The 56,873-nt window shown below is 70.7% G+C and carries 54 protein-coding genes, 1 rRNA gene and 1 riboswitch (2 of these 56 cut by a window edge); of the genes, 31 read left to right on the top strand and 24 right to left on the bottom strand.

Annotated elements, in window-relative coordinates:
* The 6 genes from SACTE_RS17330 to SACTE_RS17305 form a co-directional block, all read right to left on the bottom strand.
* Positions 1-1,007, bottom strand: the 5' portion of a protein-coding gene (locus tag SACTE_RS17330; protein ID WP_019992438.1) for a hypothetical protein. Its footprint begins 244 nt before the window's first position; only the first 1,007 of its 1,251 coding nucleotides appear in the window; the start codon lies at positions 1,005-1,007; its stop codon lies beyond the left edge, outside the window.
* A gap of 144 nt (positions 1,008-1,151) precedes the next feature.
* Positions 1,152-1,337 carry a hypothetical protein gene (locus SACTE_RS34290; RefSeq protein ID WP_014047325.1) on the bottom strand — a complete coding sequence of 62 codons (186 nt, stop codon included), beginning with the start codon at positions 1,335-1,337 and terminating at the stop codon, positions 1,152-1,154.
* A gap of 90 nt (positions 1,338-1,427) precedes the next feature.
* Entirely contained in the window at positions 1,428-2,072 is a 645-nt protein-coding gene (locus SACTE_RS17320) for a hypothetical protein (protein WP_014047324.1), read from the bottom strand.
* Between the two features lie 155 nt (positions 2,073-2,227).
* The gene (locus tag SACTE_RS17315; protein ID WP_014047323.1) at positions 2,228-3,994 is read right to left on the bottom strand and encodes a tyrosine-type recombinase/integrase; all 1,767 of its coding nucleotides are present in this window, start codon (positions 3,992-3,994) and stop codon (positions 2,228-2,230) included.
* Positions 3,991-4,287: a helix-turn-helix domain-containing protein gene (locus SACTE_RS17310; RefSeq protein WP_014047322.1), complete on the bottom strand. Its 297-nt coding sequence runs from the start codon at positions 4,285-4,287 to the stop codon at positions 3,991-3,993. The genes SACTE_RS17315 and SACTE_RS17310 overlap by 4 nt, the downstream gene beginning before the upstream one ends.
* 162 nt (positions 4,288-4,449) lie before the next feature.
* A complete protein-coding gene (locus SACTE_RS17305) occupies positions 4,450-4,944 on the bottom strand; it encodes a helix-turn-helix transcriptional regulator (protein ID WP_019992440.1) in 495 nt (164 codons plus the stop codon).
* 321 nt (positions 4,945-5,265) lie between these two features.
* Here SACTE_RS17305 and SACTE_RS17300 point away from each other — a divergent pair, with 321 nt between their 5' ends.
* From SACTE_RS17300 to SACTE_RS17285, 4 genes are all read left to right on the top strand, one after another.
* Entirely contained in the window at positions 5,266-6,783 is a 1,518-nt protein-coding gene (locus SACTE_RS17300) for a DnaB-like helicase N-terminal domain-containing protein (RefSeq protein ID WP_014047320.1), read from the top strand.
* A 252-nt stretch (positions 6,784-7,035) separates the two neighbouring features.
* Positions 7,036-8,376 (top strand): hypothetical protein, encoded by a 1,341-nt coding sequence (locus SACTE_RS17295; RefSeq protein WP_014047319.1) that lies wholly within the window; start codon positions 7,036-7,038, stop codon positions 8,374-8,376.
* A 318-nt stretch (positions 8,377-8,694) separates the two neighbouring features.
* The gene (locus tag SACTE_RS33305) at positions 8,695-8,991 is read left to right on the top strand and encodes a hypothetical protein (protein WP_019992442.1); all 297 of its coding nucleotides are present in this window, start codon (positions 8,695-8,697) and stop codon (positions 8,989-8,991) included.
* Positions 8,972-10,690: a mobilization protein gene (locus SACTE_RS17285; protein ID WP_014047317.1), complete on the top strand. Its 1,719-nt coding sequence runs from the start codon at positions 8,972-8,974 to the stop codon at positions 10,688-10,690. Before SACTE_RS33305 ends, SACTE_RS17285 begins: the two co-directional genes overlap by 20 nt.
* A gap of 84 nt (positions 10,691-10,774) precedes the next feature.
* Here SACTE_RS17285 and SACTE_RS17280 read toward each other — a convergent pair whose 3' ends face one another.
* Genes SACTE_RS17280 through SACTE_RS17270 form a run of 3 tightly spaced genes read right to left on the bottom strand, consistent with a single transcriptional unit; the run spans position 10,775 to position 13,422 of the window.
* The gene (locus SACTE_RS17280; RefSeq protein WP_014047316.1) at positions 10,775-11,689 is read right to left on the bottom strand and encodes an FAD-dependent oxidoreductase; all 915 of its coding nucleotides are present in this window, start codon (positions 11,687-11,689) and stop codon (positions 10,775-10,777) included.
* A 4-nt stretch (positions 11,690-11,693) separates the two neighbouring features.
* Positions 11,694-12,263 (bottom strand): isochorismatase family cysteine hydrolase, encoded by a 570-nt coding sequence (locus SACTE_RS17275; RefSeq protein ID WP_014047315.1) that lies wholly within the window; start codon positions 12,261-12,263, stop codon positions 11,694-11,696.
* Positions 12,264-12,288: 25 nt separating this feature from the next.
* Positions 12,289-13,422 (bottom strand): helix-turn-helix domain-containing protein, encoded by a 1,134-nt coding sequence (locus SACTE_RS17270; protein WP_014047314.1) that lies wholly within the window; start codon positions 13,420-13,422, stop codon positions 12,289-12,291.
* 213 nt (positions 13,423-13,635) lie between these two features.
* Between SACTE_RS17270 and SACTE_RS17265 the strand changes: the two genes are divergently transcribed.
* The 10 genes from SACTE_RS17265 (at position 13,636) to SACTE_RS17220 (ending at position 23,944) form a co-directional block, all read left to right on the top strand.
* Complete coding sequence (locus SACTE_RS17265; RefSeq protein ID WP_014047313.1) at positions 13,636-14,103, top strand: NUDIX domain-containing protein; 468 nt, start codon at positions 13,636-13,638, stop codon at positions 14,101-14,103.
* A 3-nt stretch (positions 14,104-14,106) separates the two neighbouring features.
* The gene (locus SACTE_RS17260; protein ID WP_014047312.1) at positions 14,107-14,754 is read left to right on the top strand and encodes a hypothetical protein; all 648 of its coding nucleotides are present in this window, start codon (positions 14,107-14,109) and stop codon (positions 14,752-14,754) included.
* Complete coding sequence (locus SACTE_RS17255) at positions 14,751-16,550, top strand: DUF4254 domain-containing protein (protein WP_014047311.1); 1,800 nt, start codon at positions 14,751-14,753, stop codon at positions 16,548-16,550. The genes SACTE_RS17260 and SACTE_RS17255 overlap by 4 nt, the downstream gene beginning before the upstream one ends.
* A gap of 46 nt (positions 16,551-16,596) precedes the next feature.
* On the top strand, positions 16,597-17,172 hold the full coding sequence (locus SACTE_RS17250) for a phosphoribosyltransferase (RefSeq protein WP_014047310.1): 576 nt from the start codon (positions 16,597-16,599) through the stop codon (positions 17,170-17,172).
* A complete protein-coding gene (locus tag SACTE_RS17245; protein ID WP_014047309.1) occupies positions 17,169-18,317 on the top strand; it encodes a glycosyltransferase family 9 protein in 1,149 nt (382 codons plus the stop codon). Before SACTE_RS17250 ends, SACTE_RS17245 begins: the two co-directional genes overlap by 4 nt.
* Complete coding sequence (locus SACTE_RS17240) at positions 18,314-19,450, top strand: hypothetical protein (RefSeq protein WP_014047308.1); 1,137 nt, start codon at positions 18,314-18,316, stop codon at positions 19,448-19,450. Before SACTE_RS17245 ends, SACTE_RS17240 begins: the two co-directional genes overlap by 4 nt.
* Positions 19,435-20,184, top strand: coding sequence for an SDR family NAD(P)-dependent oxidoreductase (locus tag SACTE_RS17235; protein WP_014047307.1), 750 nt, complete (start codon positions 19,435-19,437; stop codon positions 20,182-20,184). Before SACTE_RS17240 ends, SACTE_RS17235 begins: the two co-directional genes overlap by 16 nt.
* Positions 20,177-20,770 carry a histidine phosphatase family protein gene (locus tag SACTE_RS17230; RefSeq protein ID WP_014047306.1) on the top strand — a complete coding sequence of 198 codons (594 nt, stop codon included), beginning with the start codon at positions 20,177-20,179 and terminating at the stop codon, positions 20,768-20,770. The genes SACTE_RS17235 and SACTE_RS17230 overlap by 8 nt, the downstream gene beginning before the upstream one ends.
* A 463-nt stretch (positions 20,771-21,233) precedes the next feature.
* Positions 21,234-22,793: an Eco57I restriction-modification methylase domain-containing protein gene (locus SACTE_RS17225; protein WP_202434291.1), complete on the top strand. Its 1,560-nt coding sequence runs from the start codon at positions 21,234-21,236 to the stop codon at positions 22,791-22,793.
* A gap of 158 nt (positions 22,794-22,951) precedes the next feature.
* The gene (locus tag SACTE_RS17220) at positions 22,952-23,944 is read left to right on the top strand and encodes a BsuBI/PstI family type II restriction endonuclease (protein WP_014047304.1); all 993 of its coding nucleotides are present in this window, start codon (positions 22,952-22,954) and stop codon (positions 23,942-23,944) included.
* Between the two features lie 43 nt (positions 23,945-23,987).
* Here SACTE_RS17220 and rrf read toward each other — a convergent pair.
* Positions 23,988-24,104 (bottom strand): 5S ribosomal RNA (rrf, locus tag SACTE_RS17215).
* 189 nt (positions 24,105-24,293) lie between these two features.
* The gene (locus SACTE_RS17210; RefSeq protein WP_226995172.1) at positions 24,294-25,331 is read right to left on the bottom strand and encodes a hypothetical protein; all 1,038 of its coding nucleotides are present in this window, start codon (positions 25,329-25,331) and stop codon (positions 24,294-24,296) included.
* A gap of 178 nt (positions 25,332-25,509) precedes the next feature.
* Between SACTE_RS17210 and SACTE_RS17205 the strand changes: the two genes are divergently transcribed.
* From SACTE_RS17205 to SACTE_RS17195, 3 genes are all read left to right on the top strand, one after another.
* On the top strand, positions 25,510-28,248 hold the full coding sequence (locus SACTE_RS17205; RefSeq protein ID WP_014047302.1) for an SIR2 family protein: 2,739 nt from the start codon (positions 25,510-25,512) through the stop codon (positions 28,246-28,248).
* 453 nt (positions 28,249-28,701) lie between these two features.
* Positions 28,702-28,983 (top strand): CopG family transcriptional regulator, encoded by a 282-nt coding sequence (locus tag SACTE_RS17200; protein WP_014047301.1) that lies wholly within the window; start codon positions 28,702-28,704, stop codon positions 28,981-28,983.
* Positions 28,980-29,405 carry a PIN domain-containing protein gene (locus tag SACTE_RS17195; protein WP_014047300.1) on the top strand — a complete coding sequence of 142 codons (426 nt, stop codon included), beginning with the start codon at positions 28,980-28,982 and terminating at the stop codon, positions 29,403-29,405. Before SACTE_RS17200 ends, SACTE_RS17195 begins: the two co-directional genes overlap by 4 nt.
* Before the next feature lie 302 nt (positions 29,406-29,707).
* Here SACTE_RS17195 and SACTE_RS17190 read toward each other — a convergent pair whose 3' ends face one another.
* From SACTE_RS17190 to SACTE_RS17165, 6 genes are all read right to left on the bottom strand, one after another.
* The gene (locus SACTE_RS17190) at positions 29,708-30,568 is read right to left on the bottom strand and encodes a class I SAM-dependent methyltransferase (RefSeq protein ID WP_078492694.1); all 861 of its coding nucleotides are present in this window, start codon (positions 30,566-30,568) and stop codon (positions 29,708-29,710) included.
* Between the two features lie 86 nt (positions 30,569-30,654).
* The gene (locus tag SACTE_RS17185) at positions 30,655-31,302 is read right to left on the bottom strand and encodes a cysteine hydrolase (RefSeq protein WP_014047297.1); all 648 of its coding nucleotides are present in this window, start codon (positions 31,300-31,302) and stop codon (positions 30,655-30,657) included.
* Entirely contained in the window at positions 31,299-32,414 is a 1,116-nt protein-coding gene (locus SACTE_RS17180; protein ID WP_014047296.1) for an isocitrate/isopropylmalate family dehydrogenase, read from the bottom strand. The genes SACTE_RS17185 and SACTE_RS17180 overlap by 4 nt, the downstream gene beginning before the upstream one ends.
* 20 nt (positions 32,415-32,434) lie before the next feature.
* A complete protein-coding gene (locus SACTE_RS17175; protein ID WP_014047295.1) occupies positions 32,435-32,968 on the bottom strand; it encodes an EF-hand domain-containing protein in 534 nt (177 codons plus the stop codon).
* Positions 32,969-33,320: 352 nt separating this feature from the next.
* The gene (locus SACTE_RS17170; RefSeq protein WP_014047294.1) at positions 33,321-34,601 is read right to left on the bottom strand and encodes an LPXTG cell wall anchor domain-containing protein; all 1,281 of its coding nucleotides are present in this window, start codon (positions 34,599-34,601) and stop codon (positions 33,321-33,323) included.
* Between the two features lie 380 nt (positions 34,602-34,981).
* Positions 34,982-35,668, bottom strand: coding sequence for a Crp/Fnr family transcriptional regulator (locus SACTE_RS17165; RefSeq protein ID WP_014047293.1), 687 nt, complete (start codon positions 35,666-35,668; stop codon positions 34,982-34,984).
* A 108-nt stretch (positions 35,669-35,776) separates the two neighbouring features.
* Here SACTE_RS17165 and SACTE_RS17160 point away from each other — a divergent pair, with 108 nt between their 5' ends.
* From SACTE_RS17160 to SACTE_RS17145, 4 genes are read left to right on the top strand one after another with little or no spacing between them, the layout of a single operon-like run.
* A complete protein-coding gene (locus SACTE_RS17160; protein WP_226995171.1) occupies positions 35,777-36,430 on the top strand; it encodes a hypothetical protein in 654 nt (217 codons plus the stop codon).
* Positions 36,427-37,218 carry a putative adenylate/guanylate cyclase gene (locus tag SACTE_RS17155; protein WP_014047291.1) on the top strand — a complete coding sequence of 264 codons (792 nt, stop codon included), beginning with the start codon at positions 36,427-36,429 and terminating at the stop codon, positions 37,216-37,218. The genes SACTE_RS17160 and SACTE_RS17155 overlap by 4 nt, the downstream gene beginning before the upstream one ends.
* A 20-nt stretch (positions 37,219-37,238) precedes the next feature.
* The gene (locus SACTE_RS17150; RefSeq protein ID WP_014047290.1) at positions 37,239-37,610 is read left to right on the top strand and encodes a hypothetical protein; all 372 of its coding nucleotides are present in this window, start codon (positions 37,239-37,241) and stop codon (positions 37,608-37,610) included.
* A 52-nt stretch (positions 37,611-37,662) separates the two neighbouring features.
* Complete coding sequence (locus SACTE_RS17145; RefSeq protein WP_014047289.1) at positions 37,663-37,926, top strand: hypothetical protein; 264 nt, start codon at positions 37,663-37,665, stop codon at positions 37,924-37,926.
* 57 nt (positions 37,927-37,983) lie between these two features.
* Here SACTE_RS17145 and cobN read toward each other — a convergent pair whose 3' ends face one another.
* Positions 37,984-41,583 (bottom strand): cobaltochelatase subunit CobN, encoded by a 3,600-nt coding sequence (gene cobN / locus SACTE_RS17140; protein WP_014047288.1) that lies wholly within the window; start codon positions 41,581-41,583, stop codon positions 37,984-37,986.
* Positions 41,584-41,637: 54 nt separating this feature from the next.
* Positions 41,638-41,710: riboswitch (cobalamin riboswitch) on the bottom strand.
* A gap of 161 nt (positions 41,711-41,871) precedes the next feature.
* On the opposite strand from cobN, the gene SACTE_RS17135 reads away from it, so the two are divergent.
* The 3 genes from SACTE_RS17135 to SACTE_RS17125 all read left to right on the top strand — a co-directional run bounded on the left by SACTE_RS17135 (position 41,872) and on the right by SACTE_RS17125 (position 45,376).
* Positions 41,872-43,164 carry a cobalamin biosynthesis protein CobG gene (locus SACTE_RS17135; RefSeq protein ID WP_014047287.1) on the top strand — a complete coding sequence of 431 codons (1,293 nt, stop codon included), beginning with the start codon at positions 41,872-41,874 and terminating at the stop codon, positions 43,162-43,164.
* 65 nt (positions 43,165-43,229) lie between these two features.
* Positions 43,230-43,856: a precorrin-8X methylmutase gene (locus tag SACTE_RS17130; protein WP_014047286.1), complete on the top strand. Its 627-nt coding sequence runs from the start codon at positions 43,230-43,232 to the stop codon at positions 43,854-43,856.
* Positions 43,853-45,376: a precorrin-2 C(20)-methyltransferase gene (locus SACTE_RS17125; protein ID WP_019992451.1), complete on the top strand. Its 1,524-nt coding sequence runs from the start codon at positions 43,853-43,855 to the stop codon at positions 45,374-45,376. Before SACTE_RS17130 ends, SACTE_RS17125 begins: the two co-directional genes overlap by 4 nt.
* Before the next feature lies 1 nt (position 45,377).
* On the opposite strand, the gene SACTE_RS17120 is transcribed toward SACTE_RS17125, so the two are convergent.
* The gene (locus SACTE_RS17120) at positions 45,378-46,127 is read right to left on the bottom strand and encodes a cobalt-precorrin-6A reductase (protein ID WP_026358953.1); all 750 of its coding nucleotides are present in this window, start codon (positions 46,125-46,127) and stop codon (positions 45,378-45,380) included.
* 20 nt (positions 46,128-46,147) lie between these two features.
* Between SACTE_RS17120 and SACTE_RS17115 the strand changes: the two genes are divergently transcribed.
* A complete protein-coding gene (locus SACTE_RS17115) occupies positions 46,148-47,269 on the top strand; it encodes a cobalt-precorrin-5B (C(1))-methyltransferase (RefSeq protein WP_014047283.1) in 1,122 nt (373 codons plus the stop codon).
* 20 nt (positions 47,270-47,289) lie between these two features.
* On the opposite strand, the gene cobM is transcribed toward SACTE_RS17115, so the two are convergent.
* The 4 genes from cobM to SACTE_RS17095 all read right to left on the bottom strand — a co-directional run bounded on the left by cobM (position 47,290) and on the right by SACTE_RS17095 (position 52,131).
* On the bottom strand, positions 47,290-48,039 hold the full coding sequence (cobM, locus tag SACTE_RS17110) for a precorrin-4 C(11)-methyltransferase (protein WP_014047282.1): 750 nt from the start codon (positions 48,037-48,039) through the stop codon (positions 47,290-47,292).
* Positions 48,039-49,313, bottom strand: coding sequence for a bifunctional cobalt-precorrin-7 (C(5))-methyltransferase/cobalt-precorrin-6B (C(15))-methyltransferase (locus SACTE_RS17105; protein WP_014047281.1), 1,275 nt, complete (start codon positions 49,311-49,313; stop codon positions 48,039-48,041). The genes cobM and SACTE_RS17105 overlap by 1 nt, the downstream gene beginning before the upstream one ends.
* A gap of 95 nt (positions 49,314-49,408) precedes the next feature.
* Positions 49,409-50,173 carry an NAD(P)H-binding protein gene (locus SACTE_RS17100; RefSeq protein WP_014047280.1) on the bottom strand — a complete coding sequence of 255 codons (765 nt, stop codon included), beginning with the start codon at positions 50,171-50,173 and terminating at the stop codon, positions 49,409-49,411.
* 59 nt (positions 50,174-50,232) lie between these two features.
* Positions 50,233-52,131 (bottom strand): SMI1/KNR4 family protein, encoded by a 1,899-nt coding sequence (locus tag SACTE_RS17095; protein ID WP_019992452.1) that lies wholly within the window; start codon positions 52,129-52,131, stop codon positions 50,233-50,235.
* 114 nt (positions 52,132-52,245) lie between these two features.
* Here SACTE_RS17095 and SACTE_RS34400 point away from each other — a divergent pair, with 114 nt between their 5' ends.
* The 4 genes from SACTE_RS34400 (at position 52,246) to SACTE_RS17080 (ending at position 55,300) form a co-directional block, all read left to right on the top strand.
* On the top strand, positions 52,246-52,422 hold the full coding sequence (locus SACTE_RS34400; protein ID WP_019992453.1) for a hypothetical protein: 177 nt from the start codon (positions 52,246-52,248) through the stop codon (positions 52,420-52,422).
* 113 nt (positions 52,423-52,535) lie between these two features.
* A complete protein-coding gene (locus SACTE_RS17090; protein ID WP_014047278.1) occupies positions 52,536-54,083 on the top strand; it encodes a M28 family metallopeptidase in 1,548 nt (515 codons plus the stop codon).
* A gap of 182 nt (positions 54,084-54,265) precedes the next feature.
* On the top strand, positions 54,266-54,562 hold the full coding sequence (locus SACTE_RS17085) for a type II toxin-antitoxin system VapB family antitoxin (RefSeq protein WP_003949502.1): 297 nt from the start codon (positions 54,266-54,268) through the stop codon (positions 54,560-54,562).
* A gap of 141 nt (positions 54,563-54,703) precedes the next feature.
* On the top strand, positions 54,704-55,300 hold the full coding sequence (locus SACTE_RS17080; RefSeq protein WP_019992455.1) for a LytR C-terminal domain-containing protein: 597 nt from the start codon (positions 54,704-54,706) through the stop codon (positions 55,298-55,300).
* 39 nt (positions 55,301-55,339) lie between these two features.
* On the opposite strand, the gene upp is transcribed toward SACTE_RS17080, so the two are convergent.
* Positions 55,340-55,975: a uracil phosphoribosyltransferase gene (upp, locus tag SACTE_RS17075; RefSeq protein WP_014047276.1), complete on the bottom strand. Its 636-nt coding sequence runs from the start codon at positions 55,973-55,975 to the stop codon at positions 55,340-55,342.
* A 169-nt stretch (positions 55,976-56,144) separates the two neighbouring features.
* Here upp and SACTE_RS17070 point away from each other — a divergent pair, with 169 nt between their 5' ends.
* Entirely contained in the window at positions 56,145-56,327 is a 183-nt protein-coding gene (locus SACTE_RS17070) for a hypothetical protein (RefSeq protein ID WP_226995237.1), read from the top strand.
* 207 nt (positions 56,328-56,534) lie between these two features.
* Positions 56,535-56,873 carry the 5' portion of a hypothetical protein gene (locus SACTE_RS17065; RefSeq protein ID WP_014047274.1) on the top strand. The gene runs 237 nt beyond the window's last position, so the window shows 339 of its 576 coding nt (coding positions 1-339); it begins with the start codon at positions 56,535-56,537; its stop codon lies off the right edge, out of view.

Raw genomic sequence — 56,873 nt, 5'->3', positions numbered from 1 at the left:
TCGCTGACGAACCAGCCCTCCTCCCCCGCTCGGCAGGCGCGGTCGATTTCCTGCTCGGCAAAGGTGATCGTGTCGTCCTCCTCTTCAACCGGGGCTGCGGGAAGAGGCGTCTTTTCGCCGATGAGCTCCTGCCACAGCCCGCAGTCGTCGGCCGAGACCCACATATGCCGACCGGCACGGCCGCTTCCTCGGTTGGGCACGTAGACCGGGACGCTCTCACCTGTGGCGCTCTGCAGGACCAAGTCCTCGATGAAGACCGGCTTCTTCTCCGGGAGGCACAGCGCGGGCACGAACCAGTCCGCGTGAATCGCGCCACAATGGCCGGCGCCCTCGCTGATGAGGCAGTGGCGCTCGCTGCTCGCTACGCACTTCCAGACTTCGAGGTGCCGGTACCCACCGCGGATCACCATCTCCTTGCCGTCGGCGATGTCCTTCCACGGCATGTCGTCGACCCGCGCCCACGGAGCGCGGTCGATCAGGGAGGCCGTCCGGTCCTTCGCTACCCAGAGGGGAGTGATGCCGTGCTCCACGGCGTTGACCGAGCGCCGGTGCACGCTGCTGGGACTGAGGTGGTGGTACTGGATCTCCCAGCCGATCCGCGTGCCGCCGAGTCCGACGACTACGGCGTCCGAAATGCTGCGCCGGTTGCCGATGGGAACCTCAGCCTCGGCGTCCAGGCCATACCGCCCGGCGGTCTCGACGATCCGCTCCTTGGTGGCCTTGTGCTGTGCGCTCTCCGCCGGCGTCGCCTTGTGCGTGATCGGCAGGTGCGAGGCGACGAGCGGCCGTCGGCCACCCACGCGCCCTCGACGGATGAACATCCAGGGCGATTTACCGCCCGACTCCGACTGGCACTCCCGCTTGTCGTGGTGCGCCAGGCACTCGAGCAACTGCGGATCGCGTTCGGCGACGCGGGCGGTGATCTCTTGGAGCAGATCGGGACGGTCCGGGTGACCGAGGTCGGGCAGGGACAGATTGATCTCTATGCCATATCCGGTGTGCCACACCCCATTAGCCATTCCTCCACCATAGGAACGACCACTGACACTCAACAGGGCGCATATGGGCTCGAAGTCTGGTAGCCGGCCCCGAAGTTCGCGGGGCCGGCCGTAAGGAGTCGGCCGGAGATCAGCGGCCGACCATGCTGGTGATCAGCGGCGCCACTTGTCCCAGAGCCACGCGATCGCCGTGACCGTCACGGATCCGAGCACCTGCTGGGCCTCGCTGCCGATGCCGGTGGTGTATCCCGCCGCGTAACCGACGGCGACGGCCGCGACGAACATCTCGAACCTGGGCGGCCGCTCGCTTCCGACCACCGGGACACGCATACTGGACATGGTTCTTCTCCTCGTTCAGATGGGTTGGACCATCCGCCGGACCCCGGAGATCTGTGGAAGGTGACACGGGATCCGGCGGAAGTATGTGGGTCAGCGCTCAACGCTGCGTTCATCAGGTGCAAGCGATTCGTCGTGCAGCTCGGAGCTGACGAGTTCACCAAGCCTCGCGGCCATTTCTCGACGCCGCGCCTCGGGCAGGCTTCGGTAAGCGCGCCATGCGAGTTCCACTGGGGAACTAGGTCGCCGACCCATGGCGATCCAGGCCAGGATGATCGACTTCTCATCCCGGGAGAGTTCCTGCAGCCGCTCCCAAACCGCCTCGGGGTCCGTCGCTTGCCGGATAGTCGTCAGGGCTCGAGTCTCGAAGTAGTGCTCAGGATCGGCCGTACGCGGCGGGGCCAGCGCGCGCGACTGCTCTCGAAGCTCCGCACGCACCCCCGGTTCCCAGATCAGCGCCCCCGCCCGAACAAACCGCATCTCATGCGGCGCCAGGCTCACGTCGTCACGACTGGTCGCGATCACCCAGTCGTGGTTACGAAGCTCCCGCACTCGGCGGTCGATCTGCGCGGCAGCAGGAAACGCCGTCCTCAGTTGATCCTTACTGAAGACGTTCCCTTCCCCCACCTGGGTCGCAAGCCACAAGGCGACTCGGACCTTGGTCGGCATCTTCTCGTTGGCCCAGTCGGGCAGCTGGGCATCTGTCGCCAAGCCGCACACCTCCTTCAGTCGCAGCATGGCAAGTAAACCACATCCGGCGCGGTTCGGCGCAGTTCGGCGCGGAACGGCGCGACTCGGCGATGCTGGCCAATGGGAGCACGGCGCAGGGGGCCCCGACCGGCTCGGTCGGGGCCCCCTGTCGCTTGTCCAGCTCGGCTGCACAATCCGCGCAGCTACCACTCGTCGGTGTCGCCGTACCTCCCCGGATGACGAGCACGGTCCACAGCCTGTGCGCACGCTTCGGCGAAGGCCGCCTCCACGGCGTCCTTGTCCGTGCCTCGCACCTGGGCCTCGACCTCTTGGCCCGCGCCGGGCCGTCGGGCCGTGCGCCAAGCCGAGGCGCGGTCGGTGTAGCGGTCGGTCTCGAAGTCCCAGGCCGGCACCGACCACTGTTCGGGAAGTCCGGTCGCCATGCGGTCGCCGCCGGGGAGGAACAAGGCCCGGGCGTGAAAGACCACGGACCGCTCCGGTACGCGGTCGCGGATGGCGCTCGCACCGCCGGGGCCTTGGTGTTCCCAGCGCCAGCGGTCCCATTCCTCGACCTCGGCGGTGTGGTCGGGCCAGTCCTCGCTCCATCGTGCGACGACTTCATCGGCGTACTCGCGGTGGAGGAAGGGAACTCGCCGCTCGCCAAGGCGGGCGACGTGCACCACCAGCTCAGCGGGGACGGGGCTCTGGCCAGCCTCCGGAGCCGCGCTTCCCGCCGTCTCGTCCGTGCCCCACAGAAGGCCGCCGACCTTGGCGGCGGTGTCCTTGAGGACGCGGCTGGTCAAGTGCTGGTAGCGGCGGCGCATCCGGGCGGACTTGCCGGGCTCCCAGCCCATGATGGCGTCGACGACCGCGTCGGGGACGCCGAGGATGAGCAGGACGGTCGCCGCGGTGTGGCGGGCGTCGTGGAGGCGGGCGTCGCGGACGCCAGCGGCCTTCAACAGCTCCTTCCACTTGTGGAAGTCCGTGTTCGGGTTCAAGGGCTCGCCGGTGGGCGAGGTGAACACGTACCCCTTCTCCGTCCACAGGTCCCGGGCCCGGGCCCGCTCGCGGGCCTGCTCCTCCTTGTGCTGGCGCAGGAGTTGCAGGAGTTCGTCCGGGGCTCCGATGGGCCGCTGGCCGGCGCGGGACTTGGCGTTCTTCGTCTCACGTCGGGTGTTGATCTTCTGGGGACAAAAGCCAGGCTTACGTCCGCAGCGTTCGCCGCAGCCGTGCTTGTAGCGGGGCCGCAACCGGCCGCGCCGTACGCGGATGACGCCGAGGTCGAAGTCGACGTCACCCCACTGCATGCCGAGGACCTCCCCTTGACGCAGGCCGAGGGCGAGCGCAATGACCCAGCGGGCGGTGTTGCGGTGCTTGGCGGCCTCGGCGAGAAGGTGCTGGACCTCCTCGACCGAGTACGGCTCGACCTCCTCCTCTTCCAGGCGCGGGGCCTTGGCGATCGTGGCGGGATTGACCGCGAGGTGGGCGCGGCGGACCGCCTCGTTGAGGGCGGTGCGCAGGGTGCGGTGGACTTGGTGGGCGGTCCCGGCGCTGCTGCCGCTGTCCTGCATCTTCTTGTAGAAGCGCTCCAGGTGCTCGGGTTGCAGCTTCTCCAGGCGGTGGGCACCGAGGCCGGGGATGAGGTGATGGTTCACCGCGACGCGGTAGCCGTCGATGGTGTTCTCCGAGACGTGCGCGGCGGCGATGTTTTCCACCCAATGCGTCAGCCAGGTCTCCAGCGTCCAGCTCTGGCCGGCCCTGCGGACCGTCCCCTTGTCGCGCTGACGCTCCAGCTCGCGGACGACCCTGGTGACCTCAGGGCGAGTCTTACGGCTGACATGGCGCCGATCCGGCTTGCCGTCGTCCTTGACGCCCACGGTGACGTAGCCGTGCCAACGACCGTCCTTGCCGTGGAAGATCGAGGAGCCGCCGTTGGGCTGGCGGGACTTCGATTCGGAGGCGCGAGTCACGCGGCGGCCCCGAAGTCGGTCGCCGACAGGCGGCGGGACAAGAACTCGTTCACTGCTTCAGCTGGGATGCGGCGCAAGCTCCCGATCTTGACGGAGGCGATCTCGCCGGAGGAGACGTACTCGTAGAGCTTGGTGCGGCCGATGCCGATTCGACGGGCGGCCTCGGAGACGGTCAGGGCGACCAAGGTCGTGTCGCCGACGGATCGGCGTTCGACCATCAAGGTGCGCAGGGCGTCTTCGGGTACGTCCAGAAGCTGGGCTATCTGGGAAATGGGCAGCGTGGGCTGCGGCATGGGGATACTCCTCCCGCCAGCCTCGCGGCGTCGCGGGAGCGGCAACTCCCGTCGGCCTGGCCGGTGGTGTCGTTCAGGGATGGATGGTTGATCGTCGGCGACGGAGGTCGCCACGTGTGGTGTTCTCGGCGTTCGAAACGCCGTGGAAGGGGCAGTGGCCGGCTATTCGCTGGCGGGGGGCTGCCCCTGCATTCGCAGGTGGGCCCGGGACGGGTGCATGCTTCTCATCAACGCTCGCTCTTCGAGCCGGAGGAGCTCGTCGACCTGCCCTCTCCGCTCGGGTCCCTTGTCCCCGTAGGCATCGAGTTCCCTCTGGATCTCGCCCAGGTGCATCTGGTTCCGGTCGATCGCCGCTCGCAGCTGGTGGTACTCCCGGGTCATCTGGACGTACTCCTGCGCGAGCTGGCGGATACGGGGCGTGGCCAGCTCGTCCGGTGGTCCGGTCAGGTCCTGCATGGTGAGGTCGAAAACCTTGCAGAAGCCGAGCGCCTCGTCGAGGTTGACCCTGCGACGGGGCTTGCCGCTCTCGATGCGCCAGATCGCGGACTGGTTAATCGGATGGCCGACGGCGGCCATCTCCTCGGCGAGCTTCACCGTGCTCCAACCGCGGACCTCGCGTTCCAGCTTGACGCGTGCGGCGACGTGGTCTTCCGGCACCGGCCGACCTGGGCCGGCGCGCTCCGCGCCTTCCTCGCTGCTCACTCGCGCCTCCCTTCTCACGACGACAGATCCGACCGATCCAGCATCCGCAACTAAACATCGTTGCGGATTGAAATGCAAGGCATTGCGTTGCCGAAAATCTCGGCTATGGTCGTACTCCGCCGCACAACGACGGACGGAACCGCACATGCAAGCGGCCCCGGTGCTACGAACACCGGGGCCGAAGTAGAGGCTCCACCGCACAACCATCCATCCCTGAACGATCGAAACCGAAGGCCGGGGTTGCCGCCCCATATGGCCTTCCGGGTGAGGAGCTCCGTGAACCAGGGTACGACCCTGCCCTCCCAGACGCCATCCCGCTTCGACGAAGGCTCCACCCCGACGGAGCAGCCGTTCAACCTGGACGCCGAGTGCGCGGTCCTCGGTGCCTGCATGCACAAACCCGGCATCATCGCCGCGGTCAGGCCCATCCTCGGCGATGACGCCTTCTACCGGCCCGCGCACGAGACCATCTGGCGGGCGCTCCTCGCGCAGCATCGCGAGGACAAGCCGACCGACCCGATCGTCCTCACCGAGCTGCTCCAGCAGCAGGGCGACCTTCAGCGCGTGGGCGGCCCCGTCTACGTGTCCCAGCTAGCCGATGCCCCCTACGGCACCAGCAGCGCGGAGTATCACGCGGAGATCGTCCGCGCCAAGGCGGACCTGCGCCGCCTGGTGACCTCAGCCGTGCGCACTCTCCAGCGGGTCCGGGAGCCCGGCGCCGATCCCGAGGCGATCCGCAGCGAGATCGAGACGGAAGTACGCGCCGAACGCGAACGCGCACTCGCGTCGGGCCAGGGGCGGTTGTCCCGCTTCGCCACCGACGGATGGTCGTTCGTCAAAGAGAGCGGCGCGAACGCCGAGCCCTTGTGGGGCACGGGCGAGAAGACCGTCTGGGCCCCTGGCGAGAGCCTGATGATCGTCGGCGCTCCGGGCGTCGGCAAGACGACGCTGGCCCATCAGGTGATCTTCGCTCGCCTCGGCCTGACGGAGACCGTCCTGGAGATGCCCGTAGCCCCCAGCAGGCGCGTGCTCTACCTGGCGATGGATCGCCCCAAACAGATCGCCAAGGCCATGGCCCGCCGCGTCTTCCCCACCGACGAGAAGATCCTCCGCGAGCGGCTCGTGGTCTGGGAGGGCCCGCTGCCCACCACCCTCGACAAGGAACCCGACCTCCTCGCCGACCTCGCCGCCGCCCACCAGGCTGACACCATCGTGATCGACAGCCTCAAGGACGCGGTCAGCACGATGGTCGACGACAGCCTCGCGGTCGCCTTCCACAACGCCCGTATGCGCGCTCTGCGCAACGGGGTGGAGATCCTGGAACTGCACCACCAGCGCAAGGCGACCGCCGACGCACCACGCGGCCAGCGCCCCAGCCTGGACCAGGTCTACGGGTCCACCTGGTTCACCGCCGGCGCGGGCAGCGTCCTGTTCGTCACCGGCAGGGCAGGCGACCCTGCGGTGACTCTGCATCACCTCAAGACGCCCACCGGCGAAGTCGGCCCCCTGGATGTCACCCACGACCATGTACGTGGGACCACCACCGTCGACCCCACCAAGGACCCCGCCGTCCTGCTGCGGAACGCCCCGGGCGGGCTGACCGCACGCGAACTGGCCACCATCCTCGTCGGTGGCGATCCCGAGCGAGCCGATGTCGAGAAGGCGCGACGCCATCTCAGCCGCCTCGTCGACAGCAGCCTTGCCACCAAGACCGACGGCATCGCCGGAGGTGTCGGAGGCGGCCAGCAGGCCCGCTACTACGCCTCCGCTCGCCACCTCATCTCCGTGGGCTGATCCTCGCTCCGCCCCTGTAGGAGCGTTCACGCGACCGTGCACGCGACCCCCACAGTCGCAGACCGTCGTGAACCGCTCACAGCGCACACGCTCACAGAAGAACCGCAGGTCAAGCGATCACGCGAGCGTTCACGCCGCTCACACACTCGAGCGATCACGCGCGGGCCCCCCTTTAGAAGGGGGCCCGCGTGTACGCCCCCTCCGTGAACGCCGTGATCGTCTTCCCTGCCCTGTCACGGAGTAGCCCCGTACATGCGCCCCGCAATATCCGAAACGCTCGCCACCATCTCGCTCCCGAACGCCGACAGTCCGCTCCTCGCCGTGATCGTCTTGGCCGTCGCGGCGGGCTTGCTGCGTGCGGGCCTGAGGACCCGACGCAGCCGTCGTCCCGCCCGTGATCTGAAGCGGAAGCCTTCGGCAGCAGTCGTCACCGCTGCCGTGGCGGCACTCGTGTGCACCGCCTACAGCGCCGACACGAGCTGGCGGTTCGCCGCGCACCACCTCGGCATGCGTGACACCACCGAACGCGCCGTGATGTTCGCAGCCGCTGAACTCGCACTGTTCTCGATGGCGCTGATGGCCCGCCAGAATCTGCACGGGCCGAGGAGCTCGGCCGGGCTGCCCGGAGTCCTGGTTTGGGCCATAACCACAGTGCAAACCATCCCCGCGTACGCCGAGTCCGGACCGGTCGGGGGCACCGTACGTGCCTTCACCGGCCCCGTGATGGCCGCGGTGCTGTGGCACCTGGCCATGGGCATCGAGCTGCGCCAGCACACACCCGACTCCGCCTCCCGCGGGCTCGCAGCCGTCCTCATCCGGCAAGCCCGCGAGCGGCTGCTCGCCCGCCTCGGGATCGTCGAGCGGGACCAGGGCGCCGCCCAGATCGTCCATGAGCGGGCCACGCGCCGAGCCGTCGCACTGGCCGCCCGTCTCGCCGAGATGACGCCCGGGCAGCGCACCGGGCGGAAGGGCCGGCGCACCGTGCGTCGTCTGTCCAAGGCCCTCGCCCGCTCCGGTGTAGACGCCGACACGCTCCGCAACGAGCAACTGCTGCGCCAGCTCGCCACCCGCCGTCAGGCAGCCGATCTGGCCACCATCAACCTGCCCGGGCGGTGGACCCCGCCCTCCAGGCGGCCCGCAGCACAGCCCGACCGATCTCGGGCGGAGGCTGCTAATCGGGCGGAAGGCGACGGGCGGGCAGAGGACCGCGTCTGCCCGCGCCCAGCAGACCCGGGCGGCAAGGAACCCCAGCCGGGCGCCCGCCCGGAATTTGCACGCCCGGACCTCACCCGCTCCAGCCCGGAAACGACAGTCCGCCCGCCAGAAGCGTTTCCACCACCCACGGGCAGTGGCTCGCACACCGCACCGGCCAAGCGCCCCACGTCGAAGCCGAAGCGACCCGGCAGCAAGCCGCGCGCCACCGACGACGTCCTTCGCCACTATGCCCACCGGCTCCTTCACGAGCACGGCAGTCTGTCCCGCGACCTCTTGGAAGAGGTCGTGCGCGGCGACGGATACACCGTCGCCAGCGACACCGCCGGCCTCATCGTCCGCGCGGTCAAGGCCGAACTAAACGCCGCCCGCCAGAGCTGACGATCACCCCGGCCACTCGCCCCGACCCGAGACGGAAATCCCGTGCACGACCTCCACCACGAACCCGCCGCGCCCCAACAGCAGCCGACCCTCACCCCAGCAGAGGGGGGAGCAAGTTGTCCCGGGAGCAATGCTCCCGGAAATCCCGCCCCAGGGGTGGCGGGACCGGTCCTGCGCCAGGGGGCGCCGGACCGGCAGGCTGCGACCGAGGGCGGACCTCAGCCAGGAACGGCACGGCAGGCCGAATCCCTGCAGCGGCGGCGTCAGCGCGCCCGTCAGCCGAAGCCCCGCAAGCGCCTGCACCAGCCCAGCTGCCGCATGAACGACGCCGAGTACCAGCGCTTCACCGACGCAGCCGCCCAGTGCCAGATGACCAACGCAGCCTTCCTCGCCTACGCAGTCGACAAGGCGGCCCGCGACCTGACCCGCACCGCAGCCGAGATCGCCACCGAGCGGGAAGTACTCGATGAGGTGTTCGCCGCCCGCCGGCACCTGGGTCGGATTCATGGCCTGTTCAATCAGGTCGCCAAGGCGCTCAACTCCGGCGGGACGCCGCCGACACCCTGCTCGCCCACCGGGACGGTGGCTGCCCGGCATGATCCCTCGAATCCATAAGCGCGGCAGCGCGACGGTCGGCCTCATCCGGTACCTGTACGGCCCCGGCACGCACGAGGAGCACATCGACCCGCACCTCGTGGCGGCCTTCGACCCGCTCATGCCCGACCCGGGCCGCGATCCGCAGGCCACTTACGGGCAGCTGCAGCGGCTGCTCGACCAGCCCGTCAACGCCCTGCCCGCCGGCCGGCGCCCTGACAAGCACGTGTGGCATCTGTCCGTACGCGCCAGCCCTGAAGACCCGGTTCTGCCCGACGACGCCTGGGCAGCCATCGCCCGCCGCATGGTCGCCGCCACCGGCATCGACCCCGAGGGCGACGACGCCGCGTGCCGGTGGGCGGCAGTCCGGCACGCCGACGACCACATCCACATCATCGCCACCCTGGTCCGCGACGACGGGCGACGGCCCCGCCTGCACAACGAAGCCCGCCGCGCTCAGGCCGAGGCCCGTCTCATCGAGGCGGACTACGGCTTGCGCCGGGTCACGCCGGGCGATGGCACCGCCGCAAAGCGGCCCACCAGCGCCGAACGCCATAAGGCCGAACGCCGAGGTCGGCAGCGCACCCCGCGAGAGCAGCTGCGGGAGGCGGTCCGGCGCTCGGTGGCCGGTGCCGGGGGCGAGGAGGAGTTCTTCGATCGCCTCGCCGGGGCCGGCCTGCTCGTGCGACGCCGTGTCGCGCCGTCGGGCGACACCCTCGGCTACACCGTCGCCCTCCCCGGCGACCGCAATGCCAAGGGCCAGCCGGTCTTCTACTCCGGCTCCAAGCTCGCCCCGGATCTCTCCCTGCCCCGTATCCGCGAACGCTGGGATGGGAATCCTGACCACCCCGCCCAGCAGTCGGCCCTGCCCTCGGTAACCGAACCCGCATCCGCACGACGGCGCGTCACCAGTGCCGCTTGGCATGGCCTGTTCGTCGTCGACCACGGCGAGGACGGCGCCGTCGCCGCCCAGATCGCCGCCACCGGTGAAGTTCTCGACGCCCTCGCCCAGACGTCTGCGGCCCACACCCGCCACGAACTCCAATCCGCAGCGGCCGCGTTCGAGCGCGCCTCCCGCTCTCATGTACGTGCCGCACGCGGCCACGACCGCGCACTGCGCCAAGCCGCCCGTGACCTCGTGCAGAGCGGCCCGGCCTTCGGCCGAGGCGAGGACGGTGCCGCCACCGCGATGGCCCTCGACATGCTCATTTTTCTGGTCTCTGCCGCCGCTCACTGGCACGCCGGAAGGCAGCATGCCCAGCAGGCCGAAGCCGCGCAACGGGCTGCTGAACATCTCCGCATGGCTTACCGGACCGCCGCCGAGCGCCCGATAGCGGTTCTTCACCAGCGAGGCGTGCGCATGGCCCCCTCCAGGCAACACCGCCATGCCGCCCTCGTACAGCAAGCCCTGCCCGAACTGGCAAGCCGGATCATCGCCGAACCCGGATGGCACGCCCTCGTCGCCACTCTCGACGAAGTTCAGGCAGCCGGGCACAACCCCATTGTTCTGCTCACCGAGGCAGCGGCCCGAAGGGAACTGGACACGGCGGCGCACATGAGTGACGTACTCGTGTGGCGGCTACGGCGGTCAGCCGACCTTCCTGCTGACCCCCCGCAACTCCAGGTCCCGCCCGCTGACGGAAAGCGCCTGGTCGCCCCACCGGAACGTCTGGCCCGAATCGAAGCCAGGCCCGCGAACAGTTCCTCCCGGCGACGCTGAAACACAAGTACGAGCTGGACACAGTGGGCAGCAGGTCAACCTTGTCCACGGTGCGGGCAGCATCCCTTGCATCGCACCGTGGCATCACCCCTTGATGGACAGGTCCCTGGCCACGTAGTACGCGTGCAGCGCTGCCTCGCTGCCGGAGCCCAGGGCGGTCATGATCCGTTGGAAGCGGGCGGAGCGGAGGTCGCCGGCCACGAGGAGACGGGAGTGCTGGTCGGTGGGCGGGCAGTATCCGTCCGGGCCGCGGGTCAGGTCTCCGGGTGGGGCTGCGGGGGCACTTCCCAGGCTGAGGACGGCCGCGTCCGCCGTGATCGTCCGGTGAATACCGTCCTGTCCCACTGCCTCGGCCGACAGCTGGGCGCCTTCCCCACCGTGCAGCGTCAGGTGATCGACGGGGAGCAGCGTGACCCGGGAGTCCTCACGGATCTCGTCGATCTTGTACTCGTCCGCCGCCGGGTACGCCACGAGGAGGCGCGTGTCCGTGGTCGGATGGGCGCGCAGGAAGGTGCCGATCGGGCGGTCGCCGCCGAGGACGAGGAGGGTCCGGCCTTGGGCGTCGTCGGCGTTGGCCTGCCAGAGCGCAGGCAAGGTCAGGCCAGCGGGGTCGGTGATCCAGGGCGCGTCGCTGGGTTGGAGAGGGCCGACGCCCGTGGCGGCGATGGCGTACGGGGCGGTGAGAGAAGCGCCCGTGTCCAGCGTGACGGTCACCTGGTCGTCGGCGGCGCGAAGCTCGGTGACGTACCGACCGAGTTCGAGGCGGCAGAGCTCCGTGTTCTTCAGCTCGGCGACGATGGCGTCGGCCAGCTCGGGGCCGCCGGTGTAGCCGCCGAGGACGTTGTTCAGGGCCGGGATCCGGTACAGGTTCCGGCACAGCCGGTCCGGCTCGACCAGAGTCGAGCGCATGCCGACGCTGGCGGCCATGCGTGCGGCAGCGCATCCGGCGGGTCCGCCGCCGATGATGATCAGGTCGGTGTCGTACAGCGTGTCGCCCATGCAGCTATTCCAGCATCGGGGCCCCTGCATACGCCGCGAGTTGGTCGACCACGTGCTCGGTCGTGACAAGTTGGCCAGTTCCGATCAGGCGGCGGGCGACGACGAGGCCAGCGTCATGTACGTCGGGGCCGGCGTCGCTGGCGCAGGCGTCGGTGACGATCCAGGGTGCGTAGCCGTGTTCGAAGGCGTCGGCCGCGGACTTCAGGACGCAGCTCTCGGTAGCGATCCCGCAGAAGACGAGGTCGGTCCAGCCGCCCCCACGGGCCAATTCGGCTGCCTGGGGGGTGAAGAGTGTGTAGCCGGTCTTGTCGACGACCGCGTGCGCGCGGGCTGCCGCCTCCGCGAGTTCGGGGACGATGTCGGTCTCCGGTGGTTCTTGGAGTCGGCGCCACTGGAAGAAGCGCTCGTACGGGCTGTCCGGATAGTTGAAGTACCGGGTGAAGATCACGGGTCGGCCGGCGCCGATCCACTGGGCGACGAGATCGGAGACCGCAGGCACGGCATGGCGGCTTCGCTCGTTCACGAAGCCGTTCTGCATGTCGATCACGACCAGCGCGGCGCTGCCGATGTCCATCCGTTGCTTCTCCTGCCCTGTGTTCTCACCCGACGCCCTCTCGCAGAGCGTCCTGAGCGGCACGCAGCCGATCGGCCAGCCCGCTGGTCTTCATGATGGCCTCCCTCATCAGAACGTGTTGAGCGGTCTCCTGGGCTCGGGCGGTGGTGAGCCGGGAGGAGGCGGCACGCAGGAAGCGCCAGCCGTACTGCTCGGGCATGGAGGGGTCCTGGCCGTCCTCGATCATTTGCTGCACCTGGCGGGTGAAGCACCAGAGGGCTTGGACAGTCAGTTCGCAGGTGACCAACTCGTCGATGGTGAGGCTGCGCTCGCGGGAGTGAGAGGCATAGGCGACGCCGGACCAGCCCGCGTAGGCGGTGGACACACCCCGTACGCCGAAGGACACGATGTCGGGGTGGTCGAAGCCGGTGGCGAGGAGAGACTCCTCGACTACACCGCCCAGAGGAGCGGGCCCGCCCGGGGCGCCGCGGTCGACAAGGACAGAGGGCGTGGACAGCAAGCGCAGTGCGGTGTCGTGGGCGTCGCCGGACCAGGGCCCCGAAGTGAGCCAGTAGAGGGAGAGGACGTACTCGGGGTTGGGAACACGGGCGGGTTCCTCGTCCAGGAGGTCGCGGAGCTTGTCCCGCGCCCAGGGCAGGTCGGAGGCGTAGGAGCGGTACCGCCAGACCGCAAGGTCGGTGAGCGCGGCAGGCTGGTGCGGCTGAACGAGGTGGAAGACGGCCACCCCGCACGCGAAGACGTGAAGGACGCAGTCCTGTGCCTCGGGGTGGTCGACGCGGGCCGAAGAGGACTCCAGCCAACCGCCGTGCGCACCCGGTCTCATGTGCGCACGGAGGCGGCCGGCGCGCTCGACGCCGATGAAAACTGGCAGGAACTTGTGAGAGTCGACTTCGATGCGGCCTGCCACGGGCGGCGCAGCGCCGCTTGTTCCCAGTGCCGCCGCGAAGCGCGCCTGCGCGTCGTCCGACGCATGGTCGAGCGCGGTGTCGAGCACAGCCTGAGACTCGGCACGCGGCTGGTAACCCGCACCGCCACCCTCCCAGTTCGACACGGTCCGGTCACTGACTCCGAGGTAGGCGGCGAAGTCACGCAGGCTCATGCGAAGGGCTTCGCGCAGCAGCCGTGCTTCGCGGCCGGACCATCTCTGCACAGTCACCACCGTCGTACCCCCCGTCCGTCACCCGGTGAAACGCCGAAACACCCGGCGCGGGCAGTCCTGTTCGGCATTACTGCGGCATTGCTGCAGCGCCCGTGCGTCACACTCAGCGATCAGTTTGCACCATGCTGTATTTACGAACCGGGGAAAGTGGCCACAGCCGAAAAGCGCCCCTCCGCCCGTTCTCTCCGGTTACACACCCAAGGAGCTAACGGCATGACCGACATCGTCAAGCGCAACGCCCGCGCCATCCTCCTCGACGGCGACGAACTGGTCCTCATCAAGCGCACCAAGCCCGACAGGGAGCCGTACTGGGTGTCGGTCGGCGGAGGCGTCGAGGAAGAGGACGCGACCATCGAGGCGGCTCTGCATCGGGAGGTGTTCGAGGAGCTGGGCGGCAAGCTGGAGCGCGCCGAGCTCGTGCACCTCATCACCGACGGGCTGGAGGGAGGCGTCGGAGTCCAGCACATCTTCGCGGCGCGCCTGGAGTCGATGGACCTGGCCGCACGGACGGGCACCGAGTTCGACAAGCCGGAGCGGGGCGGGTACGAGGTGGTCCGGGTGCCCTTCACCGCCCAGGCCGTCCGTGAGCTGAACCTGATGCCGCCGGAGCTGGCCGAGTTCATCGCCACAAACACCGACGCGATCACCTCCGTTCTCGACACACCGATCCGCGAGGCATGAGCGATGGAGCGGTTACCGGACTTCGTCAGCCTCAACGGCCCTGACAACGTCGGCAAGACGACGCACCTCGTTCGACTGGCCGTGCGCCGACACGTCTTTCAGCCGTTGGGAGCCGTCCACGAGCACGACCCCGAGCCGTGGGCGCGGGTAGCGGCCGGCGACTACGCCCGGTGGTGGTTCGAGACGTCCACGACGGTCGAGCTGACGGAGATGCTGCTCGTCGGTCACGCCAAGCGGGCCGCCGCACGCGAGCCCGGTCGTACGGGACTGCTGGACCGTGGCCTGCCCATGCTCCTCGCTGTGGCCACCGCGACATGCGTGGTCAAGGACGGGCTGACGGTGGGCGAGGCGTTCAAGACCGTGACGGACATCGCCGGTTCGCGCGCCACCGCATCAGAGACCTCGGTGCTGCTGCTCGCGTCCTTCGACGCCGAGCGCAGTTACGCCATCACCAGCGCCCGCGAGGGCCGCCCGTGGACGGGGGTCTACCCGGCCTACCAGAAGACACTGCACGCCGTTCTGCTTCACCAGGCCGGCCACGGCACGTACGCCGCCGTCGTGGACTGCGAGAACCGCTCCCTGGACGACGTGCACAGCGCCGTACTCGATCACCTTGGCCTCACTCCACTCATCGACGGGAGTCCCCGATGACTCAGAACTCCCCGCCCCTGGTGCTACCTCCGGGGCTCGTCCGCGCCATGGCCACCCTCCAGGACAAGGACCGGCACAGGCTGGACGACACCGTCACCCGGCTCCACACCGTCAACGGGCGTCTGTGGGACACCGAGGACCGGGTGCGCAGTACCTTGCTCTCCGCCGCCCAGGTCGCCGATTGCAAGCGAGAGATCGACCAGCTCAACGCCGAACGCAACGCGCTCGCCGAGCGCGCCGACGAAGTCCTCGGCTCGCTGGCAGACGCGGGCCGTGCCGATGTGCCGCTGCACACCGAGACGCTCGCCTCCGTCGTGGACCGCATGTCGGTGCTGACGCTGCGGATCTGGCACAGCGAGCGTGCGGCGAGCCGCGACGAGCTGGCCGCACGACGTGTCCCGGCCCTTCACGGCCAACGTGAGGAGCTTTGCGCCGCTCTCGACGCGCTGGTCTCCGATGTCGTCACCGGCCGTCGTCGGCTCCCCGTGCCGGCCCGCTTCAAGCTGTACGGGCGGGAGGACGTCGCTCCGGCGGAGATCAAGCCGAGTCGGCATCTGCGCCAGGTGCTCGCCTTCGGCGGGCTGAGCGAGTGCGGGAAGAGCACCAGCGCGCAGTTCGTCCAGCGGACCTGCGGCGCCCAACGCCTCAAGATGGGCTTCCTGTTACGGCAGGCAGCCCATCGGAAAGGGCTCGCGGACCCGTACGCGCTCTCGGCCCGTCGGCAGGCCGAACTGCTCCTCGGCGAGCTGAACCGCTTCGCGGACGCCCACGTCGACACGAAGCTGTTCACCATCGAGTCCGTCCACGACGATGCCTCGATCGCCGAGCTCAAGCAGCTCATGGGCGACACGCTCCAGATCGTCTACCTGGACGCCTCCTTCGCCGTACGCGTCGAGCGGTCGGGCACCCCGGCCCAGGCCGTCGCCGCGAAGGACGAGATCAAGATGAGCCGCGGCGCCCATCAGGTCGCCGCTCTGGCCGACCACGTCATCGACAACACCGGCAGCATCGCAGCCCTTCGCGCCCGCCTCCGGCGCATCGCCTCCCCGCCCTCCACGGCTGCGTTCCGCGTGGCCACCCCGTACGGGCTCGGTCTTCCGGCAGCAGTCGCGTCGGCGACGGCCGACTTCACCGACACGGTGCGGGCGTACGGACCCGGCGTCCGGCTCGTCGCCCTGACCGGAAGCCCCGGAGAGGGGACCTGGATCGCCGGCTGGTCCGACCTGGACCTCATGGTGATCGCCGAGCACGAGGTCATCGGCAGGATCCATGAGGCCCTGGAGCAGTACCGGACGGCCCTCGGCAGTGCGGCCTCTCTCGGCCCCACCCTCGTCACGCCCGGAGAACTGACCGCCCGACGCCTCACTCCGCGCCTGGCCTTCGTCCTTCACCAGCTCCAGCAGGGCAGCCCCGTCCTGCATGCGGCATCCGACCTCGAACTCCCGACGATCAGCCGGGACGAGCTCGCGTTCGCCGCCGTCCGCGAACTGCCCCAGGTCATGCTCACCATGCGCCGTCTGCGTACTGCGGAGGGAACGACCGCCCTGCGGCAGCTCTACAAGCACCTCGTGCTCGCCTGCCGCCTTCTCCTGCGCGAGCACAACCAGTGGGAGTCCGGCCCCGACCGGATCCTCGCCGCCGCCTCCCGCATGCCGGGCCTGACGGCCCTCGCGGTCCCTCCGCTGGCCGAGGTCGCGAACGCTTGGCGTGACGGTGACACCGAGCTCGTGCTCAAGCCCATCACCGCGGCGGTCGACCAGCTCCTCACCTGGTACGCCCTCCAGCTCGCCGCCTGAACCACGCACCTCTCCTTCTCCCCTCTCCACCGACAGGAGCTTCGTCATGCCCGAAACCCTCACCCTGCCGCCCTTCTCCGCCCGAATCGTCGAGCGGCTCAGCGTCGGAGCCACCAGCCGCCGCGAGCGGGTCATCCACTCGTTGGACGGCCTGGAAAGCCCGGTGCATCCCGACACCCTCGCCAGCACGGGGGCCGATCTGTGGCGTCTGCTCCAGAAGCAACTGCCGGAGGGCGCCGGCTCCGTGGACTTCCTCCTGGGCCTGGACGCGGGCGGCATCCTGCCCACCGTCTCCCTGGCCGACGCCGCCCGCCTCCCCTACAAGATCGCCTGGAAGCTGCACCTCCCCCTGGACGGCGCGGTCCGCTTCAGCGAGCCGCACGCCATGCGCACCGACGTATTCGCCTACGGCATCGCTCCGGGACAGCGCATCGTCATCGTGGACGACGAGATCACCACCGGTAGGACCCTGGCCGACCTCACCCGCCGCCTCCGCGAGGCCGGCGCCGTCCCGCTGGCGGCGGCCTGCCTGGTGGAGGACACCACGCGCGGAGCCCGCGCCCTGCTCGACGAGCTGGAGCTGCCGCTGGTCTCGCTCACCACGATCGAGGGCCCGGCGTGAGCTCGGTCGCCCCGCCAGGGGTCCGGTTCCACCACGGCTCCGCGGTCGTCCCCGCCGGGGCCGTCCACACCACCCCGCTGGGGTACGACCGCGGCAGCGTCCCCCTCGGCGCTCCGCTCCCGCTGCCCGCCTCCGCCGAGCTCGTCCACCTGCTGAGCGGGTGCGGCGAGGTCGTGGTGGCCTTCGAGGGAAAGCTCGGCGACACCCTCCTCGCTCTGTCGGGGGTCCGCGCGGTGCTCGACTGGCTGCGGCTGCGGTCGGTTCGCACCTCCGTCCGGGCGGTGGGGCCGTACGCAGGGCTGATCGCCCGGACCGGGCTGATCACTCAACCCCCAGTCACCACGCCCCACGGTCGACGCGTCGTGATCGGAGACCGCGCGGGGATCGAGGCACACGGCTCCGAAGCCGTGGTGAGCCTGGTACTCGATCCAGCCGCCCCGCCCTGCTGGTCGAGCGACGGCCGCGCCCACCCGGACCTGCCGGCCCGCCACTACCTGGCGCTGGAACGCCGCCTCGGTATCCGCCTCCCCGGCACGGCTCCCTTCGCACCGACCCTCGCGACCGGCCCGAACGATCTCGTGGATGAGCTGCGATCGGTGGGCTGGCTGGGCGGCCTGACCATTGCCGCCATCACCGCCACCAGCTGGCCGGAGCGCAAGGACTACACCGCCCAGCGGTACATCGCCCTCACCGAGCAGATCGCCGAAGCCCAGCAAGCACAGGCCCGGCTGCTGCTCATCGGCGGCGCCCCGGAAGGCGGCTTTCGCGTCAGCGCAGAAGCCCCTCGACGCCACGTTCAGGTGCTCCACCTGGACGGGGTGCCGGCCGAACAGCTCGCCGATCTCTTCCCGCACTGCGACCTGATCGTGGGCAACGACACCGGCCTCACCCACCTCGCCGCGATGACGCGCAGTCCCGAGAGGCCCGTCATCGGCCTGTACGCGCGCCACAGCCACAGCAAGTGGCGCACCGGGCTCCCCCACCACCACGCCGTCGCCACCGACCTGTCCGACCGCATGCACCAGGGCGACCTCTGCCCCGTCCGAGACGCCATTCCCCCAGACGTCGACATGCACATGGACGCCTTCCCGCCCGCCGAACTGGCCCGAGTGTGCCTCGACCTGCTCAACGGGGTGCGGCCATGACCCTCCGCAGCCCTCTGCAGCTCGGCCCGGTGCGGCGCTTCACCCGCAACCTGCTCTGTCCCGTCGACCTCCTCGGCCGCCCGTTGCTCCTGAAGTACACGCGTGACCCGGTGGGAAGCCTCGCCGAGGTGCGCGGGCACGCACGTCTGGCACCGCACTACCGGGTGCCAACCCTCCACGCCCACCTGCGTGTGCCGGGCGGGCGGCTCCTCGCGTACGAACGTCTGCCCGGCGGCACTGACCGAGGGCTCCTGCTCGACCTCCTCAACGCGAGCCAGGCGAGCGACGGCCTCCGCGCCTACTTGGATCAACTCACCGCCGCGTACCGCGAGGCCATCCTCGCGACGGCGAGGCCCACCGACCCGACACGCGCAGTACGCAAGCTGTACTGGGACCGTGCGGCCCCCAGCGGCAGACTCGACGAGTACTACGGCGGTAGAGACTTCTTGATCGCCGACGGCCTCATCGACGTCCTGGTCTCCCGCCTCGACACCTACACCCTGAACATCAACGGCCGTCGGCACCACCTGGACTGGGTCGCCACCCTCCGCTGGCTCCGGGCCCACTTCGCCGCGACCGAGCCGGTCTGGGCAGCGCTCACCCAGGGCGACCCCACCGACGTCAACCTCGCCCACCCGCTCGCCTGGTTCGACTACGACACCGCCGGCATGAACAGCATCCCCGGCGAGTTCGCCAACTTCCTTTGGTACGCCTCCACCCTCGGCGGCTGGCTCGTGCCCATGTACAACCCGGCGGCCTTCGCCGACCACCCCGCCACGTTCGCCCGCGTCCCGGACAACACCCCCGAGATCCGACGAGCGGACATCGAGCACACCACGAGCACCATCCGCATCGACTACGCCCCACGGCTCGCGGCTCCCCGGCGTGCCGCCGTGACCACGTACTGGAACCAGCTCGTACGGCCGGTCGCCGACCGTCTCTGGCCCGGTGCGGACCTGGCGAACCTTCTCCGCCCCTACCTGGCAATGCGCATCCTCGGCGTCTACAACCTCGCCGACCTGGCCCCAGCGGACCGACTCGTCCTCCTCGCCCGGCTCGCCGAAGCGATGAGCCCCGCCTTCGACCCCTCCACCTACTTCTGCCCCCTGGAGTCGTCATGCCCGGCCCCCTGAACGGCCGCACCGCCCTGGTCACTGGAGCGACCGGCGGCCTCGGCACGGCCATTGCCCGCCGCCTCGCAGCCGACGGCGCCACAATCGCCCTCGCCCACTTCGACGACGACCGAACGGCAGAGGAGCTCTCAGCCTCCCTCCCCTCTTGCATCTCCCTGTCGGCAGACCTTCGAGACGCCGAGGCCGTACGGTCCCTGTGCAGTCGAGCCCAAGAGGCCCTGGGCCCGGTGGACATCCTGGTCAGCAACGCCGGCGCCTACCCGCGCCGATCGTGGCCGGAGACGACACCGACCCACTGGGAAGACACCCTGGCCACCAACCTGACCAGCCACTACCTCCTCGCCCACGAACTCACCCCCGCCATGACGGCAGCCGGCTGGGGCCGCGTCATCACGATCGGCTCCGTCCTCGCCGCTGCGGGCCGCCATGAGCTCGCCGGCTACATCAGTGCCAAAGCCGGGCTCGAAGGACTCACCCGCGCCCTCGCCCGCGAACTCGGCCCCGTCGGCGTCACCGCGAACTGCGTCGCTCCCGGCTCCATCCGCGTCCCCGCCGAAGACGCAGTCGTCGACGACCCGGAGGCCATGACCGTCCGCCAGCTTGCCCGACAGTGCGTCCAACGCCGGGGCCAGCCGGAAGACGTCGCCGCGGCCGTCGCCTTCCTCGCCACCGAGGACGCCGGCTTCATCACCGGCCAGACCCTGCGCGTCGACGGAGGCTGGATCCTTGGCTGACATCTGGCTCATGCGCCACGGCGCCTACGAAGGCCACCGCCCCGGCTACCACGCCCCACACGAGGCCGCTCTCACCATGGAGGGCCGCGACCAGGTGTGCCGCTCGCTCCCCCTTCCCGAGGGCACCAGCGCGATCGTCACCAGCCCGATTCCCCGTGCCCGCCAGACCGCCACCCTCGTCTCGCATCTCACGGGCCTGCCGATCGTGGCCACCTCCGGCCTCCTCGCCGAGTGGCGCGCCCCGAGCATCGTCCTCGGCCGCAGTGCCGAGACCTACCCGCCCGCCTATCGCGCCTGGCGAGCCCGGCGCCTCGCCAATCCGTCTCTACGCTGCGAAGACGGCGAAAGCCTCACCGACCTACACACCCGCGCCCGCCACTGCGCCACGTTCCTCCACCACACCGCCCAACGCCACGGCCCCCTCCTGGCGGTCTCCCACACTCTGTTCCTGGGCGTCCTCACGCGTCTCCCAGAAGGCCCCGCCGCCTTCGTCACCGCATCGAGAACCCCGTGGCAGTTCACCGAACTCCGCCTTCTGCCTGTCCATCGACGAGCGGCGCCCGGTCTTCAACGACCTGTCCAGTAATTGGCTGGCATCCGGCCACCACGCCCGTGGGGAGAGCCCTTATTCGTACGTCCCCTTCCAACGCGCCCTGTGCCGCCGGTCCCCTTGCCCGAGCCCGGGAGCACGGCGACCTGGTCTCTGATCGGCACGCGGGCATGCACGCTGGCGAGGTCGAGACCTCGATCCTGCTTCCAGACTGCCCCAGAGCTGAACCGCGACGACTACACCAACACGGACCACGACAGCGGTCCAGGCCCCTTTCTCTTCGTCGACGGAATGAGGTATTACACCGAATCCGGAGTTATTGGCCCTCCGCCGTTCACTATCCCCGCCAAGGGAAAGACCGTCCTCGCAAGTCTGACCGATAGCTTCCCTCTGCACTTTGCCGCCCTCGGCGAGCAGCCGTGATTCCGGGTAGAAGCGATCAGGCGAAGGGTTTTCCACAGGCTCATCGGATCCGGTGCGACCTGGCTACGCTGTGCCTATGGCAACAGAGGTGGCAGCAGTGGAAACGGATCTTGTGACCCGTACAGAAGCGAGGAGGCAGGAGTCATCTTCGGCTCTTGACCCCAAGGAGCGTGCGAAGCGCGGTCAGTACTTCACGCCTTCCCCCGCTGCGGACTTCATTGCCTCGCTGGCGAGGCTGGACGGCGCAGCCCCGATCCGGCTCCTCGACCCCGGTGCCGGGGCGGGGTCTCTGACCGCCTCTGTCGTCTCGCGCATCCTCCGGGAGCAGCCTCAAGCCCAGATCGACGTGACCGCTTGCGAGAACGACCCACAGCTTCATGAGACCCTCTCCGCCACGTTGGAAGACTGCGCGAGCACGGCCCGAGCGTCCGGTGGAGGCGTCGATACCGCCCTAGTGAAGGACGACTTCATCACCTGGGCGACCGAGGATGCAGGGCTGTTCGGTGAGGATCGGGGTCCGTTTGACCTCGTAATCATGAACCCCCCGTACAAGAAGCTGGCCGCCAACTCACGTGAGCGGAGGGCAGTCGCTGCGGCCTGCACAGAGACCTCGAACCTCTATTCGGCATTCATGGCGCTGGGGATCCGCCTCCTCGCTCCAAGCGGCCAGCTCGTCGCCATCACGCCCCGCAGCTTTGCGAATGGCCCTTACTTCCGGCCGTTCCGCAAGTATCTTCTGGACCGCATGCACATTGACCGCGTGCACCTGTTTGAATCGCGAAACAAAGTATTCGCCGATACAGACGTGCTCCAGGAAAACGTGATCTTCTCGGCGACACGCACCGACAAGCCTGACCGAGGCCCCATCATCGTCTCCTCAAGCCGCAGCTACGGCGGCGAAATCCGCAGCCGGTCGGTGGAGCACAGCGAGATGGTGCATCCAGATGACGGCGAGCACTTCATCCACATCAGCGCCGACGAGGGAGACGCGCAGCTCGCGGCTACTCACGCCAACCTTCCCGCCACCCTCACACAAATCGACTGTCAGGTCTCGACAGGGCGCGTGGTGGACTTTCGTTCCAAGGAGCACCTGCGAGCCAATCCAGAGGATGGAGCAGTTCCCCTCATCTACCCGCTTCACATGCGTAACGGCGGAATCTATTGGCCTATACCGGGCGCCAAAAAAAATAATGCGATCATGCTCACCCCAGACACCGAAAAAATGACTTTTCCGTCTGGCTATTACGTCGTAGTGAAGCGGCTTTCCTCTAAGGAGGAGAAGCGCCGTGTGGTCGCTACCGTTTTCGACCCCGAAGTGACACCACACTCCCGGATCGGATTCGAGAACCACGTAAACGTGTTCCATAGGGAAGGGGCCGGGCTCCCCCGGGACGTCGCCCGCGGTCTCTGTTTCTGGCTCAACTCCACCCTGCTAGACCGGCTCATTCGTCGGTTCAGCGGCCACACACAAGTGAATGCGACCGACCTGCGGAACCTCCGCTACCCGAGCGAAGCTCAGCTGCAGGCCATTGGTGGCGAGTGGATAGAGGATGGGTGGCCCGATCAAGAGAAGCTCGACGACCTCGTCGAACGTCACCTAGCGCTGGATGAGACCGCCTCGCCCGGCGAAGCGTAGCGCCCACGAACCCACCCGCAGAATGGCTGATTAAGGCCGGGCTTGGCGGAATCTTGCCGTCCCTCACGGCAGGCCCCCATCATCTGGCAGCGCCACCCCAGAGGCCCTGTAGCCTGAGCCCCACTCACTGCATCGATGTGGCTGGGGAGGGCCAGCGAGTGACCAAGGAACAGCAAGAAAAGAATCTTGAAGAGGCAAAGGAAATTCTCGCCTCTATAGGGATGCCTGCGAAGCAGCAGAACACCCGGACCGCACTGGTCCTGCTTGCGATGTTGGACCTCCGCCCGGATCAGGAATGGGCGGAGGTGAGCTCCAATACCCTCGGCATCACCGAGTGCATGGATTGGATGGCCGTCCACTATCCCGACATCCCGAAAGGGACGAAGGACCCGAGCAGGTACGCACCGAACAGCCGCGAGTCCGTGCGCAAGGAATCCGTCCACCAACTCATCGACGCCGGCGTCCTCGTCAAGAATTCTGACGCCCCAGGACGAGCCACAAACGACAAGAACAACCGATACCACCCGAGCCAGCTGGCTATAAAGGCACTAACGACCTACGGGACATCGGCATGGCAAGAGTCGCTCGACGAATACCACGCCGAATGGAAGAAGCTAATCGAGCTCTGGGCCGCCGAGAGGTCGGTTCACCGAGTGCCCGTCAAACTTCCTGACGGAACGGAGGTCAAGCTAAGCCCTGGCGAGCACAGCGAACTCATCGGTGCAGTCGTCGAACGCTTCGCATCGCAGTTCACCCCCGGAGGCACAGTCGTCTACCTGGGCGACACGGGCTCCAAGTGGATCGTCAACAAGCCCGAGTACCTCGCGGAGCTCGGCGTGGTCGTGGATGCCCACGGCAAGATGCCGGACGTGGTCATCCACTACACGGACAGGGACTGGCTGGTGCTCGTGGAGGCAGTCACCTCCACCGGGCCGGTCAACGGTCTACGGGTCGCGCAGCTCAAGAAGCTCTTCGAGGGAGCGCGCCCGGGCCTGGTCTTCGTCACTGCCTTCCAGACGAAGAAGAAGTTCCGCCAGTTCGCAGCCGACATCGCGTGGGAGACGGAAGTCTGGGTCGCGGAAGAGGAGACGCACATGGTGCACTTCAACGGCGAGCGCTTCCTCGGCCCCTACGGCGACACTCACGACTAAACGACGAGGGCCGCCCCGCGAGGCGGAGCGGCCCTCAAGCAGATATCGGCGACGACCTACTCTCCCACGAGGTCCCCCTCGCAGTACCATCGGCGCTGGCAGTCTTAGCTTCCGGGTTCGGAATGTTGCCGGGCGTTTCCCCACCGCTATGGTCACCGAAAAACTTTGTGCAAGCCCAGGGGCAAGCACATTCGGACGAGAGTATACAGGCGGACAGGTGGTAGCTGATCACCTAGGATGCGCCGAGCGGCAGCGGGCCTACCGTTCCAGCGAACCGGCCGACGGCCCTGCCTTCCCGCCCCCGACCGGAGCCCCGGAGTAAGTCCCTGCCGCCATGGCGATACGCGGCTCAGGCCCCCGTCGAGAGTTCGGGACGCTCGTCGAGGGCAGCCCGACAGAGGGCCTCCTGCACGTCCGTGTACGCCAGCAGATAGACAATCCGAATGCGAGACGCGGGATGGGCTTCGAAGTAGCTCACGGTGGCTGCCAGGAGGGTATCCACCGTGCGCTGTAGATCGCTGTTGCCCCCGCCGGTTCCTAGCAGCGGCAGGACGACCGAGCGCAGCAGCTCCCCAGCCTCAGCAAGCCGATCAACCTCAGACAGGATGTTGCGGGCGCACCGCCCCAGGTCCATCACCTGGCGGTAGCCAGAGCCGGGTTCCCCCTCGACCGAGGCAACATGCACGATCTTCCGGACCTGATGGCTCTCCAGCAGCTCACCCGGCCCGGTGACCAGCACCTGGCCCGCCGACACGTGCTGCTGGCCGGCCATCCGCTCGACAAGTTCTTTGGCGATGATGTCGTCGGTCAGATGTCCGGCGTCGTCCCGACGACCCCCGTGATAGCGGATCGCGGCGGAAACGGTCGGCTCGTCAACGCGGGACATCTCCATGCGGGTGTTCTCTGGGTTGACCCACACATCGACGCCGTGCACGTTCGCGAGATTTCCCGTCACCACACCAATCCGATGCCGCCTACTGCCACGTAGGGGGACGTCATACCGAGTGGACTGAGCGAGCGGTCGCGGGCCCTCGCCCGTGGAGCGTTCACCCAACAACTGTCGCCGCAGCGAGGTGTTCTCGCGCTGTGCCTTCTTCAATTGGGCGGTCAGTTCGTCCCGTCGACGGGTCTTGGCGAGCCAAGTGAAGGAGATCAGCATGAAGAAGGCGGCGAATCCCGCCGCACCGCTGAGACCGAACCCTAACGTCCTACCCTCCGTCATCGAGTCCGGGAAGATCGAGAACAAGAAGAGCGCTGCGGCAAGTGAATACAGAAGGACCGAGGGGAGTTGGAGGGCGTACTGCCGCTCGGCGCGACTCGGCGCGGACGACCAGATCTGCAGGGCGATGCCAGCGACTGTGAGGATCGCTGTGATGGCGAGCTGCAACGGACCCAACGGTGGCCTCCCCTCTGCCTCGGACCCGACACGGGCTGATCATAAGGGTCGCCGCCCTGTCCGTGATCGGCGAACCAGGGCCATTTACAGGTGGCTTGAAATAATTCGTGTGGCGTGGGGGCGCAACGAGAGGTGTGCACCTCCCGAGCCGCAGTGGTTGGATCGGTTCATGGGTCCTACCGACTTCGGTGACATCACCGACCTAAAGATCCGCCTCCGGTTCCTGGCAGAGGAGGCCGACCGTCGCCTTGTCACTGTCTTCGGTTCGGGGATCAGCAGCGAGGTCCTCCCCAGCGTCCCCCAGCTCACGAACATCTTCCGGGAGCACGTCCCGAAGGCGGGCCTGGCCAGGTTCGATGAGACCGTCGCCGACGCCGCGGACCCCGGCCTCAAGTACCAGAATGCGGCGGCGGTGTTGACCAGGCAGGCAGGTGAGCCGACGGTCATGCGGGCGATCCGGAAGGCTGTGCTCCAGGCGTGCCCCGACGTGCATGAGAAGGATGTGGCGGATGTCGCTAGGGACGAGGAGCGCTGCCGAGAGTACGCGAGGACGGGGAAGTGGCTCATTCCCCGCGGGTATCAGCGGTTTGCGCAGTTCTTTGCGTCGTTGAGCGGGCGGGCACGGGGCCCGATCATCACGACAAACTTCGACCCGCTGATCGAGATCGCCCTCAATCAGGTCGGCATTCCAGCGATGCCGATCCCCATTCCAACCGACACCGTCCCCGCGATGGCGCAGCTGGACGAAGCCATCGCCCACCCCGTGCTGCATATTCACGGCTACTGGACCGGCAAAGCTTCAAGCAACGTACCGACAAGGATCACCTCCGCCCGCCCCGGCCTGGACGATGTGCTGAGACGGCTGCTCACTAACTCGGTCGTGCTGGTGGTGGGCTACAGCGGGTGGCTCGACAGCTTCATGAGAAGCATGCGCAGCCAGGTCCTCGACAACAAGGCCGACCTGCTGGAGGCAGAGGTTCTCTGGGCGGCGTATGAAACAGATGCAGCGGCTGTAACGAGCGGCGCTCTGGGTGACTTCGTGGGTGCTCCCGGCTTCACCCTCTACCTCGGTGTCGACGGGCACGAACTGTTCACCCACGAGGTGGAGCAGGACGAGACAGAAACCGAGGAGCCCGCTTCTCACTACGGCTACTCGCGGGTGCCGCGTATTTTGGCTGACTCGGCCTCGTACCAGCCGGCGGCCTTCGCGGAGGGCAGCCAGCCGGTGTGGGGGGACGCCGCGCCGGGCTGCTGGCCCGTGCTCAGCTCAACGGCCTCCTTGGAGCAGAAGGTGGTCGAATGCCTGCGGGTCGGCGGTGGTGGCGGTGCGGTGGCCATCGGTCCGCTCGGCGAGGGCAAGTCCCTGGCCCTGCGCCAGGTGGCGCACGCGGTGGCGAGCTCAAGACCTGAGTGGAACGTGCTGTGGCGGGAACCGGGCGCCCCGCGGTTGACCAAGGACTGGCTGAACGACGTCCGCGCGGCCGGGAAGAGCCTGATCTGCGTCGACGAGGCCGACCTGATCACGGACGACTTGGCGTCCACGAAGGACGTCTGGGCGTCCGAGGGGTCCGGCATCGCCCTTCTGCTCGCCAGCCAAGACCGGCTGTGGTGGCAGGGCGCCGGTTCGACGCTGCGACCGTGGATCGAGGACGTCCTGTTCCACGGCATCACCAACGACGACGCCAGGAACATCGCCCTGACCTGGCAGGGGCTTGGACTGCTGCCGAACGGCAGCCAGGAAATCGACACCGTCGCGGAGCGCCTCGCGGCCTCGGCCGGCGCCATGGCCGCCGAGAGCAACACGCTCTTCGGAGCGGTTCTCGATGTCCGGTACGGGGCGAGTCTGGGCGCCCGTGTGGAGGATCTGGTGCGCAAGCTGCACGAGATCAAGCTGACGGACTCCGTCGACCTTGGCGACATCTTCGGGGGCATCTGCGTGATGCAGCATGCGCTCGACACGGGCGGCAACCGCGGCAAGGGGGCAAGCAGGTCGGTGATCGCGGCCATGGCGGGGCTCGACCCCGTCTTCGCCGACGGAAAGATTCTACAAACGCTCGGCCGGGAGGCCGCAGTGACCTTCGCTGGCAACCGTGTCTACTGCCGGCATCCCTCCATCGCTGCGACGGTGGTTGACTACCTACACCGAGAAGGAACTGCCTCGAAGGTCTACGAACTTGTGGGCCAAGCTGGCGGAGAGCGCCTGGTGAAGAAGGCTTCAACCCTCGAGGGCTATCGCGATGCCTACCTGCTGTCCCGCTCCCTGTCGGCACCCGAGTCAGTGTGGGCGGCGAAGGGAGCAGTGCAGGGCACCGGCCGCAAAATCCTCGAGTCACGGGTGTCCCTGCTGCGCGCCCTTCGTTTGGAAGGGCAGCAGAGAGCCGGTGCCTACGCTAGAAATCTTGCGCCTGAGCTTACGGACTATGACGACTACCACGGGGCGGTCAGGGCGTTCCTTGTGGAGTTTTCGATCTCGCTCCGGGACGAAGCGGAGACCCAGACATCGGCCGGCCTCGCGGCTCTAGCTCTGGATGACCATGTCGGCTTCACGCTTGACAAGGACCGGGCAGGCTACGCGCTGGTGAGCCTTGCCAAGTCAGCCGCGGCGCTGAGCACCCAGACCCACGACACGGCCACCAAAGATGCCCCCGCTCTCTGTTCCATCCTGTTGGAACGCGTCCGCGGAGAGGAGAAGGCTTCGAAGTACCTGGGTCGCTACTCCCCCCCAGCGCATGATGAGTTGCGGCAGCTGTCGACCGTCAAGCTCTGCGGCCGACTGGCAACGATGTTCAGCAAGGCTGCAATGCAGGCGCTCCAGGCGACCAAGGTCGATGTGAAGACGCGCGGGGTGCTGTCTTTCGGCACCCTGCGGCGACTGGCTGACCGCCCTCGCTGGTCGGCGGGTAGGTGACACGCAACCGCTGCCAAACGGAGCAGGGTCTGGTTGCAGTTCTGGTTGCATTCACCCCCGTCCGGACTTGTCCGGACGGGTCCACCCCGAACGCTCCGCCGCAGGTCAGGACGCCCCCGACCCCCGCCGGACCCCCGTACGAACATTTGGAAAGCGTGTTGGGGGCAACCCCTCACGAGTTCGAATCTCGTATCCTCCGCCATTGCTCTCACCGGGCAATACGTCGAAGGCCCCCGCAGCTCGCTGCGGGGGCCTTCGACGTTGTGTCAGCGAGCCTCTGGGCACGTCCCGGGTGGGAGGGCAGATCGCGGCTGGGGGGGCTTGGCCCTGCCAGCCGCTCATGCACGGCGCAGCCCGAGCGTTGCTCACGGATAGGTCGACGGGCGTCGGCCACGCCTCGTCGGGGCGAGTGACGTCGATGAGAGGCCCGACACCACGAGTATGGTCTCTTGTATGGCAACCAAGAAGGTGACCGTAACGATTCCCGAGGACCTGCTCGACGAGATCCGCGCGGAGGCCGCTGAGCGGGGGCTTTCGGCGTATGTCGCCGAGGCTCTGCGTTTCAAGCGCGACCGGGACCAGCTGCTGGAGCTGGCCGACTGGCTACAGGAAGAACACGGCCCGCTCACCGACGGCGAGCGGGCCGCCGCGTTCGATGATCTGGCGGATCTCGACGCCGAGCACGAGCGCCGCCACCGCGCCGCTGAACAGCACGGTGCCGGAGAAGCCGCGTGACGAAGCGGTCCGGCGAGTCCGCGCGGCGGCCGCTGCGCGTCTTCGTGCTCGACTGCGAAGCCCTGTCCCTGGCCGTGCGCGGCGATCGGAAGATGATCGCGTGGCTCGACCTCGCGGCCCGGGGTGAGGCCGAGGTGGTCACGTCCCCGATGACCCTGGTCGAGGCGTACGACGGAAGAATCACCGAGCAGCGCCGGGACTGGGTCCTCTCCCGGCTCCAGGTCGCTGAAATCGGGAAGGACGAGGCCCGCCAGGCCCGCCGCCTGCTGGCGGATGCCGGGCTGCACGGCCACAAGTACGCGATCGACGCGGTGCTCGCCGTCATCGCGCGCCGCCAGAAGGGGCAGGTCACCGTCTTCACCTCGGACGTGGAAGACCTGGAGAGGCTGGTTCCGGAGTCGATCGTCGTCAGGAGGGTGTGACCCGGCGCTCCAGTCGCACCGGCAGTACGTCGACGGTCCCCACAGCTCGCTACGGGGACCACCGATGTCGGCACTCCACGGGCGTCCAGAAAAGGAACCCGCACCGGGAGCCCGGCACGGAACATCGCGACCGGACGCCGTGAGTCACTCCCACGTGAGTCCCCCTGCCCAGCCGACGGCGTTCGCTATCACCTTTCCGGTGTTGTGGAACGAGAGCAGCGGGGTGATCGGGGTCCATCCCGGGAAGATCAGGACCAGCACGCCGCCTCCCGGGCCGAGGGGGTGGCGGCGGTCGTACGCGTTCAGCTCTGCGCGGATCTTGTAGTACCGGACGACCGGGTCGCGAAGACCCAGTGGTTGGCGGCCAGCGCGTCGTTCGGTTCCGGGCGCGGGCCCCGGCCGAGGCGGCGGCTGTAGTGGAACGGGGTGCGTACCGCCGTACGCCAGCCGCGTTCGGTGAGGTCCGTCGCCGAGTCCGGTCTCGGGTCCGCGTCGAACAGGGCGAGCAGGTCGACGCCGATCCGTTCGCGGGCCGCCACGTAGACCGGTGACGTACGGACCGCCGCGGATTCGGCCTTGATGAACTTCACCTCGTAGGTGAGCGAGCTCTCCCGCGCGCTGTGGGCGTCGATCGTGTCGATCAGCCGGCTCTCCGCGGCCGACGGCAGGTAGAGCAGCAGTCCCTCCGCCAGCCATGCCGTCGGGCGGGCGGGGTCGAAGCCCGCCGTGACCAGCACCTCAGCCCAGTCATGGCGCAGGTCGGCCGCGACGGTGACGCGGTGGGTGCGGGGTGAGGCGCCCAGGCGGTCGAGTGTGCGCTGCTTGAAAGCGAGCACCTCCGGCTGGTCGATCTCGAAGACGGTGCACTCCGGCGGCCACGGCAGCCGGTAGGCGCGCGCGTCCAGGCCGGCGCCGAGCAGGACGACCTGGCGTACCCCCGCACCCGTCCGTCGCAGCAGGTGATCGTCGAAGACCCGGGTCCTGAGCGCGAAGTAGCGGCCCAGCCGGCCCCAGAGGGGGTCGGCCTCTCCGTCCGCCACCTCCTCAGGCCGTACCGGCCAGCCCGCGCACGCCGAAGCCGCGCGGACGAAGTGCTCCGCGTAGGTGTCCCGGGCCAGTGCGTCGGGCCGGCCGGTCTCGACGGCCCTCGCGGCGGCCACCATGAGCGCGGTCAGTCCGACGCCCTCCTCCACGCCTCCCCCTCCTTCCACGCCTCCCCCTGCCTCCACGCCTCTCGCCCCCTCGGCGCTCACGTTCCCGTCCCCTCCTCTTCCTCTTCCCCTTCCTCTCCCTCGTCGGGGTGCCGCGTCCAGAGCGCGGCACGGTCGTGTGTGGCGACGCGGGCCCCGTAGACGCGGCGCATGAACCCCAGGGCCTGTTCGTCGGGGGTGTGCAGCGCGACCGTGCAGTCGCTCAGGACCGTGACGTGGAAGCCCTTCTGGAACGCCGTACGCGCCGTGCTGTCGACGCAGACGTCGGCGAAGAGCCCCGCGAAGGCCAGGTGCCCGGTGCCCCGCCGCCCGAGGTGTTCCTCGAACCCGTCGGAGAGGAAGGCGTCGAAGCAGGCCCGCTTGGTGAACACCCGCTCGCCGGGCGCCGGTACGAGCGGTTCGGCGAACTCGGCGCCCCAGCTCCCCTCCAGGCACTTGGGCGGCTTGCCGCGCTCGGCGTCCCGGCGGCGCCAGGCGGCCCCTTGGTGGGCCGGGTCTCCCACGAAGCGGACGAACACCACGTCGGTGGCGCGGGCCCGGGCCGCCTCGACGGCCCGGGCGGTGTTGCGTACGGCCGTCTCCAGCGCGGCCGGGTCGCCCGGGTACCGGGAGGTCGCGACCGGACCGGTGCAGAAGTCGTTCTGGACGTCGACGACGACCAGAGCCGTGCCCCGGCCGCCCGTCACGACCCGGCGACCGGTTCGGCCACGGCCTCCGCTGCCGTCCGGCTACCGGGCACGGCCGGGCCAGGGCCCTCCAGGGCGTCCAGCAGCGCGTCCACGACCGCGGTGGTGGAGTGCCGGCCGCCGAGGTCGGGGGTACGGATGCCCGCTTCCCCGAGGTGCGCGAGGGCCCGTTCCGCCGCGACCACCGCGCCGTCGCAGCCCGCGTGCCGTTCGGCGACGGCCGCGGCGGCCCGCACGGTGGCCACCGGATTGACCAGGTCGCGTCCCGCCAGGTCGTCGGCCGATCCGTGCACGGTCTGGTACTCGACCAGCCCGTGCACGTCCGCGTGGAGGTGCACGTTGCGGGTGCAGTGCTCCTCCTGCCGTCCGGCGCCGAACCGGTCGAGCAGGACGACGTGCATGATGTCCGCCCACTCGTTGCCCGCCACGAGGACGGTACGGTCCGCCGGTCCGTGCGCGATCAGGTTCCGGTTGACGGTGTCCGGCTGGACGACCTGGACGTCGACGCCGTGGCGTTCCGCGAACTCCTCGGCCCACGCGTCCAGGGCACCGTCGAGGAGGTGGAACTTGTACGCCATGACGATCCGGGCCGGTCCCTCGTCCGGCCATTGCCGCCGGGCACGTCCGAGCGCGTGGTGCAGGACCTTGTCGGTGATCTCCCGGCTGAACTCCGTGACCCGGCGGACGTACCCCGGTGTGTGCTCGTTCTCCCCCGTGTAGAAGCCCTGCGCCTGGTCCCGGACCAGCAGCATCCTGGCGCCGCCGGCGTCGAGGGTGTCCACCTTGACGGCCTGCAACCGCTGCCGGACGAGGTAGAGGGTCTGGGCGTTGATCGCCGTACGGAAGATCACCCGGCCGCCCGCGGCGGCCCGTGCGCGGACGAACCGCTCGTAGTGATCGGCGTCCTGCCGCGTCAGCCCGCGTACCTCGTCGATGCCGCCCTCGTGCTTCAGGGAGACGTACGAGTGGTAGATCCGCGGTGAGCGCACGACTGCGATCTCCGTGGCGTACAGCTGGGCGAACCGCTCCAGGACCCGCTCGAAGACGGCCGCGACCTCCGCGCCCGTGCCCCGGCCGACGGCCAGCCCGACGACGTGTTCCGGTCTGCTCACGCTGCCTCCCCCAGGCCCGATCAGACGCCGGTCCCGGCGACCAGGTGGTCTCCCGGGATGCCCGCCTTGTCGGGGGCGTAGTAGTCCTTGATCCCCTCGACCCAGGACGACACCTGGATACGGTCGTCCGCGCTGGGGGCGAAGGCGTCGAAGAGGGTGTCGATGTTTCCGGGCTCGAAGCCGATGGCCGTCATCAGCGCCAGGAAGGCGGGGCGTTCGATGAGCCCGTCGCCGTCCGGATCGCCCAGCGCGGCGAGGGCTTCGGCGAACTCGGTGATCGTCCCGTGGAAACGCTCGGGCGTCAGCACGCAGGCGGTGTACTCCTCGAAACTGATCTCCCCGTCGCCGTTGGCGTCCAGCTCGGTGAGCAGCGTCGTCCAGTACCGGTCGAACGCCGCCCGCATCGCGTCCTTCGCCCCCTGGTCGGAGAGGGGTGAGACGGCCACGACACGATCGCTCATGAGCGTGAAGTCGTCGGCGTCGAGGACGCCGTTGCCGTTCGCGTCCAGGAGTGAAAAGACGAGCGCGACCCGCCGGGTGGCCTCTGCACGCATAGCTCCGTCACCTTCTCCACAGCCGGTTCCCGGGGGCCCGAGACACCTGGGAACCCCCCGGTGCTTCGCCCCCCACGGCCGGACGTCGCCCGGCCCGGGGGATGTTTGTCCGCCCGCCCGGCGCTTATACGACCAGGCGGCCTCATTACCCAGAAAGGTGGAACCGCCCCGATTTCGTTGCGCGTTGGGGTCCGGCCGTGCCTTCGTCCCTGCCGACCGACTGCCCGAAAGGCCGCGCACACGGCAGAGGCCCGGCCCCACGGCCGAAAAGGCCGGGGCCGGGCCCCTGGGGCACCGGGCCGCTTCCGCGGCGGTCGGCGGGGGCGCCTGGACGGCGCCCCCGCATCGTGCGTCAGACGTCGGCGCCGGTCCTGCGCCGGCGGACGACGAACATCGCGCCCGCGCCGAGCGCCACGGCCGCGCCGCTCGCGAGGGCGAGCTGCGACGTCGCGGAGGTACCCGTCGCGGCGAGGGTGCCGGTGGTGGCCGGGACGGCCGAGGCGCCGCTCTGCGGGGTGAGGTTCGAGGTGTTCGGCTTGGTCGTGCCGGGCTTGGCGTCGCCCTTGCCGGGCTTGCTGCCCGCCGGAGCGATCTCGAACTCGTAGCCCGTCAGGTCAGGGGACCCGCCGCAGGTGCCGTTGTCGTTCCAGTAGTCACCGGCGACGAAGGTGACGCCCTCGCCGGCGGGGGCCGCCGCGTCGACCTCGAGGCGCAGCTTGATGTCGGCGTGGGCGCCGGCCTTCAGCGGGCTGACGGCGCTGATGTAGTTCTCGGTGTCGACGTTGTTCCACTGCGGGGACGCGTCGCTGGACCACTGGAGGCGCAGCAGGTTCTCGATGTCCTTGTGCCCGGACTTGTCGGTCGCGTGGACGTAGACGAACGGGAACACCCGGTCCATGGTCCTGGTGGTGCCGTTGGTCACCCGGAGCTTGAAGTCGACCACGGTGCCGGCGACGACCTTGGACGGGAGGCCCGTCACGACGGTGGTGAGATCGGCCTCGGGTACACAGGTGTCGTCGTCCTCGCCGCCCCCGGCCTCCTCCTCCTTCGCCTTGGCCAGCGCCTCGTCGGCGGCGGTCTTGGCGGCCAGCGCCTTCTTCGTCGCCTCCGTCGCCCGGGAGAGCGCCGTGAAGGCGGCGACCCGGTAGTCGTCCAGCGCCTCCTGGGCCTCGTCGACCTTGGCGTCGGCGGCGGCCTTGGCCTCGGTGGCGGTCACCGCGGCGGCCCGGGCCTCGGCGAGAGCCGTCGCCGCGGCCGTCTTCTCCTCCTCGGTGGCCGTCTCCGGAAGCGCCTCGACCGCGGCCTCGGCGTCGGTGACCGCCTGGTCGGCGGCGGTCTTCACCGCGGCGGCGTCGTCCGCCGCCTTGCCCGCGGCCTTCCGGGCCACGGCCAGGGGCGTGGTGTCGGCCGTCGCCTCCTCCACGGCCGCGTAGGCGGCGTCCTCGGCGGACACGGCGTCGTCGTACGCCTTCTGCGCCGCCTTCGCGGCCTTCTCCAGTTCGGCGACGGAGGGCTTCTTCTGGGTCTGCGCCGCGGGCTTGGCGTCCGCGAACGCGGGGGTGACCGAAAGCAGGACGACAGGAGTGGTCACGGCGGCGGCGACAGCCGTGGCGAGGATCCGACGAATCTTCACAAGAGCCCTTCGGGGTCCGGGAGAAAACACAAGGGGCCGCAGCGGAATGGGACACGCGGGGACGGCCTCTTGTGATCGTAGGACCGGACCAACGGTCAACCGGCAGCGTTTTCCAGGCTGTTACGGTCGAAGATGCTGCACGGAGGAAGACGGAAAGGGCAAATGGCCTCAGTTGCCTTCACTACCTGTGTCATCCCTGTGAGGAATGACACACGCACTCCGTATGTGCCGTCGAGTCCGTCGGCCGGGCGGGGAACGGCGGGATCCAGGTGCGTGCGGGAGACGCGGCGGACCGGCTCCGGTCCCGCCGGGCCGAGCCGGGACAGCCGCCGGGCCGCCCCCGAAGGGACTCCGGCCCCGCCCCCGGAGATTCCCGTCCCTCAGAGACTCCTGGTCCGCAGGGTGGACGCCATCAGTTCGTCCGGGTCCAGGACGGTCAGCTCCCGGCGCCGGGGGCCCGCCCGGAGCAGGCCCTCGGCCGCCAGGCGCCTCAGCTGCCGTTGCACCGAGGCCCGGCTCACCCCGCACCACTCGGCCAGGTCCGTCTGCGCGATCCCGTACAGGACCACGCCCCGCGAGTCGGGGACGGCGATCCCCTCCGTACGGGCGAGCCGCACCAGCAACCGGGACAGCCGCACCTCGGTCGCGGCCACCGCCACCTCGGAGCGTCGCCGGTCCGCCTCCTGCAGCCGGTCCAGCGCGACGGTCAGCAGATGGCGGGTGAAGGACGGATGCGTCTCCAGCAGCCGCTGGAACTTCGAGGCCGGCAGGACGTGGACGACGACCCCGGTCACCGCTGTCACCTCGGCCGTGCGCCGGGCGCCCCGCACGGCCGCCATCTCCCCGATGATGTCGCCGGGCCCCCGGGCCGCCAGATAGGAACGGCTGCCGTCCTCACGGGTGCCCGTGACCCGGCAGGTCCCCTCGGCTATGACGCCCGTCCAGCAGTCCACATCGGTTTCGGCCACGAGACGCTGTCCGGCCCGGTAGGCACGGGCGCGGCCGAAACTGCTGAGCGCCGCCTTTTCCGTATCGTCCAGCATGTCCCAGAAACGTAAGATTGCCATGAAGTAACTATGGGCTCTGCGGCTCAACTAGGCGTCAGATGAAGCTTTTTGTTCGTAATCCACCTGGTTCCATGCTCCCACTTGCAGGAGCGGTCCCAGGAGAAACACGTGACAGACCAGCCAGATCCACGGGGCGAGCAGAGCGCCAGAGGCGAAGGCAACATGGCCTTTCAAGCCGGTCGCGACATACGCGCCCGTCGCTCGAACTTCGCCCTCGGCGACATCAACATCACGAAGATCAAGAAATCGGTGCGCAGCCACCCCGGGGTCTCGGTGACCGTCGCCGCCACGGTCCTCGCACTCTCCACCTACGGCGGGATCCACTACGCGACCGCCGAGAGCCAGGTCGACGTGTCGGTGGTCGACGACCCCGGTGCGGCCGGTGCCGTCCGTACCGCGAAGGAGATCCGGGTCGCGGAACGGATCGGTGACGCCGCCTCGTGGTGCACGCTCGTCGCGCCCTCCGACGGCGGCTGCGAGGACAGCCTGGCGGGCGCGTTCGCCGGGCGCAGCCAGGAGTACCGCGACAAGGTCGACGCCATCACCGTCGGCGAGGCCACGGCGAGCGCCACCGAGGCCCAGGTCCCGCTGAGCTGGGACGGGGAGCAGCAGGGCACCGTCCCGCTCGAATGGTCCGGCGGCCGGTGGCAGCTCAGCACCTCGAGCTACGGACTGGTCAAGCTCGGGGGCGGTGTCTTCCTCTCCCTCGTGGACTCCAAGGAGGGCAACCTGAAGCTCGGCGGAATCCCGATCCCGTCATGAGCGCCGACCGGCCCCCGCGCCTTCCCTCCGAGGGCACGGCCCTCGCGGGCCCGCCCGCGCACGCCACCCTCCTGGTCGCCGACATCGAACGGTTCAGCTCACGGGACGGCGCCGACCAGATGCGCACCCGCGAGGCGATGTACGGCGAGTTCCGTGCCGCCTTCACCGAACCGGTCTGGTCCTCCTGCCTGCACGAGGACCGCGGTGACGGCCTGCTGGTGGTCCTCCCGCAGCAGATCCCCAAGTCGGTGGTGCTCGGCGAGTTCGTGCCCCGCCTCGACGCGGCGCTCGGGCGGCGGCGCCGGAGCGACCCGCTGCTGCGGATGCGGATCGCCGTCCACGCCGGTGACGTCCACTTCGACGAGCACGGCATCAGCGGCCACGCCGTGAACCGGACGTTCCGGCTGTGCGACAGCGCGCCGCTGCGGAAGGCCATCGGGGCGTCCCGGGGCGATCTCGCGCTGCTGGTCTCCGAGGTCATCCACGAGGACGTGGTCCGCGGCGGCTACCCGGGCATCGCCCCGCAGGCGTTCCACGCCGTCGACGTCCGCGTCAAGGAGACGGCGGTACGCGCCTGGCTCCACGTGCCCGGGGACGCGGACGCGGCCCGCCGGATCGCCGCCGAGGCGCCGCCGGGGCCGGCCACGGACACCGGGCACCCACCCCGGCAGGACGGTGTCTCGCTCACCGCGGGCGGCGACCTGCGCCTCGGCCCCCACAACAACATCGCCGGCCGCGACGTGCGCATCGACGGGGAGACCCGTTCCCGGCGCTGGTGGCGGAACTGAGCGGGAAGGAAACCGCCCCCATGACACGTCCACGTCCACGTCCTGCGGCGATCGGTGCGGTCGGCGCGGCTCTGCTGGCCCTCGCCACAGCGGCCTGCGGCAGCTTCGGACCCGCCGACAAGGAAGAGGTGTGCAAGGGCTTCGACGAACTCAACGTCCAGTTCGTGCAGGGCAACGGCGTCATCGGCAACCCGCTGTTCCGCAAGGCCGAGGAGATGGCCGACCTCGCCGACCGGTACGAGGGGACACCCGACCTCTCCGAGGACGCCGAGGGACTGCACGAGGTCGCCGACGCCGACTCGATGACAGGTCAGGACCTCGCGGACAACACCACACGGATCGCCGAGCTCTGCGGCCGGCCCGTGGGCTTCGGCACCGGCTTCGGCTTCTGAACCAAGCGCCGCTCACAGGCGCCCCACCCGTACCGCCTCGGAAGGACAACCCATGCAGTGGACCGCGTACGAGATCTTCTCCGTGATCTCCGGACTGATCCTGATCGGGGCCGCCTTCGCCCCCGGTCTCTCCCTGAAGTACCGCGCCTACGCCGTACTGGGCGGCGCGTTCTTCACGGGTTACGGCTTCTACGTCGCCAACCAGGCGTCCGGGACCTACGAGTTCCCCGTCTTCATCTTCGTGATCCCGGCGGTGGCGGTGCTCTACCTGCTGTACCGGGTGTTCGGAGGCACCGGGGGATCCTCGGCGGGCTGAGTGCTCCCGGGCGGAGAAAGGGGGGACGGGGCCACGGGGCCCGTCCCCCCTCACCGCTCAGTCCTCGCCCTCCAGGTTGCCCTCGGTCTCCAGGAAGACCTGGCGCAGCGCGTCCAGCACCGCCGGGTCCGGCTTCGCCCACATGCCTCGGGACTCCGCCTCCAGGAGGCGTTCCGCGATGCCGTGCAGCGCCCAGGGGTTGGCCTGCTGGAGGAACTCGCGGTTCGTCGGGTCCAGGACGTACGTCTCGGTGAGCTTGTCGTACATCCAGTCCGCGACCACGCCCGTCGTCGCGTCGTACCCGAAGAGGTAGTCGACGGTGGCGGCCAGCTCGAAGGCGCCCTTGTAGCCGTGGCGCCGCATCGCCTCGATCCACTTCGGGTTGACGACGCGGGCGCGGAAGACCCGGGACGTCTCCTCGACCAGGGTGCGGGTGCGGACCGTCTCCGGGCGGGTGGAGTCGCCGATGTACGCCTCGGGGGCGGTGCCCTTGAGCGCGCGGACGGTCGCCACCATGCCGCCGTGGTACTGGAAGTAGTCGTCCGAGTCCGCGATGTCGTGCTCGCGGGTGTCGGTGTTCTTCGCGGCGACGGCGATGCGCTTGTACGCGCTCTCCATCTCCTCGCGGGCCGGGCGTCCGTCGAGCTCGCGGCCGTAGGCGTAGCCGCCCCAGACGGTGTACACCTCGGCGAGGTCGGCGTCGGTGCGCCAGTCACGGGAGTCGATGAGCTGGAGCAGCCCCGCCCCGTACGTCCCCGGGCGCGAACCGAAGATACGGGTGGTGGCCCGCCGCTCGTCCCCGTGTTCGGCCAGGTCGGCCTGGGTGTGGGCGCGCACGAAGTTCTGCTCGGCGGGCTCGTCGAGGGAGGCCGCGAGGCGTACGGCGTCGTCGAGCAGGCCCACCGTGTGCGGGAACGCGTCCCGGAAGAAGCCGGAGATGCGCAGGGTGACGTCGATCCTGGGACGGCCCAGCTCCTCGTACGGGATCGGCTCCAGGCCGGTGACGCGGCGCGAGGCGTCGTCCCAGACGGGGCGGACGCCGAGCAGCGCGAAGGCCTCGGCGATGTCGTCGCCCGCGGTGCGCATGGCGCTGGTGCCCCACAGGGACAGGCCGACGGAGGTGGGCCAGTCGCCGTTGTCCGCGCGGTAGCGCTCCAGCAGCGAGTCGGCCAGCGCCTGACCGGTCTCCCAGGCGAGGCGCGAGGGGACGGCCTTCGGGTCGACGGAGTAGAAGTTGCGGCCGGTCGGCAGGACGTTGACCAGGCCGCGCAGCGGGGAGCCGGACGGGCCGGCCGGGACGAAGCCGCCGTTCAGCGCGTGGACGGCGTGGTCCAGCTCGTCGGTCGTCGCGGCGAGGCGGGGCACCACCTCGCGGGCGGCGAAGTCGAGGATGTCGGCGACGGCCCGCGGGTGGCCCGCGGCCACTCCGGCGACGGCCGCCGGGTCCCAGTCCGCGTCGTCCATGGCCTGGACGAGCGCACGGGCCTGCTCCTCGACCGTGTCGGCGGCGGTGCGGGTGGCCGCGGACTCGTCGAGGCCGAGCGCCTCGCGCAGGCCGGGCAGGGAGGCCGTACCGCCCCAGATCTGGCGGGCGCGCAGGACGGCGAGGACCAGGTTGACGCGGTCCTTGCCCGCCGGGGCGGTGCCCAGGACGTGCAGGCCGTCGCGGATCTGGACGTCCTTGATCTCACAGAGCCAGCCGTCGAGATGCATGATGAACTCGTCGAAGCCCTCGTCCTCGGGCCGGTCTTCGAGGCCCAGGTCGTGGTCGAGCTTCGCGGCCTGGATGAGGGTCCAGATCTGGGCGCGGATCGCGGGCAGCTTCGCCGGGTCCATCGCGGCGATCTGGGCGTGCTCGTCCAGGAGCTGTTCGAGGCGGGCGATGTCGCCGTAGCTGTCGGCGCGGGCCATCGGCGGCACCAGGTGGTCGACCAGGGTGGCGTGCACCCGGCGCTTGGCCTGGGTGCCCTCGCCCGGGTCGTTCACCAGGAACGGGTAGACCAGCGGCAGATCGCCCAGTGCGGCGTCCGGGCCGCAGGCGGCGGACAGGCCGGCGTTCTTGCCGGGCAGCCACTCCAGGTTGCCGTGCTTGCCCAGGTGGATCATCGCATCGGCGCCGAAGCCGTTGTCCTCGGCGGAGGCGGCGATCCAGCGGTAGGCGGCGAGGTAGTGGTGCGAGGGCGGCAGATCGGGGTCGTGGTAGATCGCGATCGGGTTCTCGCCGAAGCCGCGCGGCGGCTGGATGAGGATCAGCAGGTTGCCGCGGCGCAGGGCGGCCAGCACGATGTCGCCCTCAGGGTTGCGGGACCGGTCGACGAACATCTCGCCCGGTGCCGGGCCCCAGTGCTCCTCGACGGCCTCACGCAGCTCGGCGGGCAGGGTCGCGAACCAGCGGCGGTAGTCGGCGGCGGGGATCCGGACCGGGTTGCGGGCCAGCTGCTCCTCGGTGAGCCACTCCTGGTCGTGGCCGCCCGCCTCGATCAGCGCGTAGATCAGCTCGTCGCCGTCGCCGGAGACCAGGCCGGGGATCTCCTCCTCGGGCCCGAAGTCGTAGCCCTCGGCACGCAGTCGGCGCAGCAGGGCGACGGCGCTGGCGGGGGTGTCGAGGCCGACCGCGTTGCCGATGCGGGAGTGCTTGGTCGGGTAGGCCGACAGGACGAGCGCGATCCGCTTCTCGGCGGCGGGGATGTGGCGGAGCCGGGCGTGGCGTACGGCGATCCCGGCGACCCGGGCGGCCCGTTCGGGGTCGGCGACGTACGCGGGCAGGCCGTCCTCGTCGATCTCCTTGAAGGAGAACGGGACGGTGATCAGGCGGCCGTCGAACTCCGGGACGGCGATCTGGGTCGCGGCGTCGAGCGGGGAGACGCCCTCGTCGTTCTCCTCCCAGGCGGCGCGCGGGCTGGTCAGGCAGAGCGCCTGGAGGACGGGCACGTCGAGGCCGGTGAGGGCGCCCGCGTCCCAGGACTCGTCGTCGCCGCCGGCCGACGCGGTGGCCGGCTTGGTGCCGCCCGCGGCCAGGACGGTGGTCACGATGGCGTCGGCGGCGCGGAGTTCGTCGATCAGCTCGGGTTCGGGGGTGCGCAGCGAGGCGACGTACAGCGGGAGGGGGCGGCCGCCCGCGTCCTCCACGGCGGTGCAGAGCGCGTCGACGAACGCGGTGTTCCCGCTCATGTGGTGGGCGCGGTAGTAGAGCACCGCCACGGTCGGGCCGGTGACGTCCCGGGCGGTGCGCTCCAGGGGGCCCCAGGCGGGGGCCGGGGCGGGCGGCTCGAAGCCGTGGCCGGTGAGCAGCACGGTGTCGGAGAGGAAGCGGGCGAGCTGCTCCAGGTTGGCGGGGCCGCCGTGCGCGAGGTAGGCGTGCGCCTCGGCGGCGATGCCGATGGGCACGGTGGACGCGGCCATCAGCTGGGCGTCGGGAGCCTGTTCACCGGTCAGGACGACGACGGGGCGGCCGGTGGCCAGCACCTGGTCGAGCCCCTCCTGCCAGGCGCGGACACCGCCGAGGAGCCGTACGACGACGAGGTCGGTGCCCTCCAGGAGGTCAGGGAGGTCCTGGAGCGGGAGCCGCGAGGGGTTGGCGTAACGGAAGCCGACCGGGCCGCCGGAGGCACGGGCGCTCAGCAGGTCGGTGTCGGACGTCGACAGGAGCAGGATCATGCGGCGTCAGCCCTTCCTCGGGGTGTCCACGCCCCGGGCGGTGTCGGACGGCAGGAGTCTCTGACTCACCCGGCCGGGGCCGGGCTCACAGTGGCGGGACCGCGCCGGAATCTCACCGGGCTTCCTCCCATGTCGCCGTCTGGCGATGACGGGCCGAACGGACCGCCGGTAGGCATAGTAGGCGGCGGGTGGGGGGTCCTGACCAGACGGTCCCGGCTCCGGAAGGCGCGAGGGCAGGTGTCCGGTAGGTCACAGTGACGCCCGGGGTGCGCCGTGGTCACGGTCGGTATGCTCGCCGCCATGTCCGCAACCCCCCTGCCGCCCCGGTCACCGGGCGCTGCGTGTGCCCGGAGCGGCGGCGACGCCTGCCCCGGAACCCTGCGCCTGCACCGGGCGGACGACGGTGCGCTGGCGCGGATCCGCATACCCGGCGGGGTGCTGACGGCCGAGGGCGCCGAGGCGCTGGGGCGGGCCGCCGAGCGGTTCGGTGACGGTGAGTTGCATCTCACCTCCCGGGGGAACGTCCAGCTGCGCGGCCTCGCCGAGGAGGACGCGCCGGACCTGGCCGCCCTGCTGGGCGGCGCGGGGCTGCTGCCCTCCGAGCGCCATGAGCGGGTGCGCAACGTCGTCGCGTCGCCCCTCTCCGGGCTGGACGGGCACGGAGCCGCCGACGTCGGCCCGTGGCTGACCGGACTGGACCACCTGATCTGCGGGAGCGACCGGGCCACCGCGCTCTCCGGCCGGTTCCTGTTCGCGCTGGACGACGGTCGCGGGGACGTGGACGCCCTCGGCGCCGACCTCACCCTGATCGCCCGGGACGACGGCGGCGCGATGCTCCGCGTCGGGGCGACGGACACCGTCCTCACCGTCCCGGCCGCCGACGGTCCCCGTGCCGCCCTGCTCGCCGCCGGAACGTTCCTGGACGCGGCCCGGGACACCGGCGCCTGGCGGTTGAAGGACCTGCCCGCCGAGGTCGCCGCCGCGCTCCCCGGTGAGGTCCTGCGACGGCTGCGGGAGAGTGGGACCGATGCCGTGACGGCCCGTCATCCGCGCCCGGTCGCGGCCCGCGGGCCCGCCCCCGGGCAGGTGGGCGCTTCCGCGCTCGCCGTCGGCGTACCGCTCGGGCGGCTCGGCGCCGCGCAGTGGCGGCTGCTGTCCTGCGCGGACGGGCTCCGCCTCACCCCGTGGCGCGGCGCCGTCGTCACCGGGGTCGCGTCCGGCCGGGCCGGCGCTCTCCTCGGTGATCTCGCGTCGGCCGGCCTGATCACCGGCCCGGACTCCGGATGGGCCGGTGTCGGCGCCTGCGTCGGCCGCCCCGGCTGCGCCAAGTCGCTGGCGGACGTGCGGGCCCAGGCCGCGGCCGCCGTCGGGCCGCCGGGCCGGCTTCCCGTGTACTGGTCCGGGTGCGAACGCCGGTGCGGCCGCCCGCACGGGGAGTGGATCGACGTGGTCGCCACCCCCGACGGGCACCGGATCACCCATGTACGCGGGGACCGGTCGTCCACCCCGGTGACCGTCGGGGACGACCCGGGCGCGCTCGCCGCCGCCGTGGCGTCGGCCCGTGGCCCGCGTATCCCCTGACCAGCAGTCAACTCACCGCCCAGCGACCAGCATCCGCACCACCCCATGAAGAAAGCGACAGCACTGTGCACCAGTACGAGAAGGACGGACCGGCGATCTACCGCCAGTCCTTCGCCACCATCCGCGCGGAGGCGGATCTGGCCGGGCTGCCCGCCGACGTGAGCCAGGTCGCCGTCCGCATGATCCACGCCTGCGGCATGGTCGACCTCGTACGCGATCTCGCCTTCTCGCCCCGGGCCGTGGCCGACGCCCGCGCGGCGCTGCGGGCCGGTGCGCCCATCCTGTGCGACGTGGCCATGGTCGCCAGCGGTGTCACCCGCAAGCGGCTGCCGGCGGACAACGACGTGGTGTGCACGCTGTCCGACCCCGCCGTGCCGGAACTGGCCGCGAAGCTCGGCACCACCCGCAGCGCCGCCGCGCTGGAGCTGTGGCGCGACCGCATGGAGGGGGCCGTCGTCGCCGTCGGCAACGCGCCCACCGCGCTCTTCCGGCTGCTGGAGATGATCGAGGAGGGCGCTCCCCGCCCCGCCGCCGTCATCGGTGTGCCGGTCGGCTTCGTCGGGGCCGCCGAGTCCAAGGACGCCCTGGCCGCCCACCCCTCGGGGCTGGAACACCTCATCGTGCGGGGCCGACGGGGCGGCAGCGCCATCGCCGCGGCGGCCCTCAACGCGATCGCCAGCGAGGAGGAGTGAGCGTGAGCGAGCAGCAGACGTCCGGGACCGCCGGGCGGCTCTACGGGGTCGGGCTCGGTCCGGGCGACCCGGCCCTGATGACGGTACGGGCCGTACAGGTCATCGCCGAGGCCGACGTCGTCGCCTACCACTCCGCCCGCCACGGACGCTCCATCGCCCGGTCCATCGCGGCGCGGCACATCCGCCCCGACCACATCGAGGAAGCGCTGGTCTACCCGGTCACGACCGAGACCACGGACCATCCGGGCGGCTACCGGGGCGCGCTGGACGAGTTCTACGCCGAGGCCGCGGCCCGTCTCGCGGTCCACCTCGACGCGGGGCGCACCGTCGCCGTGCTCGCCGAGGGCGACCCGCTCTTCTACGGCTCCTACCAGCACATGCACAAGCGGCTCGCGGACCGGTACGCCACCGAGGTGATCCCCGGCGTGACCTCGGTCAGCGCCGCCGCAGCCCGGCTCGGCACCCCGCTCGTCGAGGGCGAGGAGGTGCTGACGATCCTGCCCGGCACCCTGGCCGAGGAGGAGCTGACGGCCCGGCTCGCCGCCACGGACTCCGCGGTGGTGATGAAGCTGGGCCGCACCTTCCCGGCCGTGCGCCGGGCGTTCGAGGCGTCGGGGCGGCTGCCCGAGGCGCGGTACGTCGAACGCGCCACGATGGCCGGGGAACGTACCGGCGACCTCGCGGAGACCGACCCGGACTCGGTGCCGTACTTCGCGGTGGCGGTGCTGCCGAGCCGGATCGACGCCCCCCGTCCCGCCCGGGCGGAGGCTCCCGGCGAGGTCGTCGTGGTCGGCACCGGCCCGGCCGGGCCGCTCTGGCTGACCCCCGAGACGCGCGGGGCGCTGGCCGCCGCCGACGACCTGGTCGGCTACACCACCTACCTGGACCGGGTCCCGGTCCGGCCGGGGCAGCAGCGCCACGGCTCGGACAACAAGGTCGAGTCCGAGCGCGCCGAGTTCGCCCTCGACCTGGCGCGCCGGGGACGCCGGGTGGCCGTGGTGTCCGGAGGCGACCCCGGGGTCTTCGCCATGGCCACCGCCGTCCTGGAGGTGGCCTCGCAGGACGCCTACACCGACGTACCGGTACGGGTGCTGCCCGGGGTGACCGCGGCGAACGCGGCCGCCGCCCGGGCGGGCGCCCCGCTGGGCCACGACTACGCCACCCTCTCGCTCTCCGACCGCCTCAAGCCCTGGGAGGTCATCGCCGAACGGCTGCGCGCGGCGGCCTCGGCGGACCTGGTGATCGCCCTGTACAACCCGGGCTCCCGCAGCCGGACCTGGCAGGTCGGCAAGGCCCGCGACCTGCTGCTGGAGCACCGCTCGCCGGACACGCCGGTGGTCCTCGGCCGCGACGTCGGCGGGCCCGCGGAGAGCGTCCGCACGGTGCGGCTCGCCGATCTGGACCCGGCGGAGGTGGACATGCGGACCGTGCTCGTCGTGGGGTCCTCGCAGACCCGGTGGGTACGGCGGGGTGGCGGCGAGCAGATCGTCTGGACACCGCGCCGCTACCCGGAGGACTGAGTCAGGCCGGCAGGCCCCTCAGCCAGGCGACGGCCCCCTCGGGGGCCGCCGCCACCGGCACCCCCTCCGGGACCGGTGGCCGCCGGACCACGACCACGGGGATGCCCGCCTCACGGGCCGCGGTGAGCTTGGGCGCGGTCGCCTCGCCGCCGCTGTCCTTCGTGACGAGGACGTCGACGCGATGACGGCGGATCAGCTCCCGTTCCCCCTCCAGCGTGAACGGTCCCCGGTCCAGCAGGACCTCCATGTGAAGCGGGAACGGCGCTTCGGGGGCGTCCACCGAGCGCACCAGGAACCACAGCGGGTCGAGCCCGGCGAACGCGGCGAGCCCCATCCGGCCCGTCGTCAGGAAGACCCGTCGGCCCAGCCCGGGGAGGACCTGCGCCGCCTCCTCCAAGGAGCCCGCCGTGTGCCACCGGTCGCCCTCCGAGGGCACCCAGCCGGGGCGGCGCAGCGCCAGCAGGGGAACATGGGCCGCGGTGGCCGCCGTGGCCGCGCTGAAACTGATCGTCCGGGCGAAAGGATGGGTGGCGTCGATGACCGCACTCACCCCGTGGGCGCGGATCCACTCCGCCATGCCGTCGGCTCCCCCGAATCCGCCGACGCGCACCTCGCCCGGAGGGAGCTTCGGCCGGGCGACCCGTCCGGCGAGCGAGCTGGTCACCCGGACCCCGGGCAGGGCGTCCGTGGTAACCAGGAACTCCGCGAGACGGCGGGCCTCGGTCGTACCGCCGAGAACGAGTACGTGCAGAGTCATCGAACGGTCCCTCCATGAGCAGTGAGCAAGCGCAGGGCGGGCGCAGCGCCCAACTCAAGCACACCGGTCTGCGGCCGGGATGGACGACCGGTGCCTGCGCCACCGCCGCCACCACGGCCGCGTACACCGCGCTGCTGACCGGCGAGTTCCCCGATCCGGTGACCATCACGCTGCCCCGGGGCCAGACCCCGGCCTTCGCCCTCGCGGTGGAGGAGCTCGCCGGCGGCCGGGCCACGGCCGGGGTGGTCAAGGACGCGGGGGACGACCCCGATGTGACGCACGGGGCACTGGTGCGCTCCACCGTGCGGCTGCTGCCACCGGGGTCGGGGGTGGTGTTCCGGGCCGGCCCCGGCGTGGGGACGGTGACCCTGCCCGGGCTGCCGCTCGACGTGGGGGAACCCGCGATCAATCCGGTCCCCCGCCAGATGATGCGGGACCACGTGGCCCGGGTGGCGGCCGAGCACGGCGGCACCGGCGATGTGGAGATCACGGTCTCGGTGGACGACGGCGAGGAGATCGCACGTTTCACGTGGAACATTCGCCTGGGCATCCTGGGCGGACTGTCGATCCTGGGCACGACGGGGGTCGTGGTGCCCTACTCCTGCTCGGCGTGGATCGACTCGATCCGCCGGGGCGTGGACGTCGCCCTGGCCGCAGGACACCGCCATGTGGCCGGGTGCACGGGCTCGACCTCGGAGAAGACGGTGGTCGCCGAGTACGGGCTGCCGGAGATCGCCCTGCTGGACATGGGCGACTTCGCGGGCGCCGTACTGAAGTACGTACGCCGCCACCCGGTGGAGCGGCTGACGGTCTGCGGCGGGTTCGCCAAGCTGTCCAAGCTCGCCGCGGGCCATCTGGACCTGCACTCGGGACGCTCCCAGGTCGACAAGCCGTTCCTGGCGCGGCTGGCGCGGCAGGGCGGGGCGAGCGAGGAGCTGGCCGCGGAGATCGAGGTGGCCAACACGGGCCTGGCCGCCCTCCAGATGTGTGCGGCGGCCGGGGTGCCGCTGGGCGACCTGGTCGCGGTGGCGGCCCGGGACCAGGCGTTGTCGGTGCTGCGGGGGGCGCCGGTGGCGGTGGACGTGATCTGCGTCGACCGGGCGGGGACCGTGGTGGGCCGCAGCGCCGTGCGCTGATCCCGTACGGCGCCGCCGGCTCAGCAGGTGTGGCGGTCGCGGGCCGGGGAGTAGAGGTGGCTGTCGTGGAACTGCTCCGCGCCCAGCGTCCGGCCCACCATGATCACCGCCGTCCGGATCACCCCGGCCTCCTTCACCTGCTCCGCGATCGAGTCCAGCGTGCCGCGCAGGACGATCTCGTCCGGCCGTGACGCCATGGCCACCACGGCGGCGGGGCACTCGGCCCCGTAGTGCGGCAGCAGTTCGGCGACCACCCGGTCCACGTACCGCGCCGCCAGGTGCAGCACGATCAGCGCGCCGCTGCGGCCCAGCGTCGCCAGGTCCTCGCCCTCGGGCATCGCGGTGGCCTGCTGGGCGATCCGCGTGAGGATCACGGTCTGGCCCACCGTCGGGACCGTCAGTTCCCGCTTCAGCGAGGCGGCGGCCGCGGCGAACGCGGGCACCCCGGGCACCACCTCGTACGGCACGCCCGCCTCGTCGAGCCGGCGCATCTGCTCGTTGACCGCGCTGAACACCGAGGGGTCCCCGGAGTGCAGCCGGGCCACGTCCTGGCCGGCCCGGTGCGCGGCGACCAGCTCGGCCGTGATCCGCTCGATGTCCAGCTGCGCCGTGTCGACCAGCCGGGCATCCGGCGGGCACTCGGCGAGCAGTTCCGTCGGCACCAGACTGCCGGCGTACAGGCAGACCGGGCTGGCCGCGAGGACCCGGGCGCCGCGCACCGTGATCAGGTCGGCGGCGCCGGGGCCCGCGCCGATGAAGTACACGGTCATCAGTTGTCTCCTGGGTGGATCGTCGGGAAGGGCTTGCGCACGGACCACTGGGTGACGGGCATGGCCTGGCGCCACCCCGTGAATCCGCCGACGGGCACGGCGTGGGCCACCGCGAGCCGCACCAGGTCGCCGCCGAGCCGCCGGTAGCGGTCGGCCAGCAGCGCCTCGGACTCCAGGGTGACCGTGTTGGCGACCAGTCGGCCTCCGGCGGGCAGCGTGTCCCAGCAGGCATCCAGCAGACCGGGGGCGGTGAGGCCGCCGCCGATGAACACGGCGTCCGGTCGGGGCAGTCCGGCCAGCGCGTCCGGTGCCCGGCCGGTGACGACCCGCAGGGAGGGCACCCCCAGCCGGTCCGCGTTGCGGGTGATGCGCCCCGCGCGCTCCGGGTCGCGTTCCACGGTGATCGCACGGCACGACGGATGGGTCCGCAGCCACTCGACGGCGATCGAGCCGGACCCGCCGCCGATGTCCCACAGCAGCTCCCCCGGGGCGGGCGCGAGCACACCGAGCGTGGCGGCCCGTACATGCCGCTTGGTGAGCTGCCCGTCGTGCTCGTACGCCGCGTCGGGCAGACCGGGTACGGCACCGACGCGCAGCGTGTCCGGGGCGCTCACGCAGTCCACCGCGATGACGTTGAGCGGGTCGCCGGGCGGGCGGTCCCAGGTGTCGGCGGTGCCGTCGAGACAGTCCTCGTCCGCACCGCCGAGCTGTTCGAGCACCCGCATCCGGCTGGGCCCGAAGCCGCGGTCCCGCAGCAGGGCGGCCACGGCGGCGGGGGTGGCCGCGTCCGCGCTCAGCACCAGTAGTCGGCGCCCGTCGTGCAGGGCGGCGGCCAGCCGGGCCGTGGGGCGGCCGACCAGGGTCACTGTCCCGGTGTCCTCCAGCGGCCAGCCGAGCCGGGCGCAGGCGTACGACACCGAGGACGGATGCGGCACCACGTGCAGCGCCCCGGCGCCGAGCTCCTCGGTGAGGGCTCGGCCGATCCCGTAGAACATCGGGTCACCGCTGGCCAGCACGGCGATCCGGTTTCCGGCGTGGGCGGCGAGCAGGCCCCGGACGGCGGGCCGCAGCGGCGACGGCCAGGCCACGCGCCGCCCCGCGCACTCCGGCGGCAGCAGCCGCAACTGGCGCTCCCCGCCGATCAGCACCCCGGCGTCCAGAAGCGCGGACCGGGCGGGCTCCGTCAGCCCCGCCCATCCGTCGGCCCCGATCCCGACGACGCTCACGGCGGCCTCGGGCTGCGGGACGGCGGACAGGGACGATGCGGGGGACACGGCCGGGTACCTCGGTGTTTCGGTGGACGACGCAGCCGAACTCTACTGGCCCGCCCCGGGCCCACCGGCACTCCCCGCCCCCAGGCCCCGGCCCCCTACCGCCCGGCCATCAGCCACTGCCCGAACGTCGTCGTGCCCCGCACGTCCGCCCGGCCCGTGGTGAGCGCCCCGGCCCGCAGCGCCCGCCCCACCGTCCCCGGCAGCACCACCGGCACCGGCAGCACCCGGCTGCGGTGGGCGGCGCGCCACTGGAGGGCCAGATCGCGGAGGTCCACGATCTCGGGGCCCGCCACCTCGACACGTCCCCGCAGCGCGGGCCGCTCGGCCACGTCGGCGACGGCGTGGGCCACCTCCACCGACGCGACGGGCTGCAGCCGCGCCTTCGGCAGCGGGTGCAGCCCGGACCGGGCCAGCGGCGCCAGCACCCCGGCCACCAGCTCGTGGAACTGCGTGGCCCGCACCGTCGTCCAGTCCACCCGGCCGGACTCCACGACCCGCTCCTGGTCCACCTTCGTGCGGTAGTAGCCGATCGGGACCTTCTCGCAGCCGACGATCGAGATGCCGACGTGGTGTCCCACCCCGGCCTTCTCCTCCGCCGCGAGCAGCATCCGCGACCCGTCGACCAGGGTCGCCCTCGCCCCCTTCGGGGAGGTGCTGTTGCTGGCGTCGACCACCACGTCACAGCCGGCCAGCGCCTCGGCCAGCCCCTCGCCGGTCGTCAGGTCGACCGGGTACGCGGCGGAGCGGCGGCTCAGCGCCCGTACCCGGTGGCCGCGCCCCCTCAGCTCCTCGGCGACGGCGCGGCCCAGCGTCCCGGTGCCACCGGCGACGGCGACGGTCAGATTCTCCTGTGCGTTCATACCCCTGTGAACGGATCGCGGCCCCGGAACGTGACATCGCCGTCCCCGGACGGCCCCCGTCAGCCCGACGGGCGTATCCGGGCGAACGCGAGAACCGCCTCGCCCGGGCCCGGCGGCCTGATCCACGAGGCTCCCCGCACCGCGTGCAGCCGGCCGTGGCGCAGGGCGAACCACGGCAGCCCGATGCCGAACGCCCCGGCGAGCGCGTCGAGCGCCCGGGCCTCCGCCTCGCTCAGCAGAGCGGGCCCCTCCTCGTCCTCCTCACGGGCCGGGGCGGCGCCGCCGAAGAGGGCCGTCCCGAAGAGATCCGGGTCGAGCCCTTCGGGGGGCGTCCCGGTCGACTCGGCGACGCCTCCGCGCGCCACCGCCGTGAACCGCCCCTCGCCGTCCTCGGCGTACGCGACACGGAAGACGTCGGCGAAGGCAGGACCGGGGCTGTGGTGCCGCTCGCTCCACACCGACACGGACCGCGTGCCCCGGGAGACGGCGGCGTCGACTCCGGTCACCCGGCCGGGCTGATAGGACTCGGGGTCCCACTCCAGCGCGAAGCTCCAGTCACCCTCTCCGCCGCAGGAACCCACCTGGTAGGCGCAACCGCCCCCGCTACGGTGCCGGAGCCGCCACATCTCTTCTTCGGAGTGCGGGGCCAGCAGGTCCGCCCCGCCGAGCCGTTCGGCGAGGGTCCGCGGTGTGATCCCCTGGACCGCCACGAAGCGCCAGGAGCGGTGGTCCTCCCCCGTCGGCCACCCGAGACCCTGCGGACCGGCCGGGTGCGGTGGCTCGGAAGCGGCCCCGCGTGGCACGCCGTGACCGGCCCGCGGGGTGGTCAGGATCCGGCGTCCGCGTTCCGGGGTCAGGAGGGGCCCGAGGAGCGGATCGGCCTTCAGCCCGATGGGCGCCAGGTGCTCCGGGCCGTACGGCTCCCAGTCCGGGACCGCGGCGGCGATCACCTGCCACGCGGCGTCCGTGTCACCCCAGCGGGCCAGTTCCCTGGCCTCGGCCACGGCCCGCCCGAACGGCCCCGGGGGCTCGTACCGGAACGTGCGCTCCCTGACCGCGGCCAACAACGCCTCCGCCTCCGGGCGGCCGTCCTCGCCGTGCCGCCGCACGAACCAGTCGTCGTCGTGGTGGCTCCGGCAGTGGTCCACGGCGTGCAGGGGCATCACCTCGTGCACGTAGAGCGGATCCGCCATGTCCTGGGGCACCGCGAGATGACCGACCGGGCCGACGAGAGCGGCCATCTGGTCGCGCAGCATCATCGCCCGGGGCCTGCCGAAGGACTGGGCCTCCGCCAGGACGGCCATCTGCGTGTCCACGTCCTCCCCGGCCAGGCAGGCGAGGCGGGCACGCTCGACGGACGCGTCGAGCTCCCGGGTCATCCCGTCCTCGAAGCGGGGGTCGTGGCCGTGGTCACCGCAGAAGTCCCGGTACATCGCCTGCATGAAGGCGGCGAAGGACGCGTACCGGTCGGGGTACTCCCCGGACCAGCCCTTGTAGACGTAGACCGCCCACTCGCCGTCCTCGTCGACGTCCCCGGGGTCGAGCAGCACATCGGTCATGTCGGAATCGAGGGCGAGCTGGAGCGCCCGCTCCCACATCCCGGCCAGCAGGATCTCCGACGGCCGCGACCGTTCGTCCAGCTGCTCCTCGTAGAGCGGCTTCATGCCCATCGCGTCCCCGTGCCAGTGCACGTCGGCGGAGACACCGAGCAGGTAGACGAAGCCTCCCGCGTGCCGCCAGCCGTCGGAGACCTGGAGGAAGGCGCGGTAGGACGGCGGGAGCCGGGTGCCCAGCCGTTCCTCCAGAGCGGCCGTCCGGGCTTCGTCCGCCGGGGCGAAACGCAGGCCACCGGCCGCCAGGGCCTCCTCGTCGACCTCCTCCGGATCGGTCAGTCCCTGCGCCATCACCCACTGTGCGTTCCAACGGTCCAGAAAACTCTGCCAGTTGTCGATGTCCACAGTGCCGGATCCTCGCACCCGCCACTGACAGCCCGGCCGCGCCCGCTCGACGCCACTGGACTCGCCGATGTCCGACGCCCTGGCGATCATCGACGGTATGGCCGAGAACAGCAGGTGCCGGTGGAGTGGGCGTTCACCGGCCCGTACGGGGAGGAGGGCTCGCACCGGTCGGTGGCCGACGTCACCGGACCCGCGCCGCTCGCCGAGGTACGCGCCCACAAGCACGCCGAGGTACGCGCCCACAGGCGGCGGGTGAAGGCGGCGGCCAAGGCGCCACGGCGGGCCATCTGACCGGAACGAGCCACACAACCGGCCACAACCCGCCACACCGTTCCGGGACGGCAGCCCCCTCGCTACCTTCCTGCACATCCGTTCGCATCGAATCCCGCTTCGGAAGGACTCCTGTGCACGCAACTCGTCGCAGATCCCTCGCGGTCGTGGCCGCCACCACCCTGGCCGCACCGCTCCTCCTCGGCGCGTCACCGCACCACGGACACACCCCGCGCGACCCCGCCAAGGACGCCGCCGAGCTGTCGCGGCAGCTGGTCGAGAAGGCGTCCGCGAAGGACGCCTACCGGCACCTGCGGGCCTTCCAGGCGATAGCCGACGCGTCCGGCGGCCACCGGGCGGCCGGATCACCCGGCCACGAGGCCTCCGCCGCCTACGTGCACGAGCTGCTGCGGAAGGCGGGGTACAAGGTCGGCTACCAGTCCTTCGACTTCGTCTACACCGAGACCCTCGCCGAGAAGCTCTCCGTCGTCTCGCCCACCCCCCGCGACGTACCGGTCAAGGCGATGACGTACACGAAGTCCACCGAGGAGGGCGGGGTGCGGGCGGCCCTCGCCGCCGTGCCCGACGACGGCACCCCGGGCTGCGAGGCGTCCGACTACGCCTCGGGGAACTTCACCGGCAAGATCGCGCTGATCAAGCGCGGCGCCTGCTCCTTCGCCGAGAAGCAGGCTGCCGCGGCCGAGGCGGGTGCCGTCGCGGCGGTCATCTACAACAACACCGAAGGTGTCCTCTCCGGCACCCTCGGCGACGCGGCGGCGGGCAGGATCCCCACCGGCGGGCTCGTCCAGGAGGAGGGCGAGAAGCTCGTCGCCGACCTGGCGAAGGGCGAGGTAACGGTCTCCCTGGAGATCCGCGAGCTCCAGGAGGAGCGCACCACCCGCAACGTCGTCGCCGAGACCCGCGGCGGGGACGCCGCGAAGACGGTCATGCTCGGCGCCCACCTCGACTCCGTCACCGACGGCCCCGGCATCAACGACAACGCCTCGGGCTCGGCCGGCCTCCTCGAAGTCGCCCTGGAACTGGCCCGGACGCACAAGACGCCCGCCGACAGGATCCGCTTCGCCTGGTGGTCGGCCGAGGAGAACGGCCTGCTGGGCTCGGAGGCGTACGTCGCGAAGCTCTCCGAGACGCAGCGCGACAGGATCGCGCTCTACCTGAACTTCGACATGATCGCCTCGCCCAACGGCGCGCAGTTCGTCTTCGACGGCGACGACTCCGACGGGGTCGGCGAAGGCCCAGGTCCGGAGGGCTCCGCCCAGCTGGAGCGTGACATCACCGCCTTCCTCGACGCCCGGGGCAAGCCGCACACCGGTACGGACTTCACCGGGCGCTCGGACTACGGGCCGTTCATCGAGGTCGGCATCCCCTCCGGCGGGACGGACACCGGCGCCGAGGGCATCAAGACCGCCGACGAGGCCGAGATCTTCGGCGGCACGGCCGGTGTCGCCTACGACCCCTGCTACCACGCGGCCTGCGACGACCTGAAGAACATCGACATGGCGCACTTCGAGACCAACATCGACGTGATCGCCCACGCGGTCGGCACCTACGCCTACGACCTCCGCTCCCTGACCCGCCCCGTCCCCGCCGCGGCCACCGCCGCCGAGCGGTCCGGCGGCCCGGAAGTGCGCGAGGGCCACGCACACGGAGTCACCCGGTAACGACGGACGCGCCGCGGGCCGGGGCCGCCGAGTCCCCGGCCCGCGGCGCGACGGCGCCCGGCCGGCCCACGCACCACCCCCGCGCGCCCATAACGTTTCCTCTTGGTTCGGGCCGTTTTCACCCGCGATCGGGGTGTCGTCCATGGCTGCGCCCGGCGGCCCCGGCCCGGTAGGCTTTCCGTGTGATCTTCAAGCGCATCGGAAATGGGCGGCCATACCCCGACCACGGCCGGGAAAGCACCCGACAGTGGGCGGATGTCGCGCCGCGTCCGGTCCGTCTCGACCAGCTGGTGACCACCAAGGGCCAGCTGGACCTGGAGACCCTGCTCGCCGAGGACTCCACGTTCTACGGCGACCTGTTCGCCCACGTCGTGAAGTGGCGGGGCGACCTCTACCTCGAGGACGGACTGCACCGCGCCGTGCGCGCCGCCCTGCAGCAGCGCCAGGTGCTGCACGCGCGCGTCCTCGAACTCGACTGACCGCGCCACCCCCACCCTTGGGCCATTTCGGGCCTTTCGGGTGCTTTTGTGCACGCACGGGTGTCATCCGCTGATCGTTTAGTAGGCATCATCTCCGCGCCGCACTACGCTTCGGCCATGAGCATGTTGACCCCTCCCGGCATGGGCGGGAAGTACCGCGTCACGGGCAAGGCGTATCCGCGCATGCGCCGTCCGCGCCGTCGCGGCAAGCTGGTCCTCTCGGCGGTCGCCGCCGTGGTCGCGCTCGGTCTGGCCGGGTGGGGCACCCTCCAGCTCGTCGACGTCTTCACCGGGGGCGACAAGCAGGCCAGCGCGGCCGACCGGCCGAAGACCTGTCCCTCCCCGTCGGCGCCGGCGCCCGCGAAGGCGCTGCCGAAACCGGCCGCCATCAAGGTCAACATCTACAACGCGACCTCGCGCGGCGGACTCGCCAAGTCCGCCGCCGACGAACTCGAGAAGCGCGGCTTCGTGATCGGCAAGGTGGACAACGCACCGGCCGCGTACGACAAGAAGGTCCCCGGCACCGGACTGCTGCTCGGCGCCCCCACGGCCGCCGACGGCTCGTTCCCGGTGCTGGGCACCCAGCTGCCGGACGCCGAGCGGAAGACCGACGCCCGCACGACCGGCGACGTCGACCTGATCATCGGGACGAAGTTCAAGGCGTTCAGCACGCCCGCCGCGGCGGCGTCCGCCCTCAGCGCCCTGACGAAGCCCGCCCCGGCCCCTTCCTCCTGCTGAGCCGGAGCGAACGGGGGCCGGGGCCGGCCCCGCTCGGTGTCACTCCGCGGTGCCGTACATCCGGTCCCCCGCGTCGCCGAGCCCCGGCACGATGTAGCCGTTCTCGTTGAGCCGCTCGTCGACCGAGGCCGTGACCACCGTGACCGGGGTGCCGGCCAGCTCGCGCTCCATCACCTCGACGCCCTCGGGGGCCGCCAGCAGCACGACCGCGGTGACATCGTCCGCACCCCGCTTGATCAGCTCCCGGATGGCCGCGACCAGCGTGCCGCCGGTCGCCAGCATCGGGTCCAGGACGTACACCTGGCGTCCGGAGAGGTCCTCGGGCATCCGTGTCGCGTACGTCTCCGCCTGGAGTGTCTCCTCGTTGCGGATCATGCCCAGGAAACCGACCTCGGCGGTCGGGAGGAGCCGCACCATGCCGTCCAGCATGCCCAGGCCGGCACGGAGGATCGGCACGACCAGGGGCCGCGGGTGGGACAGCTTGACCCCGGTCGTGCGTGTCACCGGGGTCTCGATGTCGACCTGCTCGGTTCGCACGTCCCTGGTGGCCTCGTACGCGAGCAGGGTGACCAGCTCGTCGGCGAGCCGCCGGAAGGTAGGGGAGTCGGTGCGCTTGTCGCGCAGCGTGGTGAGTTTGTGCGCCACCAGCGGGTGGTCGACGACGTGGATCCGCATGCTTCAACAGTAGCCGGGCCGGGGACCGGCTCTTCGCAAGCCTGCGCTGGCATCAAGCAGCTGTTCGGGGGGAAGGTGGGGGCATACGGACCCAGGCCTTGGGGTGGTGTGTCGATTGCCCGACCGGGAGCAGCCGCGAGAACGCAGGAGCACGCGCGACGCGCGCGACCTGCCCGACGCGCGCGAGGAAGCGCGGGACGCGCAGGAGAGTGAAGCCGCGCGCCGGCGGCGCCGGGCGCAGTTCCTCCGCGAACTCCACGAGGCCAAGCAGCTCCGCGACCGGGTGCAGCCCCGCCGGGCCCGTGCGGCCCGTATGCGCCAACAGATGCGGATGCGTACGTTCCGCTGGTGATTCCCGGCCGTCCGGGGGCCGTGTGCCCCGCGCGCGGGGCGCACGGTGGGAGCGCCCTTGAGGAACTGATGGCCGACGCAACGGCCGAAGACCTCTCGCTTCGCGCTCGTTTCTGCCACGATGCCGATTGGGCGGGGCCCAGAGCGACCGGAATACCGGCCGCCCTCCCGTCGGACCGATTCACCTATGAACAGTGGGAGAGTCACGGTGTACTTCGCCGCACTGCTCGCGCGCACCGAAGACGGGTGGGAAGCGAGCGATACGGAGCTCGACGATGTGGAAACCCTGTCCGACCTGACGGATCTGGCCCGTGAGGCCTCGGTGGACGAGGACACCGTCCTGGTCTACATCGAGCAGGAGGACGCCTGGTTCGGCGTCGTCCGGGTGGACGGTGAGGAGGACCCGCGTATCTACGTCTCGGACGCGTCCGCCGCCGCCCGCTCCTCGTACGGGGAGATCCTGCTCACCGACGAAATGCTCGGCCGCGAACCCGGGGCCGAGGACGAGATCGCCGCACTGGAGGAGCTCGTCGGCCTCGACGGCACC

The sequence above is a fragment of the Streptomyces sp. SirexAA-E genome, assembly GCF_000177195.2.
Classification (GTDB): domain Bacteria; phylum Actinomycetota; class Actinomycetes; order Streptomycetales; family Streptomycetaceae; genus Streptomyces; species Streptomyces flavovirens.
Note: the sequence above shows the minus strand (reverse complement) of the source record. Positions and strands in the feature narration are given on the sequence as shown.

Coding starts and splice junctions, on each gene's coding strand:
- SACTE_RS17135 (WP_014047287.1), top strand. CDS start 41,872: ATGCTCGCCGCCATGTCCGCAACCCCCCTGCCGCCCCGGTCACCGGGC.
- SACTE_RS17265 (WP_014047313.1), top strand. CDS start 13,636: ATGACCGACATCGTCAAGCGCAACGCCCGCGCCATCCTCCTCGACGGC.
- SACTE_RS17175 (WP_014047295.1), bottom strand. CDS start 32,968: ATGCGTGCAGAGGCCACCCGGCGGGTCGCGCTCGTCTTTTCACTCCTG.
- cobN (WP_014047288.1), bottom strand. CDS start 41,583: ATGATCCTGCTCCTGTCGACGTCCGACACCGACCTGCTGAGCGCCCGT.
- cobM (WP_014047282.1), bottom strand. CDS start 48,039: ATGACCGTGTACTTCATCGGCGCGGGCCCCGGCGCCGCCGACCTGATC.
- SACTE_RS17235 (WP_014047307.1), top strand. CDS start 19,435: ATGCCCGGCCCCCTGAACGGCCGCACCGCCCTGGTCACTGGAGCGACC.
- SACTE_RS17150 (WP_014047290.1), top strand. CDS start 37,239: ATGACACGTCCACGTCCACGTCCTGCGGCGATCGGTGCGGTCGGCGCG.
- SACTE_RS34290 (WP_014047325.1), bottom strand. CDS start 1,337: ATGTCCAGTATGCGTGTCCCGGTGGTCGGAAGCGAGCGGCCGCCCAGG.
- SACTE_RS17080 (WP_019992455.1), top strand. CDS start 54,704: ATGGGCGGGAAGTACCGCGTCACGGGCAAGGCGTATCCGCGCATGCGC.
- SACTE_RS17280 (WP_014047316.1), bottom strand. CDS start 11,689: ATGGGCGACACGCTGTACGACACCGACCTGATCATCATCGGCGGCGGA.
- SACTE_RS17155 (WP_014047291.1), top strand. CDS start 36,427: ATGAGCGCCGACCGGCCCCCGCGCCTTCCCTCCGAGGGCACGGCCCTC.
- SACTE_RS17225 (WP_202434291.1), top strand. CDS start 21,234: ATGGCAACAGAGGTGGCAGCAGTGGAAACGGATCTTGTGACCCGTACA.
- SACTE_RS17255 (WP_014047311.1), top strand. CDS start 14,751: ATGACTCAGAACTCCCCGCCCCTGGTGCTACCTCCGGGGCTCGTCCGC.
- SACTE_RS17310 (WP_014047322.1), bottom strand. CDS start 4,287: ATGCCGCAGCCCACGCTGCCCATTTCCCAGATAGCCCAGCTTCTGGAC.
- SACTE_RS17295 (WP_014047319.1), top strand. CDS start 7,036: ATGCGCCCCGCAATATCCGAAACGCTCGCCACCATCTCGCTCCCGAAC.
- SACTE_RS17205 (WP_014047302.1), top strand. CDS start 25,510: ATGGGTCCTACCGACTTCGGTGACATCACCGACCTAAAGATCCGCCTC.
- SACTE_RS17285 (WP_014047317.1), top strand. CDS start 8,972: ATGATCCCTCGAATCCATAAGCGCGGCAGCGCGACGGTCGGCCTCATC.
- SACTE_RS17275 (WP_014047315.1), bottom strand. CDS start 12,263: ATGGACATCGGCAGCGCCGCGCTGGTCGTGATCGACATGCAGAACGGC.
- SACTE_RS17250 (WP_014047310.1), top strand. CDS start 16,597: ATGCCCGAAACCCTCACCCTGCCGCCCTTCTCCGCCCGAATCGTCGAG.
- SACTE_RS17320 (WP_014047324.1), bottom strand. CDS start 2,072: ATGCTGCGACTGAAGGAGGTGTGCGGCTTGGCGACAGATGCCCAGCTG.
- upp (WP_014047276.1), bottom strand. CDS start 55,975: ATGCGGATCCACGTCGTCGACCACCCGCTGGTGGCGCACAAACTCACC.
- SACTE_RS17260 (WP_014047312.1), top strand. CDS start 14,107: ATGGAGCGGTTACCGGACTTCGTCAGCCTCAACGGCCCTGACAACGTC.
- SACTE_RS17240 (WP_014047308.1), top strand. CDS start 18,314: ATGACCCTCCGCAGCCCTCTGCAGCTCGGCCCGGTGCGGCGCTTCACC.
- SACTE_RS33305 (WP_019992442.1), top strand. CDS start 8,695: ATGAACGACGCCGAGTACCAGCGCTTCACCGACGCAGCCGCCCAGTGC.
- SACTE_RS17165 (WP_014047293.1), bottom strand. CDS start 35,668: ATGGCAATCTTACGTTTCTGGGACATGCTGGACGATACGGAAAAGGCG.
- SACTE_RS17145 (WP_014047289.1), top strand. CDS start 37,663: ATGCAGTGGACCGCGTACGAGATCTTCTCCGTGATCTCCGGACTGATC.
- SACTE_RS17115 (WP_014047283.1), top strand. CDS start 46,148: ATGAGCAGTGAGCAAGCGCAGGGCGGGCGCAGCGCCCAACTCAAGCAC.
- SACTE_RS17190 (WP_078492694.1), bottom strand. CDS start 30,568: ATGGTGGCCGCCGCGAGGGCCGTCGAGACCGGCCGGCCCGACGCACTG.
- SACTE_RS17100 (WP_014047280.1), bottom strand. CDS start 50,173: ATGAACGCACAGGAGAATCTGACCGTCGCCGTCGCCGGTGGCACCGGG.
- SACTE_RS17200 (WP_014047301.1), top strand. CDS start 28,702: ATGGCAACCAAGAAGGTGACCGTAACGATTCCCGAGGACCTGCTCGAC.